The organism is Pseudomonas sp. xss_2 (assembly GCF_043104195.1).
GTDB classification, from domain to species: Bacteria; Pseudomonadota; Gammaproteobacteria; order Pseudomonadales; family Pseudomonadaceae; genus Aquipseudomonas; species Aquipseudomonas urmiensis.
On record NZ_JBICKL010000075.1, the window covers coordinates 1 to 49,838 of the forward strand.

Below are 49,838 nucleotides of genomic sequence, written 5' to 3' on the forward strand. Positions count from 1 at the left end.
GCGCAATTCCAGGCGCCGCAGATTCGCGACTTCAGGAGGCTGAGCAGAGGTGCCTGGAGGGCCAGGTGCGCAGCACCCTTCGGCGCAGCCGAAGGCGCGAGATGTAGATTTGCGCAGCAAATCGTAGGCCGCGCGGGCCCGGAAGGCGCCGGCGCGAAGGGACCCGTAGCGCAGCGGAGGGCCGTATGTAGGAGCGAGCGGTTTTGCTTACTTTTCCCAAGAGAAAAGTAAGCCGCCGTAAAGGCGGAAGGGGCCAGTGGCATCGCCACATCAAATGGATATGCTCCAATAGCCCCAAGCCCCAAGCCCCAAGCCCCTCAGGTATGAACCCAAGAATTCTGACTCCCCACCAACGCAAATCGACTCAACGGCACCAGCTCCCGCTCTGCCGTTTTCCATGCATCGATATCCACATACAGCCAGCTCCCTGTACGCGGCATGCCGTACAGCTTTCGCAATTGCCGCAAGCGATACAACTCTGGTAGCAGCCGATCAACGATATCCGTGAACAGCCCCGGCCCGGTAAGCTCGCTCAAGCGACGGGCATAGGCATAAAACGCCTGCGGATCCTGCACTTTGCTCGGCCTGGAATGATAGAACTCAAGGTCTGCCTGGTACCGCGCATGCATTTCTTCAGAAATGGCCAACAAGGTAGGGTTACCTGAATGGCTGCCGATCATGCTGGTGTTGTACTGATGGTTCATGCCCAACTCTTCATTGCTCATGGCCGGCTGCACCAGCAATCCCCGGTCGTGAGTGACCAGTTCGACCTGATCGATCGCCTCCGCCGCACACCCCCCCGATGCTCCAATGCAGCCCAAGCGCAGATTGCCAGCAGTGAGCAATTGATCGTCCACATCCATGTAAAGGCCGCCACGCTGATGCAGCATCGGATAACGCAACACGTCCGAGGCCGAGGCGAAATTACAGGCAACTCCGCCATTGCCGTCGAGAGCGGCCTGATACTGGGCGTAATACTTGCTTTGTTCGAACTCCTTGAAATACGCCTGCTCCTCCAACGTCTCCACGACCAGCTCCGGCGCCTGCTCAGTCAATAGCCGCAGGTTTTGCGCGTATGCCTCCGGGTTGGCCTTGGACAGTAACAAGCTGTACCGGTACTGGCTGATCTTCAGACGACGCGCGTTTCTGGCAAGGTTTTGCACCAGTTCAGGATTGATGACCCTGTCGCCGACCCATAGCGAGAAAATCGTCTTTGGAATCGGCAAGGCTCCCTGCGCCGGGGCGGGTAGCTGGACTGGGATGGGCAGGTCCACACCCAGCGCGCGCAGGGAGAGAGTGCGCATCTGATCGGTGACTGGGCGGCTACTGGGGTTGGCAGGTTTGACGTCGAAGTCGCCGGCAGTAGCTTGGTAGTAGGTTGGTTCAACCTCATTGAGTTGGGATTGATCGAGGAACAGGTCCAGTTCCATGTCGTAGATCAAATCAAGTTCGACCAGCTCGTTACCATTGACAATGGTAAGGGCACGCAACAGGTCGGGCTTACCGTTGTATTGAGGTACCCGTGACACCGGATGGCTGAGACTTGAACCGTCCTCCAGCGCAGCAATGGGTTCAGGCTGATGGAAGTAGGCGCCGACCTTCTGTTCAGGCAAGCGGGGAGGGTCGACGGGGCTCAAGGGGTAGCCCAACTGCTCGTTGATACGACTGGGGAGGATGAAGCCGGCGCGCTTGACCTGAAAAACTTCCCCCACCTTGGCTAGCGCCTCTGTCGCCAGCGGGACGGCATTGAACAGGCCATAGACGATGTCATCCACACCTTCGGCCTTGTCCTGGAGGGTCTTGCCATTGATTGCCCGATCCAGCCCCAGGCCAAACTGGGCGAGCCCGCCGACCGCCAATAGGGGAGCCAGCCCTGGTATTACGAATGTTAGCGGCAGCAGCAGGCTGAGCGCCGAGTTGAGGAAGTCGCGCCACTTGGCTTTGCTGACCTCGCTGTCACTGGTGATGATGAAGTCGGCATCGGCATAGCTGCGCGTACGTTGGCGTTCGGTCAGCGTTTGAAAGACGTCTTCTGTGAGCAGTACGTTGTATTTTCTCGGGCGATAGTTGACGTAGTCGCGCGCTGACCAGCGGCCATCGGTAGTAAAGCCTGGTCGGTCAGACGAAAAACGGTGGATTGCCGGGTATTCGCCGATACCGGCAAGGGCGGTGTCCACACCGCTGAAGCCGAGGCCATCTGGCCCGTCGGCCAGGCTGAAATGGTGTTTCAGTGCATTGCGCTTGGCTGGGTCTTGGCATTGATGGCCAAACCAGTCCTTACACTCGAGTGTGCTGGTGAATTCCAGCAGCGGCGAACTGTTGCCGGGTATGTACAGCAAGGTCAAGTCCGTGATGGCGTCATTGATGAACAGCAGATCGGTGGTGGCATAGCCGTACACACTCAGGGTGCTCACCCGCAGTTTGCGCCCGCGTGGCATCAGACCTGCCACTCTCCAGGCCAACTTACGGGCGTCATCACTGAGGCTGCCTTGCTCGACCTGCTTATTGCAGGCGGCAATGAAGTTGAGCTTTGCGCTCAGGCGATGGCTGTGAAAGTGGTTCTGCCAGTAGTGATCCAGCTGGGTTTTATAGCGGGTACTGAAGTCCAGCGTTCCGATGAACTGCTGCAAGCCTTCGGCGCTGATTTGCAGATGCGTTGAGCGGTCGTAGCGCGCAGGCTCTGCGCGTCGGAACAATCCGTTGAACACTAGAAATGGCGCGCTATTGTCCAGCGCCCCAAGGGGTTCCAGGCGCTCGACGATGGTAAGCGGACCGTCTGGAAAACTGCCCGCCCAGGGCGCGGAGAACAGTGCACCCAAGGCATCGTTGTTAGATTCGCCCTGCCAGTTGGACAACACCGCCTGAGTCAGGCTCAGGCGCTGGGTGATCACCGCTTGGTAGCCGCGTGCGCCATCGGGACGATAATGCAGGGTCACCACATCGACCTGATCTAGGGGCACGTCCACACCGTTGCGTGCAGCCCACTCGCCAAGCGCCTGGCTGGCTGCACGGTCAGGGCGGGGGAAGTTGGCCAGATGGTCGCGCACGTACTGCACACCGGCCGTGTTGATCGTAGCTATGGGCATGTCGCTCACCTTGCTGAGAAGAGAGCGATAGGTTTGCCGATCAGGCAGACGCCCGCGTGGTACATAACGCTCACCCCGTCAGGTCGTTCGCCAGCTGTGGGCATGGCCAATTTCTGCGATCCGGCCCAATGGCAAGCGGGTGTGCACAACGTTCACGAACTCACTCAGGTCAAGCGCTTGATGCAGGTCGCGCAACGGCGAAATCACCAGTACGCAAAGCTCACGCAGCTGGCGCAACGAGGGCAGCTCTTGGTCGATTATATCGTTGAGCACGTGTGGCCCGGTCAGTCGGCTGAGGCGGCGGGCATAGGCATTGAATGCCATCGGCTCCAGGTCAGGGTCGGGGCGCACATCGTAGAAGGTTGGGTCTTGGGCGAAACGTTCGAGGATTTCCTGGGAAATGGCGTCTAGTGTTGGATTGGCCGGGTGGCTGCCGAGCAAGCTGTTGTTGTACTTGAAGTACATGCCCAGTTGTTCGTTGGATACCGGCGGGGCGAGCAGCAGTTCCTGAGCGCTGGCGCGCAGCTCGAGCTGGTCCAGCCTGTTCTCGGGGCCCTTGAGCGATTCGGTTTGTAGCAGACGATCGTCTGCATCGATGTAGAGCCCGCCGGTCTCGTTAAGTAGCCGATACCGCAGGATGTCGCTGGCCGAGCTGAAGTTGGTCGCAGCCCCGCCGTTACCGTTGATTGCAGCCTGATACTGGGCGAAGTACGGCGAGCGGCTGAAGTCTTGGTAGAACTTTTCGCTTTCCAGAGGCTTGATTATCAATGTAGGGGCTTTGGCTGTGAGCAATGTGCGGTTTTGCCGGAAGACGCTAGGGTTCATTCGCGACAGGTAGAGCTGATAGCGGTAGTTACTGTTCGCCAAGACGTGCGCGTTGTGCTCCAGGGCAGCGAGAAACTCCTCTCCAATGACTCGGTCACCTACCCAGATGCTTGAGATGAGCCGGGGGATAGGTTGGCGTGCGACCTTGTCGTAGGCCGCAAGATCGATAGGCAAGTGCAGGGCAATACCCAGCCTGCGAAGGCTGCGCATACGTTGTTGGTCTGTGACCAGGCGGCCACTGGTGCGCCTTACCAGCGCTGTGGGAGTAGTTGAATTGGTGACCCATCTTGGGGGGTTGACCAGCGTCAGGTCGTCGCTGCGGATGAAACTGTCACTTTCGAGATCGTAGTACACCGAGGCGCTGACAGGTCCTTGGGGCTCTTCGAGAATTGCTGAAAAACGTGGGGTGAACTGGGCATTGATGTACGTGCTGACGGGAGCTCCAGGCGTGCCGACGAGGCGTGGATCGTCGCGAAAGGCCAGCTCCGCCGGTTGCAGCTCCAGCTCCACAGGGGAGGAGGGGTTAGGGATCGGCGCATCGCCAAGCACTTCGCGCAGGCGCGGTGACAGGTGGAAGCCTGGGCGGCTGTAGCGAAAGATGGCGTCTGATCGGGCCAGGATGTTTGTGGCTGCTGGTAGCGCGTTGAACAAGCCGAAGGTTTGGCTGGCGACACCCTCGGCTTTTTCTTGCAGGGTCTTGCCATTGATTACTTGGTCCAGCCCCAGGCTGAACTGGGCCAATCCACCAACGACCAGCAGTGGGGCGAGCTCTGGGACCACCAGCACCAATGGCGCCAAAAGTCCCATCGCGACATCCAGGTAACTGCCCCATTTGGACTTGTTGACCTGGTGATTGGTGATGATTCGACTGTCGGCATCCTGGTAGCTGCGATATTTGTAGCGCTGGGCAAGGTGCTGGAACAGGTCGCCCTGTATCGGCGGGCTGTATCGAGCAACCTTGTAGTTGATCATCTCATTGGGCTGCCACAGACCGCTGGTGGCAAAGCCACTGGCATTGCTGCTCAAACGGTGCGCATTGGGATACACGCCCAGGCCTTGCAAAGCAGTATCCAGGCCACTGAAATCCAGGCCGTCTGGCCAGTCGGCGCGGGCGAAACAATCGAGTAGGGCATGGCGTCGGGTAGGATCCTGGCACTGCTTGGCGAACCACTGTTTCATGGCTGACTGGTCGGTGAACTCGTGCAAGGGGGAAGCGTTGCCGGGCAGGTAGAGCAGGGTGAAATCACTGTCCGCGTGTTTCAGGTACAGGATCGAGGTGGCGCTGTAGCCGTAGACGTTGAGCATCGACGCCTGAAGCGGTGTGCCGCGCTGGCGAATCAGCCCCAACGCCTGCCACGCCAGGCGCCGCCCCTGTTCCGACAGGCTGCCTTGCTCGACTTGCTTGTTGCAGGCGGCGATCAAGCTGATCTTCAGTGCTCGTTGATACAGCGCCAGGTGATGCTTCCAGTAGTCATCCAGGGCTTGCTTGAAGCGTTGGTGAAAATGCAGGCCCCAGATGAATGACTGAAAGTCCTCTGCACGTATGCCTATCTGCGTTGCCGGTCCATATTCGGCAATTGCCTTGCGCAGATACAGGCCATTGAATACCAGGTATTCGGAGAAGTTGGATGGCGCCCCGGGAGTGTGCAGATGATCGACCAGCCTGACCGTGCTGCTTGGCGCCATGCCAGCCCAGTTGCCGTAGTGGAAGCCGTGGTATCCCTCGGCAGGTTCACCTTGCCAGTTACTCAGTAGTGCCTGGACCAGGTTCATCTTTTGACTGACTACAGCGTGGTCACCCTGCAGTGCTGGCGAACCCGCGTTGCGCGCGCTTTGGTAATGCAGGGTGACCACTTCGATGTCTGTGGGAGAGGTGGTTACCCCACGTTCACTCAACCAGTCTTTGAGCAGCGCTTGGGCTTGTTGGTCAGGGCGCGGAAAGTTCTCAAGGGCTTCGCGCACCAACTCAGCTGGTGAGGTTTTGAGATAAGACATGGCGGGCTGATCCAGAGCTGTAAAGCTCAAGGTTCGCCCAGAGCAGCGGCTAGCAGGCACTAGATAGTGCTACGCCCGCCAGTCATACATTTGCCCGTCAGGGCTGCGCATCGAGTCATACCTTAGGTAACTAATTATTTCCTCGACCTGTGGGCAAGCCCAGTACAGAAGGGCTGATATCACGCTCGCTGACGAACTCGTCGTTGAAGCCCGCCGGGACTTTGCCGCGTAGCTGCCAGGCGAAGGCAATGATTTCGGCGATGGTCAGGTACAACGCTTCGGGAATCTGCTCGCCCAGCTCCAGGCGTGCCAGCAGGCGGACCAGCTCGGCGTTCTCGTAGATTGGTACTTCGTGTTCGCGGGCGATCGCCAGGATCGCTTCGGCCAGGGCGTCATCGCCCTTGGCGCTGAGGGTGGGCGCCTGCTGGCCGTCATAGCTCAGCGCGATGGCCTGACGTGGCGGTTGCTTGCTCATGCGGTTTCGTCCACCCAGCGTTGCTCCAGTCGGGTCCGAGGGCCTTGCGGCGGGATACCGGGGCGGCACTCCAGATCCCCTACATCCAGGCCACGCTGGAGCAGACGCTCTCGCAGGTGGCCCAGTTGGCTGTCGATCAGCTCGGCGGTGCGCGGTAGCTCCGCCCACAACTGCCCGGACAGCCGGCCTTGGCTCAGTTGCGCCTGCACCTGCAACGGGCCAAGCGGGGCCAGGTCGAATGCCAGCTCGATGCGCCATAGCGATTGCTGTGGATCACGTTGCTCACGCTGCGGGTCGGCTTGCTGCTGCGGCGTCTCCTCGCGTTGCAGTTTGACCTGCAAGGGGATGAAGTCCTGGCCATGACGCACGGGGATCTCGGTTTGCCAGGTGGTCTGCAGGTTGCCGTTATCCAGCGTACCGGTCTGCTGCAAGCTGGACAGGGCATGGCTTTGCAGGCGCGAGATGGCGGCGGCGGCCAGGCGCAGCAGCTGTTGCAGGTCGGCCTCCTGCTCAAGGTTTTGCAGCAGGCGCGAGGGCAGCGGAAAGCTACCCGGTTGTGGCCGCGGGCTAACCTTGTCGAGCATCCCCAAGGCACTGCGCGCCATGCCAGGCAGCACTTGGGCCAGGGTGTTAGCGGCAATGGTCGGATTGAGCATTGGGTTGCCCGGCACGCCGGGCAAAGCTTGCGCCACCAGCCTGACCAACTGCGCCTTGAGGTCGGGCACGATGCCTGCGCTCAAGCCGCCCAGCAGTTTCGCCTCGAGAAATGCGCCGCTGTTGTTCAGCGCTTGCGCCACCGCCTTGGCATCGCCCAGTTGACTGGCCTGCGGCAGGCTGGCCAACAGGCGCTCGGCGCTGGCGCGCAGTTCGCCAGTGCCACCAGGGCTGCTGGTCAATTGTTGCAGCGCGTTCAATACCCCTGGCAGCGATGCCTGTCGGCTCTGTTGCGAGGCCAACTGCTGGGAGACCAGCAATTGATCCTGACGACCGCTCAGCGGCACGAAACGCAAAGATTGATCGCTTTGCACCAAGGCGCTGAGCAGGCTGCCGACCGCCAGTGGCCGGGGGCTTTCGATGCTCAAGGTGGCGCCGGCCTGGCTGCTGTTGAGCAGGCTGACCAGCGAACGGAAACTGGCCGCCTCGCCAGGATTGACCGGCAGCGCTTGGTTAGTCAGCACTTTGCCTTGCAGCAGGGTGCCCACCGGTATTTGTGCGGTGTCCAGGCGGGTGAGGGTGGCGACGTTGCTGGCGTTGGCCTGCTGCACCATGACCGCCAGGCGGTTGCCGTCAGCCTGGCTGACCATCAACTGAGTGCCGGGTGGCAGTGGCTGGCTGGCAGTGGTCTGAACTTGGCTCTGGGTACCGTTGGCCAGGGTCAGGCGCAGCAGCAACTGGAAGTCGACGCCCAGCTGGCGCAAGGACATTACCTCGGCCTTGGCCGTTTCGCCAGGCGGCACGAGACCGGGCTGCGGCTGCAGCAGGCGCAGCAGTTCGCCGGTCATGGCGGCCTTGGCCGCTTGCGGGCCTAGCGCGGTTTGTGCGCCGAGACTATTGATTTCGGTCATGATTGTATACAACCTGTGGAGCCAGCCCTCTTGGCAGCGAGTCGTCGCATGTAATAATGCCGCCCGCGCCGCCCGCCACTGCCCACTATAACGGCAGGGCAGGGGGTGACTTGAGATATTGGCCGAGACCCGACACAGAATAAGGCGAAACCGTGACCCTGGACCTTCAAGCCACTGGCCTGGCCTGCGAGCGCGACTGGCGCCTGCTGTTCGAGCACCTGGATTTTCAGCTGCGCCCTGGCGACATGCTCCAGGTCAGCGGCCCTAACGGCAGCGGCAAGACCAGTCTGCTGCGCCTGTTGGCGGGGTTGATGCAGCCGACTGCCGGACAGATCCTGCTCAATGGCCAGCCGTTGACCGAGCAGCGCCATGCCCTGGCCAGCATCCTCTTGTGGATCGGCCATGCCGCTGGCATCAAGGACCTGCTCACTGCCGAAGAGAACCTCGCCTGGCTGTGCGCCCTGCACCAGCCCGCCACCCCCGAGGCTATCTGGCAGGCGCTGGCAGCGGTGGGCCTGCGCGGCTTCGAGGATGTGCCGTGTCACACCTTGTCGGCCGGCCAGCAGCGCCGCGTGGCGCTGGCTCGACTGTATCTGCACAGCCCACCGCTGTGGATCCTCGACGAACCGTTCACTGCCCTGGATAAACAGGGTGTGGCTCAGCTTGAGGCGCATCTGGCGGCCCACTGCGAAGCCGGTGGCACGGTCGTGTTGACCACCCATCACACCCTCGAGCGCAAGCCGTCCGGTTATCGTGAACTGAATGTGGGGCAGTGGGCGGCATGAGCGTATTTGTCCTGTTGTTGCGGCGCGAGGCCCGCTTGTTGTTCCGCCGCCCGGCGGAGTTGGCCAACCCCTTGGTGTTCTTCGCGATCGTGGTCGCCTTGTTTCCACTGGCGGTCGGCCCTGAGACACAATTGTTGCAAACCTTGTCGCCGGGGCTGGTCTGGGTCGCCGCTTTGCTGGCGGTATTGCTCTCGCTGGACGGGCTGTTTCGCAGTGATTTCGAGGACGGCTCACTCGAGCAATGGGTGCTGTCGCCGCATCCGTTGCCGATGCTGGTGCTGGCCAAGGTGCTGGCGCACTGGATCTTTTCCGGGCTGGCGCTGGTATTGTTGGCTCCGCTACTGGCACTGATGCTCGGTCTGCCATCGAGTTGCCTGCCGGTGTTGCTCGCCTCGCTGCTGCTGGGCACGCCGATACTGAGTTTGCTCGGTGCGGTGGGCGCGGCGCTGACGGTCGGTCTCAAGCGCGGCGGTTTGCTGCTGGCGTTGCTGATCTTGCCGTTGTATATCCCAGTATTGATCCTGGGCAGTGGCGCCTTGCATGCGGCGTTGCAGAATATGCCAGCGACCGGCCATTTGTTGTGGCTGGCCAGCCTGACTGCCCTGGCTGTGACCTTGGCACCCTTTGCGATAGCGGCCGGCCTGAAGATCAGCGTCGGCGAATAACGAGATCTGGGCCTACGGATTGACGCCTAAAGCCCAGCCAAGACCGGATGTACCCTGATGAAAATAAGCTGGACGTGGTTCCATAAGCTCGGTTCCCCCAAATGGTTCTATGCCATCAGCGGCCGCATGCTGCCGTGGCTGACCGTCGCTGCCATCGCGCTGCTGGCGGTGGGCATCACCTGGGGCCTGGCGTTCGCCCCGCAGGACTACCAGCAAGGCAACAGCTTTCGCATCATCTATATCCACGTGCCTGCTGCCATGCTGGCGCAGTCGTGCTACGTGCTGCTGGCGGTGGCCGGCATCGTCGGTCTGGTATGGAAGATGAAGATCGCCGACGTCGCCCTGCAGTGCGCGGCGCCCATTGGCGCCTGGATGACTGCGGTGGCATTGCTGACCGGGGCGATCTGGGGCAAGCCGACCTGGGGTAGCTGGTGGGTCTGGGATGCCCGCCTTACGTCGATGCTTATCCTGCTTTTCCTGTACTTCGGCATCATTGCGCTGGGCCAGGCGATCAGCAATCGTGACAGCTCGGCCAAGGCCTGCGCGGTGCTGGCGATCGTCGGCGTGGTCAATATTCCGATCATCAAGTACTCGGTTGAGTGGTGGAACACCCTGCACCAGGGCGCGACCTTCACCCTTACCGAAAAGCCCGCCATGCCGGTCGAGATGTGGCTGCCGTTGCTGCTGACGGTGTTGGGCTTCTACTGCTTCTTCGGCGCGGTGCTGCTGCTGCGCATGCGCCTTGAAGTGCTCAAGCGCGAGGCGCGCGCCAGTTGGGTCAGGGAGGAAGTGTTGAACAGTCTGGGTCAGAGGGCGGTGCGATGAGCTTTGCCTCGTTCGGCGATTTTCTCGCCATGGGCCACCATGGCCTGTACGTCTGGTCGGCCTACGGCATCTGCCTGGCCGTGCTGGCGCTCAATGTCGCGGCGCCACTGCTGGCCCGACGTCGCTACCTGCAAGAAGAGGCGCGCCGTCTGCGCCGGGAGAACAACCAGTGAATCCGCAGCGCAAGAAACGCCTGTTGCTCATCCTCGGCCTGCTGGTCGGTGTCGGCATCGCCCTTGGCTTCGCCCTGAGTGCCCTGCAGCAGAACATCAACCTGTTCTATACACCGACCCAGATCGCTAACGGCGAAGCACCACAGGACACCCGCATCCGCGCTGGCGGCATGGTCGAGAAAGGCTCGGTGCAGCGCTCGTCCGACTCGCTGGACGTACGCTTCGTGGTCACCGACTTCAACAAGTCGGTGCCAATCACCTACCGCGGCATCCTGCCTGACCTGTTCCGCGAAGGGCAGGGCATCGTCGCCCTGGGCAAACTCAATGCCCAGGGCGAGGTGGTGGCCGACGAAGTACTGGCCAAGCACGATGAGAAATACATGCCGCCAGAGGTCACCAAAGCCCTCAAGGAAAGCGGCCAGGCGGCAAATGGCGTGGAGCGCAAACCATGAACGCAGCCTTGGTAATCCCTGAACTGGGCCAGCTGGCGATGATCCTGGCGATCTGCTTTGCCGTAGTGCAGGCCAGCGTGCCGCTGCTCGGCGCCTGGCGCGGCGACAGCCTGTGGATGAGCCTGGCGCGCCCGGCGGCCTGGGGCCAGTTCGCCTTCCTCAGCTTTGCCTTCGCCTGCCTGACCCACGCCTTCATGACCGACAACTTCTCGGTCGCCTATGTCGCCAGCAACTCCAACAGCGCCTTGCCTTGGTACTACAAGTTCAGCGCGGTGTGGGGCGCGCACGAGGGCTCGCTGCTGCTGTGGGCGTTGATCCTCGGCGGCTGGACCTTTGCCGTATCGGTGTTCTCGCGCCAGTTGCCACAGGTGATGCTGGCCCGGGTGCTGGCGGTGATGGGCATGATCAGCGTCGGCTTCCTGTCGTTCCTGATCATCACCTCCAACCCGTTCCAGCGCCTGTTGCCGCAGGTGCCGACCGATGGTCGCGACCTCAACCCCTTGCTGCAGGACTTCGGCCTGATCGTCCATCCGCCGATGCTCTACATGGGCTATGTCGGGTTCTCGGTGGCCTTCGCCTTCGCCATCGCCGCCTTGCTCGGCGGCCGCCTGGATGCGGCCTGGGCGCGTTGGTCGCGGCCGTGGACCATCGTCGCCTGGGCCTTCCTCGGCGTCGGTATCACCCTGGGCTCGTGGTGGGCTTACTACGAGTTGGGCTGGGGCGGTTGGTGGTTCTGGGACCCGGTCGAAAACGCCTCGTTCATGCCCTGGCTGGTCGGCACGGCGCTGATCCACTCGCTGGCCGTCACGGAAAAACGCGGGGTGTTCAAGAGCTGGACGGTGTTGCTGGCGATTGCCGCCTTCTCGCTGAGCCTGCTGGGCACATTCCTGGTTCGCTCCGGGGTGCTGACCTCAGTGCACGCGTTTGCCGCCGACCCTTCGCGCGGCGTGTTCATCCTGATCTTCCTGCTGTTCGTGGTCGGCGGCTCGCTGACCTTGTTCGCCCTGCGCGCGCCAGTGGTCAAGAGCCACGTAGGTTTCGCCCTGTGGTCGCGTGAGACGCTGCTGCTGGCCAACAACCTGGTGCTGGTGGTGGCCGCGTCGATGATCCTGCTCGGCACCCTCTACCCACTGGTGCTCGATGCCCTGACCGGCGCCAAGCTGTCGGTCGGCCCGCCGTATTTCGATGCCTTGTTCCTGCCGTTGATGGCGCTGCTGATGGTGGTGCTCGGTGTCGGCGTACTGGTGCGCTGGAAAGATACCCCCGGCAAGTGGCTGGCAAGCATGCTGACCCCGGTACTGATTGGCAGCGCGATCCTCGCGCCGGTCGCAGGGTTTATCGCCGACGACTTCGACTGGCCGGCGCTGGCGACCTTCGCCCTGGCGGCCTGGGTGGTTCTGGCCGGGCTGCGCGACATCCTCGACAAGACCCGCCACAAAGGCCTGGGCAAGGGCCTGCGCGGCCTGTCGCGCAGCTACTGGGGCATGCACCTGGCGCACCTGGGCCTGGCGGTGTGCGCCCTGGGCGTGGTGCTGTCGAGCAACAACAGCGCCGAGCGCGACCTGCGCATGGCGCCGGGCGAGAGTGTCGAGCTGGGCGGCTATCACTTCCTGTTCGAAGGCGCCAAGCACTTCGAGGGGCCGAACTTCATCTCCGACAAGGGCACTGTGCGGGTCTCGCGTGATGGTCGGGAGATCTCCGTGCTGCATCCCGAGAAGCGCCTGTACACCGTGCAGCAGTCGATGATGACCGAGGCCGGCATCGATGCCGGCTTCACCCGTGACCTGTATGTCGCCCTCGGCGAGCCGTTGGAGAACGGCGCCTGGGCGGTGCGGGTGCACATCAAGCCTTACGTTCGCTGGATCTGGCTGGGCGGTCTGTTGACCGGCCTGGGCGGCTTGCTGGCGGCCTTCGACCGGCGCTACCGCGTCAAGGTCAAGACCCGGGTGCGTGATGTCCTGGGCGTGTCTGGAGCAACTGCATGAAGCGTTGGATCATGGTCGTGCCATTGGCGGTGTTCCTGCTGATGGCGGTGTTTCTCTACAAGGGGCTGTTCCTCAAGCCCGACGAACTGCCTTCGGCAATGATCGGCAAGCCGTTCCCGGCGTTCTCCCTGGCCTCGGTGCAGGGCGAGCGAACCCTGACCCAGGCGGATCTGTTGGGCCGCCCGGCGCTGGTCAACGTGTGGGGCACCTGGTGCCCATCGTGCAAGGTCGAGCACCCGTACCTGAACCAGTTGGCCGAGCAGGGCGTGGTGATTCATGGCGTCAACTACAAGGACGACAACGCCGCCGCGCTTAAATGGCTGGCCGAATTCCACAACCCCTATCAGCTGGACATCCGCGATGAGCAGGGCAGCCTCGGGCTGGACCTGGGCGTGTATGGCGCGCCGGAGACCTTCCTGATCGATGCCAAGGGCATCATTCGCTACAAGCATGTCGGCGTCGTCGATGCCACGGTGTGGCGCGAGCAGTTGGCGCCGCTGTACCAGGGCCTGGTCGATGAGGCCAAGCCATGAAGCGGGGGTTGGCAGCCGCTGTGCTGGGGCTCTTTCTCGGCTTGGGCCTGGCCGGGGTGGCCAGGGCGGCCATCGATACCTATCAGTTTCGTGACGACGCCGAGCGCGAGCGCTATCAGCAACTGACCAAGGAGCTGCGCTGCCCCAAGTGCCAGAACCAGGACATCGCCGACTCCAACGCGCCGATCGCCGCCGACCTGCGCCGGGAGATCTTCCGCATGCTCGGCGAAGGCAAGAGCAATCAGCAGATCGTCGAGTTCATGGTCGACCGCTACGGCGACTTCGTGCGCTACAAACCGGCCCTGAGCGGGCGCACCTGGCTGCTCTGGTTCGGCCCAGGGATCCTTCTGCTCGGTGGCTTCGTGGTGCTGGCGGTGATCGTCCGTCGGCGTCGGCGCCCAGTGGCCGCTGGCTCCCAGGAGCTGTCTGCCGAACAACGCGAACGTCTCGCCAAACTGCTGGAAAAAGAACGTACCCATGACTGAATTCTGGCTTAGCGCGGGCCTGCTGTTGCTCGCTGCCCTCGGCTTTTTGCTGATCCCGATCCTGCGTGGCCGTCGTCGCCAGCAGGAAGAAGACCGCACCGCCCTCAACGTGGCCCTGTACCAGGAGCGGGTTGCCGAATTGACTGCACAACAGGCTGCCGGCGTGCTCGATGCCGAGCAACTGGCGAGCGGCCGCGATGAAGCGGCGCGCGAGCTGCTGGCCGATACCGAAGAGGCCCAAGCGCCGCCCCAGGGCCATCTGGGCAAGGCACTGCCGCTGCTGGCGGCGGTACTGGTGCCGGTGATGGGGTTGGGGCTGTATCTGCATTTCGGCGCTGCCGAGCAGGTCGAGCTGACCCGCGAATTCGCCGAGGCGCCCAAGTCCATGCAGGAGATGACCAGCCGTCTGGAGCGAGCGGTTCAGGCGCAGCCGGATTCTGCCGAGGGCCTGTATTTCCTCGGTCGCGCCTATATGGCCGATCAGCGCCCGGCGGACGCTGCGCGAACCTTCGAGCGCGCGGTAGCCTTGGCAGGCCGTCAGCCCGAATTGCTGGGGCAGTGGGCGCAAGCCTTGTATTTCGCGGCTGACAAGCAGTGGAGCGCGCAGGTGCAGACGCTGACCGACGAAGCCCTCAAAGCTGATCCAAAAGAAGTGACCAGCCTGGGGCTGCGTGGCATCGCTGCGTTCGAGGGCGAGCGCTATCAGGAGGCTATCGATTATTGGCAGCGCTTGCTGACGCAACTGCCCGAGGGTGATGCCTCGCGAGCGGCGTTACAAGGGGGGATCGATCGCGCCGCCGAGAAACTTTCCGCTACTGCTGGCAAGCCTGCGCAAGCGGCGCCTGCAGCGCGTTTGAAAGTGCGAGTTGAACTGGCCGCGGCGCTCAAGGACAAAGTCCAGCCGGGCGATACCGTGTTCATTTTTGCCCGCGCCAGCAAAGGCCCGCCCATGCCGGTCGCGGCCAAGCGGGTGACCATTGCGCAATTGCCAATCGACGTCGAGTTGTCCGATGCCGACGCGATGATGCCGCAGATGAAACTGTCCGATTTCAGCGAAGTCCAACTGGTTGCACGCGTCTCGCGCGCAGGCCAACCGACCCAAGGTGAATGGGTTGGCCAGAGCGCGCCGCTGAGCAACCGCACTGCCGGCACTCAGCACCTGACCATCGACAGCCCCGACCGCTAAGAGAACCCCGTCATGAACAGCACCGTCCGCTTGACCCTGATCACCCTGGCCCTGGGTCTGTCTGCGTGTACGGTGCGCGAGCCGGTCGAGCAGCCATTGCCACCGATCGAAAGCGTACCGCCGCGTCCAGGTCCGGCAGTCAAGCCGCTACCGGGCAGTCAGCCGGGTACCCAGCCGAGCAAGCCAGCGGCGATTCCCAAGCCGATGCCGCGCACCTCGGCCAGCTTCGCACCGCCACCGGGCGGCGCCAGCCACTGGGATCCGAAGCTGGGCGTGTATGTGCTGGAGAAGAAACCCAACACCTTCTACCGCCAGCGCACCTACTACCGCTATGACGGCGGCTGGAGCTGGTCGCTGAGCCCGGATGGGCCGTGGCAGGAGACCGATAGCAGTGGCGTGCCCGGAGGCCTGGGGCGTGCCTTCGCCCAATAGGGTGTCAGTCCCGGCCTCATCGCGGGGCATGTCGCAGCGATGAGACCGGGATTGGCCTGCTAGAATTCGCTAACCAATACAGTACAGTCAGCGCCTAATTCTCCAATTGACTGTACTGACCACTAACCGCGCATAATCCCCCCTCGCATTGAGCCGGAGGGGTGCATGAGCAAGACAGTCCTGGTACTGGTTGAAACCGTCGACGATTACCTGCCATTGCTCGAACAGGCCGGCTACCGCCTGATTCGCGCGCCATCGCCACAACTGCGCGCCGACGCCATCGTGCGCCATGCCGGCGAGATCGATGCAGTCCTTACCCGCGGGCCACTGGGCCTGACCGCCGCTGAAATCGACGCCCTGCCCAAGTTGCAGATCATCTGCGTGATCGGCGCGGGCTACGAGCAGGTCGACTTGCCTGCCGCAGCGGCGCGCGGCATTACCGTGACCAATGGCGCTGGCGCCAATGCGCCAGCCGTCGCCGACCACACCCTGGCCCTGCTGCTGGCCCTGCTGCGCGATATCCCCCGCGCCGATGCCAGTACCCGCCGCGCTGAGTGGAACCGGGTCATCAGCCCTTCGGTGTCGGGCAAGCGCTTAGGGATTCTCGGCCTGGGTGCGGTCGGGCTGGCGATTGCCAAGCGTGCATCGCTGGGTTTTGACATGCCCATCAGTTACCACAGTCGCACCCCGCGTGAAGACGTTGCATACAGCTGGTACGACAGCCCGCAACACCTGGCCGAGGCGGTCGATATTCTGGTGGTCGCCACCCCGGGCGGTGCCAACACCCACCATCTGGTTGACGCGCAGGTGCTTCAGGCGCTGGGTGCCGAGGGCTATCTGGTCAATATCGCCCGTGCCAGCGTGGTCGACACCCAGGCGCTGGTCGAAGCCTTGCAGCAAGGCACGATCGCGGGCGCTGCCTTGGATGTGTTCGATGACGAGCCGGCAGTGCCCGATGCGCTCAAGGCGCTGGGCAACACCGTGCTGACGCCTCACGTTGCCGGGCAGTCGCCGGAGGCTGCACGCGATACCGTGGCCCTGGTGCTGCGTAACCTGCAGGCATTCTTCGCTGGCGAGCCGGTATTGACCCCAGTTCGTCCTTGAGCTTTTTCGTTTTCCGTCCGTGGAGCTTTTGCATGCAACTTGAGATCTTCCAGGTAGATGCGTTTTCCGCCCAGCCCTTTGGTGGCAACCCGGCAGCGGTGATCCCCCTTGAAAACTGGCTGCACGATGAGCTGCTGCAACGCATTGCCGAAGAGAACAATCTGTCCGAGACCGCTTATTTGGTGAAAAACCAGGCGGGCTATGACTTGCGCTGGTTCACCCCGACGGTGGAGGTCGACCTGTGTGGGCATGCGACCTTGGCGGCAGCTTGGGTGCTGTTCGAGCAATTGGGGGAGCAGGATGAGGTGTTGCGGTTCAATACCCGCAGCGGTGAGTTGCGCGTCAGCCGTGGCGCTGATGGCTTGCTGGCGATGGATTTCCCGGCCAAACAGCCGGTGGCGGTCGAGACGCCGTCGGGCTTGCTCGAAGCGCTCGGCTTGAGCCGCGCTCGCGGGGTCTATCGCACAGACGATTATTTGGTGGTGATTGACGATGCCTCGCTGATCGAAACCCTGGCGCCGGACTTCGTCGCGTTGGCCGGGTTCGATGTGCGCGGGATCGCGGTGACCGCGCCGGGCCGTGGGTATGATTTCGTCACCCGTTGGTTCGGGCCGCGCGTAGGGGTCAATGAAGACCCAGTGACCGGTTCTGCCCACACCTCGCTGGCGCCATACTGGGCCGAGCGCCTGGATCAGAGCAGCCTGAGCTGCGAGCAGGGTGGCGCGCGCAAGGGCCAATTGCACTGCCAGGTGCCTGGTAATGGCCGGGTGATCATCAGTGGCAAGGGCGCGTTGTATCTTCGCGGGACAATATTCATCTGACCATTGAGGCGGGTAGGCGCTTGGCTTGCTCCTTCAAGCGCTTCCCCGTATCGGCAATAACCGCTCGAATAAACCGCCACGCCCCTCTGCTCGCCCTCCAGGCAAGTGCGCTACAATCCGCCCCTTGTACCCAGTTCAATGATTTTGAAGGAAAACCATGACGTTCAAGGCGCCGGACAGCCTCTCCGAGCAGATCGCCCATCACCTGGCCGAGCGGATCATCCGCGGCGAGCTGGCGCCGGGCGAACGCATCCAGGAGCAAAAAGTCACCCAGGCCCTGAACGTCAGCCGCGGCTCGGTGCGCGAGGCGCTGTTGATCCTCGAACGTCGTCATCTGGTGGCGATCCTGCCGCGTCGTGGCGCCCATGTGACCACACTCGACGAGCGCAGTGTGCGCAGCCTGTGCGCGCTGATGGGCGAGTTTTACATCCTGTTGGGCAATGCCGTCGCGCAGAAATGGCGGACTGACAGCGACCTGCTGCCGTTCCTGGCGATTCAGCAGCGCCTGCAGCAGGCCTACAGCAGTACCGACATCAAGACCTTCGTCGCCGAAAGCTTTGCCGTGATGCGCGCCGCCTATCCGTTCGCCGACAATCCGTACCTGCAAGAAACCGTAGAAAACCTGCAGCCGGCCATGAGCCGCGCCTATTACCTGGCCCTGGATCAGCGCCAGGCGAACATGCTCGATTACCTCGAGCTGTTCTCGCGCCTGCTCGAGGCTGTGGTCGCGCGCGATCTGCCGCGCATCCGCGAGGTGCTGGTCGCCTACTGCCAGCGCAGCTGCGAGCTGGTGCTGGCGGCGTTGGCGCGGACCTGATCGATGCGCCTCAAGTGCATTCGCCTGGCCGGGTTCAAGTCGTTCGTCGACCCGACCACGGTCAACTTCCCCAGCAATATGGCCGCTGTGGTCGGGCCCAATGGCTGCGGAAAGTCCAACATCATCGATGCGGTGCGCTGGGTGATGGGCGAAAGCTCGGCGAAAAACCTGCGTGGCGAGTCGATGACCGACGTCATCTTCAATGGCTCGACCAGCCGCAAGCCGGTCAGCCAGGCCAGCATCGAGCTGGTGTTCGATAACAGCGACAACACCCTGGTCGGCGAATACGCCGCCTACGCCGAGATCTCGATCCGGCGCAAAGTGACGCGCGATGCGCAGAACACCTATTACCTCAACGGCACCAAGTGCCGTCGGCGTGACATCACCGATATCTTCCTTGGCACCGGCCTGGGCCCGCGCAGCTACTCGATCATCGAGCAGGGCATGATCTCCAAGCTGATCGAGGCCAAGCCTGAAGAACTGCGCAACTTCATCGAGGAAGCAGCGGGCATCTCCAAGTACAAGGAGCGCCGCCGCGAGACCGAGACACGCATTCGCCGCACCCAAGAGAACCTGGCGCGCCTGACCGACCTGCGCGATGAGCTGGAACGCCAGCTCGAACGCCTGCACCGCCAGGCCCAGGCCGCCGAGAAGTACCGCGAGTACAAGGCCTGCGAGCGTCAGCTCAAAGCGCGCCTGTCGGCCCTGCGCTGGCGCGATCTGGACCAGCGGGTGGGCCAGCGTGAAACCATCATCGGCGATCAGGAAGTGGCCTTCGAGGCCCTGGTGGCCGAGCAGCGCAATGCTGATGCGAGTATCGAGCGCCTGCGTGATGGCCATCATGAGCTGTCCGAACGCTTCAATCAGGTGCAGGGGCGTTTTTATTCGGTGGCCGGTGATATTGCCCGCGTCGAGCAGAGCATCCAGCACGGCCAGCAGCGCCTGCGTCAGTTGCAGGATGATCTGAAAGAAGCCGAGCGCACCCGCCTGGAAACCGAGTCTCACCTGGGCCACGACCGTACCTTGCTGGCCACCCTCGGTGAAGAGCTGGCGATGCTCGAGCCGGAGCAGGAAATGACCCTGGCCGCCGCCGAGGAGGCCGCCGCCACCCTGGAAGAAGCCGAGCTGGGCATGCACGGCTGGCAGGAGCAGTGGGACAGCTTCAATACCCGCTCGGCCGAACCCCGGCGGCAGGCCGAGGTTCAGCAGTCGCGCTTGCAGCAACTCGAATCCAGCCTTGAGCGGCTCTCTGAGCGCCAGCGCAAGTTAGGCGAGGAACGCGACCAGCTTGGCGCCGACCCGCAGGACGCCGCTACGCTTGAGCTGACCGAGCAGGTTGCCAGCAGCGAGCTGCTGCTCGAAGAGCTGCAGATGGCCGAGCAGGAGGTGGTCGAGCGCCTGGAAGGAGTGCGTGAGCAGCTCCAGCAAACGACTAAGGCACATCAGCAGTTGCAGGGCGATCAGCAGCGTCTGGGCGGTCGCCTGGCGTCTCTCGAAGCGTTGCAGCAAGCGGCCCTGGAGCCTGCCGCTGGCGCCGCCGACTGGCTGCGCGGCCAAGGCCTTGAGCAACGCCCGCGACTGGCCGAGGGGCTACGTGTCGAGCCAGGTTGGGAGCTGGCGGTGGAAACCGTGCTGGGCGCCGACCTGCAAGCGGTGCTGGTGGATGACTTCACCCAACTTGATTTCGCCGCGCTCGAGCAGGGCGATCTGCGCCTGCTGCTGGCTGAAGGCGAGGCGGCGCGGCTGCCGGGCAGCCTGCTGGACAAGGTCGAGGGGCGCACTGACCTGAGCCCCTGGCTGGGGCAGGTGCGTCCGGTAGAAAACCTGGAGCAGGCACTGGCTCAGCGTGCCGGCTTAAGCGAAGGGCAGAGCCTGGTCAGTCGCGATGGTTACTGGGTGGGGCGGCATTTCTTGCGGGTCAGCCGCGCCGGTGAGGCCGAAGGCGGCGTGCTGGCGCGCGGGCAGGAAATCGAACGCCTGGCCCACGAGCAGCTGGAGCAGCAGGCCCTGCTCGAACAACTGGAGCAGCAGCTCCAGGGGCAGCGCGAGCAGCAGCGGGATCTGGAAGAGCAGCGCGAGCAATTGCGCCGCCGCAGCCAGGATGAGAACCGCCAGCAGGGTGAGCTCAAGGCCCGCCTGTCCGCTGGCCGCGCCCGCGCCGAACAGTTGGAACTGCGCCGCCGCCGTCTCGAAGAAGAGCTCACCGAGCTAAACGAACAACGCGCCATCGAGCATGAGCAGCTGGGTGAGGCGCGGCTGATTCTGCAAGAGGCCCTGGACCTGATGGCCCAGGACACCGAGCAGCGCGAGCAGTTGATGGCCCGTCGCGATACCTTGCGCGAAGGCCTCGATCGGGTCCGCCAGGAAGCGCGCCAGCACAAGGATCACGCCCATCAACTGGCGGTGCGCCTGGGCTCGTTGCGCGCCCAGCATGACTCCACCCGCCAGGCCCTGGAGCGTCTCGAGCAGCAAGCCGCGCGCCTGAGTGAGCGCCAGGAGCAGTTGAGCCTGAACCTGGAGGAGGGCGAGGCGCCGCAAGAGGAATTGCGCCTGAAGCTCGAAGAGCTGCTCGAACGGCGCATGAGCGTCGATGAAGAAATGCGTCTGGCGCGCCTGCACATGGACGAAGCCGACCGTGAATTGCGCGACGCTGAGAAGCGCCGCACCCAGGCCGAGCAACAGGCCCAGTTGCTGCGCAGCCAGCTTGAGCAGTCACGCCTGGAATCCCAAGGTCTGGTGCTGCGCCGCACCACCCTGCAGGAGCAGTTGCTCGCCGATGGCTTCGACCTGCAAGGGGTGCTCGCCACCCTCGAAGCCGACGCCAGCGAGCAGGGCACCGAGCAGGAGCTCGAGCAGGTCGAGGCGCGCATCCAGCGCTTGGGGGCGATCAACCTGGCGGCCATCGAAGAGTACCAGCAGCAGTCCGAGCGCAAGCGTTACCTGGACGCTCAGGATGCCGATCTGGTCGAAGCGTTGGACACCTTGGAAAACGTCATTCGTAAGATCGACAAGGAAACCCGCAACCGCTTCAAGGATACCTTTGATCAGATAAATGCCGGTTTACAGGCACTTTTTCCAAAAGTTTTCGGTGGCGGCAGTGCTTACTTGGAACTGACGGGCGAAGATTTACTCGATACTGGGGTGACGATCATGGCGCGCCCGCCGGGCAAGAAAAACAGCACGATCCACTTGCTGTCCGGCGGCGAAAAAGCCCTGACCGCCCTGGCGTTGGTATTTGCCATCTTCAAACTCAACCCGGCACCGTTCTGCATGCTCGATGAAGTCGATGCGCCGCTGGACGATGCCAACGTCGGGCGGTACGCCCGGCTGGTCAAGGAAATGAGCGAGACCGTGCAGTTCATCTACATCACCCATAACAAGATTGCCATGGAAATGGCCGATCAACTGATGGGGGTGACCATGCACGAACCGGGCTGTTCACGTCTTGTTGCAGTTGATGTGGAGGAAGCAATGGCCATGGTTGATACCTGATGAGCGAAGATAGGGCGTTTTCTGTAGGGAAAACCCCCTGTCATGTGCGACAGACGGTGTAAAGTTGCCTTTGGTCGTGCTAGCTTAATGTCACGTGTATTTTGCGTGGGTAAAACGCCTGTCAGAACATAGAGTTGGCGCCACGTGTTAAAGGGCTTTGAACCCTTTGTTTTCAAGCATATTTTTTATAGAGGCACGGGATTACATGGAAATCGGTCTGCGCGAGTGGCTGATCGTCATCGGCATCATTGTCATCGCCGGTATTCTTTTCGACGGCTGGCGACGCATGCGTGGCGGCAAGGGCAAGTTGAAATTCCGTCTGGATCGCAGCTACTCCAACCTGCCCGATGAAGAGGGCGGCGCCGAGGTGCTCGGCCCTGCACGCGTGCTAGAAGGCCAGCACAAAGAGCCCGAGCTGGACGAAACCGACCTGCCTTCGATGAGCGCCCCGGTGCGCGAACGCGAGCGTGAGCGCGAAGCCAAACCGGCCAAGGCGGCCAAGCGCGGCAAACGAGCCCATAGCGAGCCACAGCAGGGCGACCTGAACCTGGCGGCCGACTCGCGTGAACCCGACCTGTTCGCCGATGCCGACGATGACTACGCCGCCGAGAACAGCCGCAGCAGTGGCTCGTCTTCGTCCAGCAACAGCTCGGTCAAAGAGTTGCCGCCGGCTGAAGAAGTGCTGGTGATCAGCGTCATCTCTCGTGATGAAGGCGGCTTCAAGGGCCCAGCCCTGCTGCAGAACATCCTTGAGAGCGGTCTGCGCTTCGGCGAGATGGACATTTTCCACCGCCACGAAAGCATGGCTGGCCACGGCGAAGTGCTGTTCTCGATGGCCAACGCGGTCAAGCCGGGTATCTTCGACCTGGATGACATCGACCACTTCAGCACCCGGGCGGTGAGCTTCTTCCTCGGTCTGCCAGGCCCGCGTCATCCCAAGCAAGCCTTCGATGTGATGGTTGCCGCAGCGCGCAAGCTGGCCCATGAGCTCAATGGCGAGCTCAAGGACGATCAGCGCAGCGTGCTGACCGCGCAGACCATCGAGCACTACCGCCAGCGCATCGTCGAGTTCGAGCGCCGCGCGCTGACCCAGAAGCGCTGATCGCTCAAAGCTGTAACACCCGAGCGGGCGGATCCTGCCTCGATCCCGCCCGCGAACGATTCAAGCGCAAGAGCAGCCCCGGGGCTGCTCTTTTGCTTTGCAAGAGAAGATGACCATGAACGCCGAATCCCGAATCCATGAACTGCGTGCCGAGCTCGATCAGCACAACTACCGCTATTACGTGCTCGATGAACCCAGCGTTCCGGACGCCGAATACGACCGCTTGTTCAATGAGCTCAAGGCGCTGGAAGCCGAGCACCCGCACCTGGTAACCCCCGACTCGCCAACCCAGCGTGTCGGCGGTGCGGCGCTGGCGGCATTCAGCCAGGTGCGTCATGAGATCCCCATGCTCAGCCTGGGTAACGCCTTCGAGGAAAGCGACCTGCGCGAATTCGATCGGCGGGTGGTGGAAGGTCTCGATCAGCCAGGCGCGGTCGACTACAGCTGCGAGCCCAAGCTCGATGGCCTGGCGGTCAGCCTGCTGTACCGCGATGGCCAGCTGGTGCAGGGCGCTACCCGTGGCGATGGCAGCACCGGTGAAGACATCAGTGCCAACGTGCGGACTGTGCGCAACATCCCGCTCAAGCTGCAGGGCAGTGGTTGGCCGGCGGTGCTGGAGGTGCGTGGTGAAGTGTTCATGAGCAAGGCCGGCTTCGACCGGCTCAATGCCGCGCAAGCCGAAAGCGGCGGCAAGACCTTCGCCAACCCACGCAATGCTGCCGCTGGCAGCCTGCGTCAGCTGGATTCGAAAATTACCGCCAGCCGCCCGCTGGAGTTCTGTTGCTATGGCCTGGGCCAAGTGTCGGAAACTATCGGCGACAGCCATATCGGCATTCTTGAGCAGCTCAAGGCCTGGGGCCTGCCGATCAGTCGCGAGCTCAAGCACGCCGCAGGCATCGAAGAGTGCCTGGCCTACTACCGGGACATCGGTGCCCGGCGCAATGATCTGCCCTATGAGATCGATGGCGTGGTGTTCAAGGTCAACAACCTGGCCTCCCAGCGTGAGCTGGGCTTTCGCGCCCGCGAGCCGCGCTGGGCGATCGCCCACAAGTTCCCGGCCATGGAAGAGCTTACCGAAGTGCTCGATGTCGAGTTCCAGGTCGGCCGTACCGGTGCGGTCACGCCCGTCGCGCGCTTGAAGCCGGTGAAGGTGGCCGGCGTGACGGTGTCCAACGCGACCTTGCACAACATGGACGAAATCGCCCGCCTGGGCCTGCGCATCGGCGACACGGTGATCATTCGCCGGGCCGGCGACGTGATACCCCAGGTGATGCAGGTGGTGCTCGAACGCCGCCCCGAGGATGCCCGCCCGGTGCAGGTGCCCAGCCAATGCCCGGTGTGTGGCTCGCAGGTCGAGCGCACCCAGCTGGTCAAGCGCAGCAAGGGCAAGGAAACCACTAGCGAAGGCGCGGTGTATCGCTGCGTCGGCCGCCTGGCCTGTGCTGCGCAGCTCAAGCAGGCGATCATTCACTATGTTTCGCGCCGCGCCATGGACATCGATGGCTTGGGCGAGAAGAGCGTCGAGCAACTGGTCGACGAAGGCCTGATCCGCTCGCCAGCCGACCTGTACAGCCTCAAGTTCGAGCAAATTGTCGAGCTTGAAGGGTTTGCCGAGGTGTCCAGCAACAAACTGCTCGAAGCGATTGAGAACAGTAAACGGCCGAGCCTGGCGCGCTTCATCTATGCCCTTGGCATTCCTGATGTCGGCGAGGAGACTGCCAAGGTCCTGGCGCGCTCGCTGGGCAGTCTGGCGCGCGTACAGCAGGCGTTGCCGCAGGTGCTGACCTATCTGCCCGACATCGGCCTGGAAGTCGCCCACGAGATCCACAACTTCTTCGAAGACCAGCACAACCGCGACGTCATCCAGCAGTTGCTCGCCAGTGGCATGCAGTTGCAGGAGGAGGGCGAGCTGGCCGCGGAGTTCGCCGCCAGCACCACCTTGGCCGGGATGATCGCCAAGCTCGATATCGCCTCGGTCGGCCCGACCGGCGCTGAAAAGCTGGTGGCCAAGCTCGGTAGCCTGGACCAGATCATCGAAGCCGATGGCATCGATCTGCGCCAAGCCCTCAATAGCAAGCAGGCCGATGCCGTGCGCGAGTTCTTCAAGAGCGAGGCCAATCAACAGTTGGCGCGTGCTATCGAAGCGCAGTTGCAGGCATTTGGCATGCACTGGGCCAGCGAGAAGAAAGTGGTCGAAGGGCTGCCCCTGGCCGGCCAGACCTGGGTGCTCACCGGCAGCCTGGAGCGCATGAGTCGCGACATCGCCAAGGACAAGCTGGAAAGCCTCGGGGCCAAGGTCGCCGGTTCGGTCTCCGGCAAGACCCACTGCGTTGTCGCAGGCCCGGGTGCCGGCTCCAAGCTGGCCAAGGCCAGCGAACTGGGGGTCAAGGTGCTGGATGAAGACGCGTTTATCGCCTTCTTGACCGAGCAGGGCATCAGCGCCTGACCGCCCGACGGGACAAGTCATTGAGAAATGATGGTTTTTTCTTGAGGCAGAGGTTGTAACTTCGCCTCAGACCGGTACAATGGCGCGGCTCGTCACACGGCGAGCAGCGTAGTGGTGGCCCCATCGGTCCCCCCGCATTGATTACCCGTTTACCTGGTCAGGCCCGGAAGGGAGCAGCCAAGGCGGGGACATCGAGTGCCGGGGTGTGGCTGGTGGGGCCGCCTCCATTACGCAAGTCCTTGAATTCTCAAGGATTTCTCTATCAAAAATCTTGAAGTGTGACAGCGTTTAGGTGCACCAAAGTGGTGTGCACTGGGCTGTGATCCTAATCGAAGATTCATCAATGTCCAAGCTGGCTTGACCGGATTGGAGTGCAAACCGGTGTCCTCCTCGCTGAGGCTTGCTGTTACTGATGGCTTTTTGCTAGCTTCGGTATTCAAGTTTTGCATTCCACCAAGGACGAGTGATGCCAGTCGAACTGATTCTGTTTGATCTTGACGATACCCTTCTCCGCACCAGTGACCTTGAGGGTTTCCGAGGGCGTGAGTTTCTGAATACGCAACCTCGGGAGTACGTTCAAAGGCTCACAGCCCAATTCGGGATGTTGCCGGGTCGAATCGTTTACACTGAGGCTCAGCTTATGGCGTTGCAGCGCCAGCACGAGGGCGTGCGACTCGGAGTGTTTACTAGGTCACCTAGGCATTATGCGGAGATTCTTTTGGATCTCGCATACCCCCGTATCGACTGGGCGACATTGGTTGCTTTTGAGGATGTGACGCACACGAAGCCAAGCGGAGAGGGCGTTTTGCTTGCGATGCGTGTGGCAGAAGTGGCATCCCCTCAAAGTGTCTGGTTGGTCGGTGATGGGAAATCTGACGTGCAGGCAGCTTACGACGCGGGATCTTGGTGTGTTCTGGATCAAACCACTTGGCCTAACGCCCGTCGCAGTGATGACTGGAAGGCATTGGAGCGTATGCCTGATGCAATTATTCAATCTCCGGAGGACTTGCCCGGGGTGCTTGAAAATCCAACTGAGTTCTTACCATCAGCTGAGCGGTTACAAGTGCTCGCCGGGGCAGCGGCCGGGGATAGGCCATTTCGGTTCGAAAAAGCAGGATATTTCAACCCGCTGGTGCAAGGAGCAAGGCCAAATCAGATTCACTCGCTCGGTCGACATTTTTCTCGGGATGCTCAAAGAAGAGTTGATTGGCATGCCGTGACTAATGACATTCACCGGATGAAAGATTTGCTGACGGTGCCAGAATACTGGGTTGACGCAATCCGTAAATTCATTCGAAGTGTTGTCTTGAGTCGTAATCCAATGATCGCCTTCGGGGTGGGGGGATTGGTCGTTACTGTTATTCCAGCGAAACCGGGCCGTGTGCAGCGTCTGGAGGCGATGTTAGCTCAGGTAGCTGCATCGCATGCCGAGGTTGCAATCAATCGCGGCAATATTGAATTCATTCCTAACGCACTGGAATATTTGCCGGGAGCCCTTTCGCATCACGGCAATGGCGGGCTGAATAGAGAGCAGCGTTTTGTGAATGCCCGTGACCATCTTAGGGCAAATCCCGGCTCTGACTTTTCCGGGAAGCACGTTGTAGTCATTGACGATGTGGTTACCTCTGGAGCCTCTCTGATCTATGCTGAGATGTACCTTCGAGCAGCAGGTGCTTCTGGTGTAACATTGCTCGCGTTGACAAAAAATGTAGGTATCAGATGAAGGTTTCTCGCGAAACGAAAAAGCTTTTGACTCTATCCATGCTCCCCGGTGTTGGGCCGGCGACGTTGAAGAAGGTTGCGAGCGTACAAGGTTTCGTTGATTTAGATGTTGAGGCTTTAGGTAGGATAAATAGCTCTTTGCATAAGGCACTTTCTGTTCCTGATGCTTGGTCTTTGGCGTCAGAGCAAGCGGACTTTCAAGTAAACTCTGCTGAGCAGCATGAGGCCAGAATTATCAGTCCTTTAGATGCTGGTTATCCAGATTTGCTTGCGGCTACGAAGGATGATCCGTTTATTCTTTATGTCTGTGGAGAGCTTCATAGTTGTGCTCTGAGATCTGTTGCCATCATTGGTACTAGGGAGCCTACCCCGCATGGCGAAGTTATTACTCGCCGCGTAACGGAGTACTTCGTTGAGAATCAATGGAGTATTGTAAGTGGGTTGGCGCTTGGGTGTGATGGTTTGGCGCATAAGGCAGCACTCGACTTGGGAGGACACACTGTTGCGGTTTTGGCGCATGGTCTTCAGATGATTGCTCCAAGCCAGCATAAGAAACTTGCTCACAACATTCTTGAGAATGGAGGGGCATTGATTTCAGAATATCCATTCGGCCAAAAGGTTTTTCCTCAGCAATTCGTTAAACGGGATCGTACACAGGCTGGTATGGCTCAGGGGGTAGTGATGATCCAGTCTGATGTAAAGGGTGGGAGCCTACATGCTTCGCGTGCTGCTCTTGACTACAATCGGTGGCTTGCGGTTCCGTTGCCAACTTCAGTGGATAGAAATAACAAAGAGCCGAAGGTCATGGCGAATTTGCTAATCGCTGAAGGTGACTGGGTTGATAAGGCAAATTTGCTGAAGTGTAAGCGAGAAAGGCTCGATAACATATTAGTGCTTAAGACGAGAGATGATTATCCACGTATGCTCTCTGGTTTGCTGTCTAATGCTTCATTGCGTAACACGGTAAGCATCAGTGGTAAGTCTTCAACTGTTGATGAGGTGTTGCAGGTAGAGGCTCAGGACACTTTTAATCTTGAAAAAGATCCCGTTGGGTTTGAGGGCTTTGTTCGCAAAAGTGACGATAATTTTAGTTCTGAGCCATTAACCCAGCAGGGCAGCCTTTTGCAGGGGCAATCTCGGAGTCAAGGTAGTGATGATTCAAAATTCCGGGTGCGAAAAATTTCCAAGAAAAAAATTCACATTCACAATGATTTGTCTAATACGGTTATTCATCTAAGAACTCGTATTGAAGATATGGCAGTGGCCGGGAATCGACACGGCATCGCTCTTGATATTACTGCCTGCCTTGTAATGATGGCATTCACCTTTGAATCTCGTCTTAATTTTATTGGTGAGCAGAAAATTTCAGGCTTTAAGGAAAGGCGGTGGTTCGACAAAAAGCTTGAGAATGTGTTGTCGGTGTTGGGGGTGGAGCCTGACTTTTCGGTTCGCCCGTACTCTTCCATTAAGCAGTTGAAGAGTTTTCGTGACACCATTGCACACGGTAAACCGGTTACTATCGAAATTGATGAAGTAGTGGGCTATCAGTCCGAGAGTGATCATGACGACTTCGATCTTCGGGGTGACTGGGAAAAATATTTAACCATCGACTTTATGCGGCAATGTTCCGACGATATCGACCAGATTTGGAAGGACTGGCTCGCAACTGCTGGGATCGAACTTCATCAAACATTGACCTATGGTGAGTACAGTGCTTCATTGATTGAAGACCCTGCGCCTCTTGTGGGGGATTGATTCGCATTGATTGCGAGGACTGCTATCCATGCTTTCATCAGCTCACTCCTTGCCTAAGTGTTGTGAAAGGGAAGGGCGGTGGGAAGTGTTTTGCTTCGGTCCCAAGTCCCCGCCAAAAGACAATGCGATTCTGCACGGAAACCCAATTTTCCCGCCAGAAAAAAGATGCGCTCTCTTAATAAAAGGGTGTGTGCTGGCCGAAAGTAATGTAGTACGTCTAGCGAACCAGCAAATCGGCTAAACCCGTTTGGAAAGCTGGCTTCTGAAAAGCTGAGTAAATCTGAAATAACTCTGGGCTATAATAATATTTTTTGTTAGAACGATACGTTGAGAGAAAGCATCAGGCGGCGTACTGCCGTAGCGTTGAACTCGCTACCACGCGGGGTGCGAAGCCCTTTCTTGTTCAAGCAGTCAGCGACCGATTGCAGAGTGATCACCTTGTTGTACAGGCAGGATTCCAGATGCGGACGGAGGCCGTCTTGATAGTTGCTGATCTTGCTCATACGAACGGTGTTGGCCGCTGTGATATCAGCTATTGCACGGCCTTTGGCTTGAGCCTCTGCACGATTGGCCACCTTCTGCTGGGCTATTGCATCACCAGCGTCTGCACGCCTCTGGAGGGATGTCAGAGCTTCCTTGGTACGGGTGGCAATGAACTCTCGTTCCTGCTGGGCAAGGGCAGCGAATAGATGAAGTTGGAAGGTGTTGGCCTGTGGCATCGTGGCCACTTTGAAATCAACTTGCTCCATCAGCTGAGCAATGTGCAGCACGGAGCGGGAAAGCCGATCCAGCTTGGCCACCAACAATTGAGCCTTGTGCAGTTTGCACGCTGCCAGAGCTTTTGCACCTTCTGGTCGATCTTCAAGGGCAAGCTTGCCGCTCACTACATCCACATACTCACCAATGACGTTCCAGCCGTTCGTGTCTGCTGCACGTTGGATGTAGTCACGCTGTGCATCCAAGCCTAGGCCAGAATCACCTTGGCCCTTGGTAGAAACTCGGATGTAAGCGACGACATTAGTCATGGTGGTGCACTCACTACGTTCATTGTGTGTGAGGGCATTTTGTAATCCATGACTACAAATTGTCAATTTGGCAGACGTTCGTCTAAGCAAATGACAAATCGTGAATTTTAAGTTGACCTCAGGGACTCTATTCCTGAGGCGATGGCTTCGGCATTCGTGTCGAGGGTGTGCATGATACTCAGCACGTTGTCATGCACGGTGGTTGAACCGCGTTGACTGATCCACAGGCTCACCTCTTCCAAAGCTGCACGTATGGCGATTTGATTGAGGTGCAGCAATTCAAGCGTGTCAGCTGTGATTGGAATACGGTCATCCATGTATGTAGTCCTGTGAGGGGGCGAGCCTGAGTGTAGCGTCGATCTATGTGGCTACAGACCTTCAAGCAGCTCTGATAGGGACATGCTCAGCCCGTCAGCAAGCACCTTGGCCGCTTCAAGGCTTGGGTTGGCCGTACCCGTCTCAATGCGAGACATGTAGGTGCGGACAAAGCCGCATTTGTCAGCGAATGCTTCTTGGCTGAAGCCTTGGCTGCTGCGTAGATTTCGGATTCGTTGGCCAAAGGCCTTTCGTAGGTGTTGGTTTGTCTGCATCCCAGCATGATGGTTGGATGCACCCTGATCGTGAACACACTGAGTGATTACACTCCAAATGATGACACACTAACTGATACAATTGTCTCAGGCCCCCATACGCTGGGGAAGCGAACGCCTAGCCCTGAGAGACCAACGAAATGAACGAAAAACTGTTCGTGCTGACCAGTCGTAAAAAGAAGACAAACCACATCCTGCACCTGATCCTGACCGTTCTGACAGGAGGGCTTTGGTTGATCGTGTGGGGTATCACAATGCGAAGCAACGATGGTCAGAACAAGAAGATCGATAGGGAAATCGACCAGATCATGCACTACAAGTCTCAGGGCTTGAGCGATGCTGCCACGCACCAGCAGATGAAGACAGACAAGCTGAATGCTGATGTGCTTCAAGGAAGGGTGATCTTCGCTGTGCTGGTGGTAGTGTTTCTGTACTTCTACCTTCGGTAGAGGCTGCGCACCTTCAGCGGAGCGTCAAAGCAAATTCCTAGATTGGCTCCGCTGGGCGTTCACACAGAAAGCGGCAAGCTTTCAGCTGGTTGCACTGTGTATGACCGTAGGTCAGGATCGTGGACACCTAACGGTGTAGAGGGGGTGAAACAACCAACACCCCCCAAAACCTAAAAATCCGTACTATCCACAGCTGACGCTGTTCCTGTGCACAATATCCGATCCGCAGGATTGAGTTTTGCACGATCAGAGCGTAGCTCTAGTAGCTGCTCGAATTCTTGTTGTCCAACCATGTTATTGGTTGTTTGGACTAGTACGCTTGGCCGTTAGCGTAAGCTGACAATGATGGCTGTTTTCATTTGGGACAACTTTGTTGTTTGTTGTCCCGGGGTACGATTCATTGATGGTACGCCCAATGCTACGCATTGAATTGCTTCTATAATATATGCGACCGAATTACTCCCCCTCCACCGAGGCCGTTCATGCGGCTTTCAGTCCTACCTGCGCAGCCTTTATTTCCTCTCGCCACTTCCGGATAGTCTTTGCAGATACTCCCGTTTCTCGTTCGATGGATTTTACACTTTGGTCTTGGGTCAACCTCGCCAACACCTCTGGTTTCTTGGGGTGTTGCTGCCGCTGTTGAAGCGTATGGCGGTTTGAGAGAGATACGATGGCACATGTGCTCGGCTGACTTGGGTAGGCCGCCTCGTATTCTTCTGCCGTTTTATACTCGGTCAAGGTGCGCAGATCGTAGTGCAGCTTGGCCAGCTCCTCCGGATTTGGTGCGTACGCATCATTACAGTCCTCCCACTCGCAGGCTTTGGCCTCAAAATCGATGCCGTCCATCTCGCTGATGAGGAGCGGAGGCCGACTCTTCATCATCCATGGAATGATCAACTCAACTGCCTTGACGTAGCGCCTCGCTTGTCGGTCCCCCAGTTGCAGCAAATCTTCTACTGCTTCGTTGGTGATGACAGGGAGAGTTCCCAAAACGTAGTTAATCTTGGCTACAGACAGTGGCAACTGTTGCTCTCGCTCTCCGTACCAATCCAAGCGTGCGACCCCTTCAATGATGTCCATAGCGAATTCAGGATAGGGCGCCCAATAGGTTTTGGGGCCGATGAACCCGTAGAAGGGATTTACAATCAGCTTGGGCTTCCGTCCACGATTGCCCTTGGGCTTACGCTCGACCTTGCTCTTGGTCTTTGCTGTCTTATCTGCCAGCCACTGATTGGCGTTGGCTGAAAATCGTGCATTCAATGCCTCCAACTCTGCTGACGGCAGCAGGTTGGTAGAGGGGTGGGATTCGGTGGTGCAGGGGGAATTTGAGGCGAGCGGGTACATCATGGGATTGGTCTCCTTTTCAAGTTAATCGCATAGGCATTCCTCTCAGGTTGTGCCGGTTAGGGTATTGGTAAATCGCAGGCAAATTTAAGCCCCCATGCAAAACACCAATTTGGTGGTCGCGGTGGAGGCTTCTAATCTGTATGTCTGCTCTCTGAAGCAGGCCATCAATTCTACACGAGTCCCGAAAAAAATCAATCTCTAGGTATTGACTTCTTTGGCGGTCGTGTCTGCAAAAAAACCGTTTTGTTCTGCGGGAAACGCACTTTGCTTAGTTTGAACGCTCCCTAAGCCCCGTAAACACTGGGTTGGACATGAAAGACGGTAGGTGAACGTCAATTAGGTGGCAGGGTTTAACCAGAGTTTTTGCTGGGTTATTCGAGGTTATTTGATGTGCTTCATGGCCTCGACCATCGCCTTGATTGGCGTCCTGCTGCCGTAGACGCCGAAGGTTACGGAGCTGTCTTCATGACCCACCATCCGCTTGATCAGTGAGTCCTGCACGCCAGCATCACGCAGGTCATCGATGAAGGTGTGGCGGAAGCTGTGGAAGGTTTTACGCGGGTCGGTGATGCCGAGTTTCGTCTTGTAGCGTCCAAACCATTTAGATGCCGCGTGACCTCGTTTACCGCGTACTGCTTCAAGCTCGGGGAATAGACGATCAGCCCCACTGGTCTTGACTGACTCGGCGTACTGCAACAAACCGTGCTCAATCAGTGCAGGATGCAAGGGGAGAACACGACGGCTGCTGACATTCTTAAGACTCTGGCCTTCATGGCTGTCGTCAATGCGAATGCACGGGATGCCCTGTTGCTCAATGACATCGTCCACACGCAGCTGGCAAAGCTCTTCAAGTCGTGCACCAGTGAACCGTCCGAGGAATGGCAGCCAGTAGCGCCATGGATGCTTCCGTGACTCTTGTCGCAGTCCCTCAAGGTTCAGTAGTGCAGCTAGGTCGTGTCGCTCGAAGGACAACCGAGCTTCCTTTGCTGATCCCGTCATGACTTTCATACCCGTCAGTGGGTTGTCTGCCACGTACCCGTTCGCTTTGCACCAGTTCAGAAACGCGGTGAGCTTGCGTAGCCGATTGTTCACTGTGACAGCAGTAATGGTCTTGTAGGTGCTACCTGACTCAATCACCTGCTTTAGCGTCTTGCCCTTGAACTCAGGTCGTAAGCCGAAGTATTGCGGGCATAGGCTGAGCCGTTCCTTTAGCAGGCGTGCTTGTTGTGCATCGAAGGCTTTAGCGGGCATATCACCTAGCAGCTCGAAAAGGTCAGCTAAAGCTCGCTCGACTTCCTCGGTGCTGCCCTGTCGCCATGTGCCGCCGCGTTTGCCTTCTTCTAAATAGAGTTTGGACAAGGTCGCGAGGGTAGGGCCGGCGCTTTGTGGCTTCGCTGTGGCCGCTGTAGCTCTTCGTGGTGCAGCCATCGTGAATGGCTTAGGGGTAGAGTCTCGCCACTGCGTACACAGTGCACGCAGCGTCTCAGGGGCTGTCAGAGGATGTTCAGTTAGGTGGCAAAGCACTTGCTGAGCTAACGAGCTGGCAAGGTACAAGGCTGCCTGCCGCGCTCGCACTCGCAGGGATATGCGAAGGGTATGACGGCTGGGAAATAGGTGCTTTGGAAGCCGAAGGTTGAGGTAGTAGATGGACTGACGGCGGACAATGTAGGCCATGAGTGAACACCAGAGTGGACCAGTAAAGTGGACCAATTGAGTGGAACAATACTGGTCACACCCCAAGCTTTGAGCGACCGTGCTGGGTGGCTGCACGGGTAAGTGACGAATCACCTCATCTGCCTGAAACCCTTGATCCATAAGCCCCGCATTGATTACCGAGCATGCTTGCATGCCATCTGGTCAGGCCCGGAAGGGAGCAGCCAAGGCGGGGACATCGAGTGCCGGGGTGTGGCTGGTGGGGCCGCCTCCATTTCAGGGGTCGGAAAACGCTCCGCCTCCTTGCCTGATAGTGCTTTCGCCGCCTCCTTGCGAAGAATTTTCATCACTTGCCTGCGTGGTAGGTGGCTGATCGTGTCTGACTTTTCGCAAGTTTGCCTGCGAGGTGGCCGGTTCAAACGACGGCATCCCTAACGTCTAGCTCCGCATCCGACTGCGCTCTACAGCCAGCACGCCAGCAGCCGACAGTTTCAGCAGTCGCTGAAATTTCGGACACGCCAGATGGTCTTCCTCTGGACACGCCGCCGCATGACGCAGCCCCTTGCTCATGGCCTGCAAGCGCGTGATCCGTGCATCGATCTCGTCAGCCTTGGCCACCAACATTTCGCGATTCACCTGCAAATCGACCAGCATGCTCGCCACTTCATCGAGCGAGAACCCGGCTGCCTGGCCCAAGGCGATCAGCGCCAGGCGATCCACCACGTCGGCAGCGAACTGGCGGCGTTGGCCTTTGCCTGCGAGCGACTTGAGCAAACCTTTGTTCTCGTAGTAACGCAGCGTTGAAGCTGGTACCCCGGTGCGTTTGGCGACATCGGCGATGTCCATGGGTGGCCCCTTGACTTGAAGTTGACTTTAACTTCTATGCTGCGCGGCATTGGGCTTTTCCGTCAATCTGCCAAGGGTTTCGCCATGACTGCTACCACCTTGATGACTTGTATTGCGCTGATCGGCCTCGGTGCCACGTTGGTCATGGACCTGTGGACGCTACTGCTCAAACGGCTGGGTGTGACCACGCTCAACTACGCCATGGTCGGGCGCTGGGCCGGGCATTTGCTGCAGGGGCGTGTGTATCACCCGGCCATCGCCAAGGCTGCGCCGGTCAGGCATGAGTTGGCCTGGGGATGGGTGCTGCACTACGCGACTGGGTTGCTGTTCGCAGCGCTGCTGGTCGGCCTGGCCGGGGAGGGCTGGCTACGCGCGCCGTCCCTGCTGCCTGGGTTGGGCTTCGGCTTGGCTTCGGTGCTGGTGCCGTTGTGTGTGGTGCAGCCGGCGTTTGGCGCAGGTCTGTTTGCCAGCAATACTCCCACACCGTTGCGAAACTGCCTGCGTAGCCTGGCCACGCATGGCGTATTTGGTCTGGGCCTGTACCTCAGTGCGTTGGGGCTTTCAGTGAGTTGAGCCGCTGACGATCTGACCCGCAGCATCCTGGCTGGTGTAGCGCTGGACTATCCGTTCGACTTCTCCGGACTGCTTGATCCGCACCAGCGCCCTGAGCAGTGCCTGAGTGGGCAGGGTTGGATCGTTGCGCACCATGCAGCCCAACGATTGCTCCTCGAGCACGCTCTGTGCGCGCAAGCGCTGCGCTGCAGGGAGTTGGCGGTTGAACCAGTGCAATGACAATTGGTTGCTCACGGCATAGCGGTAACGTCCGGCCTCGAGCTTTTGCAGGGCGAGTTGCTGGTTGCGGCTGTCTTCGCGGCGCAGCCGGCCTTGGTTGAACAGCGGATCGAGGGTCGGGTAGCGATAGCCCAGCACCGTGCCGATGGCCTGTGCTGGCAATTGCTCTGGGTTGATGGGGGCCAGGTCGGCGCTGCGGCTGACCAGCAAATCGCGCTGCTGGATCAACGGCACGCTCCAGACGTAGTTGCCCGGCCGTTCGATCAGCCAGTGGGTGGCGACATAACAGCGCACGTCGATATCGCCGTCTTCAAGCGCCTGTTGCAGGCGCAGGCGAGCCATCAGGTGATACTCGGCGCGTACCCCGGCCTCGCGCGCGGCGGCTTGCATCAGGTCGAACAGAATGCCTTCGACCGGCTGTTGGTGCTCGATGCGGATCAGTGGCATGCTCCAGCTTTCGGCGACCGAGAAGCGCAGCACCGGCTGTTGGGCCAGGCTGTGAGTGGAGCACAACAGCAGGATCGCCAGGATTCGCCGCACGGTTTTCCTCCCTGATGACTACCTAGGGTCTGAGCCTAGTCGTGCGTTGCTTAGCTTAGACGAGATTGGCCGGGTGCAATTTTGCCCCCGCTCCGCTAGCATTAGCGATCTTCCGCTCGTTCAGTTTGCGATGGTTTTTTAATGAGTTATCAGGTTCTTGCACGAAAATGGCGTCCGCGCTCGTTCCGCGAAATGGTCGGCCAGACCCATGTGCTCAAGGCTTTGATCAACGCCCTGGACAACCAGCGCCTGCATCACGCCTACCTGTTCACCGGCACGCGCGGGGTCGGCAAGACCACCATCGCGCGGATCATCGCCAAGTGCCTGAACTGCGAAACCGGTATTACCTCGACCCCCTGCGGCACCTGTTCGGTGTGCCGGGAGATCGACGAAGGGCGTTTTGTCGACCTGATCGAGATCGACGCCGCCAGCCGCACCAAGGTCGAAGACACCCGCGAACTGCTCGATAACGTGCAGTACGCGCCGAGCCGTGGGCGTTTCAAGGTCTACCTGATCGACGAAGTGCACATGCTCTCCACGCACTCGTTCAACGCCCTGCTCAAGACCCTGGAAGAGCCGCCGCCGTACGTCAAGTTCATCCTCGCGACCACCGACCCGCAAAAGCTGCCGGCGACCATCCTGTCGCGCTGCTTGCAGTTCTCTTTGAAGAACATGAGCCCGGAGCGGGTGGTCGAGCACCTGAGCCATGTGCTCGGTGCCGAGAACGTCCCCTTCGAAGAAGATGCCCTGTGGCTGCTTGGGCGCGCGGCCGATGGCTCGATGCGCGACGCCATGAGCCTGACCGACCAGGCCATCGCCTTCGGTGAAGGCAAGGTATTGGCCGCTGATGTCCGGGCGATGCTCGGCACGCTCGACCATGGCCAGGTGTACGGCGTCCTGCAGGCGCTGCTCGAAGGTGATGCGCGGGCGCTGCTGCAAGCGGTGCGTGATTTGGCCGAGCAGGGGCCGGATTGGAGTGGCGTGCTGGCCGAGATGCTCAACGTGCTGCACCGCGTAGCCATTGCCCAGGCGCTGCCTGAGGCGGTGGACAACGGCCAGGGCGACCGCGAGCGGGTGTTGAGCCTGGCTTCGGCGCTGCCCGCCGAGGATGTGCAGTTCTACTACCAGATGGGCTTGATTGGCCGCCGCGATTTGCCCTTGGCGCCGGACCCGCGCGGTGGCTTTGAAATGGTCCTGCTGCGCATGCTCGCGTTCCGCCCCGCCGATACCGACGACGCGCCGACCCCGGTGCTAAAGCCAGTGGGGATCAGCCAGGCCACAGCTGATTCTGCAAAACCGGTGGCAGCGCCAGCGTCGGTCGCTGAACCGCCGGCCATGCCAGCGCCGGTCGAGGCGCACGAGCCCGTTGCAGCGCCTGTGACGGCGCAGCCTGCGGTGCTGGAGCCGGTTGCCGCGCAGCCGGTTATCGAGCCTGAGCCCGCGCCAGAGGCGCCGGTTGCCGTCCAAGAACCTGCGCCAATTGAGGAAGAGGTTGTCGATCTGCCGTGGGAGGAGGCGACAGTGCCGGCCGAGCCGGTGCTGCAAGCGCCTGCGCCAGTCGCGCCGCCTGCGCCGCAAGTCGGGCCGCCAAGCGATGACCAGCCGCCGTTCGATCCCTCTGCCTATGACGCTGTTGGCATGGATCGGGACGACGAGCCGCCGCTGGATGAAGATTACTACGCGCCCGAGTCTGATCCGGCAGGCTTCAGCTACCTGGATGAGTTGGCTGAGCATGTCCATGAGGCTGAAACCGCCCCGGTTGCCGAGCCTCTGCCAGCCTCCAAGCCGGCCACCGGTCTTGCGCTGCAATGGCTGGAATTATTCCCGCAGTTGCCTGTGTCCGGCATGACAGGCAACATCGCGGCAAACTGTACCCTGATCGCTGCCGACGGCGATGACTGGCTGCTGCACCTGGACCCAGCCCAGGGTGCACTGTTCAACTCGACCCAGCAGCGGCGACTCAACGAGGCGCTCAACCAGCACCTGGGCCGCACCTTGCAGCTGCGCATCGAGCTGATCCGCCCCGAGCAGGAAACCCCGGCGCAAGCTGCGGCGCGCAAGCGCTCGGAGCGTCAGCATGAGGCTGAAGTGTCGATCGAGCGTGATCCGCTCATCCAGCAGATGATCCGGCAGTTCGGCGCGACCGTGCGTCAGGATACTATTGAGCCTGTAGAGGCCCTGGTCAGCCAGGGCGATTGAACCGATATCCGTGCGGCCGGCAGCGTGCTTGGCCGCATCACATGACCCAATCGAGGTGTACCCCATGATGAAAGGTGGCATGGCCGGCCTGATGAAGCAGGCGCAGCAGATGCAAGAAAAAATGGCCAAGATGCAGGAAGAGCTGGCCAACGCTGAAGTGACCGGGCAATCGGGCGCGGGCCTGGTCAGCGTGGTGATGACCGGTCGTCATGACGTCAAGCGCATCAGCATCGATGACAGCCTGATGCAGGAAGACAAGGAAGTGCTCGAAGACCTGATCGCAGCCGCCGTCAACGACGCGGTACGCAAGGTCGAGCAGAACAGCCAGGAGAAAATGGGTGGCATGACTGCTGGCATGCAGTTGCCGCCAGGCTTCAAGATGCCGTTCTGATCCAGCGTTGCGCAAATGCGCTGTTTGATCTGACCTCATCGCGGGGCAGGCCCGCTCCTACACGTTTGCACAATTTCTGTAGGAGCGGGCTTGCCCCGCGATAGGGTCACAACGTCCAACAACGATGCCACGCTCAACGTGCCCGTAAAAGATAACGCAGCACGTTTTTAACTTGAACGGTTAGTTAATAAACTGACTTCAGCTGTTTTGCGACAACTCCACGGATCGTCGACAGGCCGCTGCAGTTGCCGCTTCGACCAAGTCGCGCAACTTCTGCCCATTCTCAAACACTTCAATCGCCGCCGCCGTCGTGCCATTTGGCGAAGTAACCGCCTGACGAAGTTCGGCGAAATCGGCATGCCGCTGCTGTTGCAAAGTTGCTGCACCAAACGCAGTTTGTGCCGCCAGGGCGCCTGCTAATTCAGCAGTAAGTCCAAGTTTGACCCCTGCTTGCGCCAGTGCCTCGCTGAACAAGTGATAATACGCCGGGCCACTGCCGCTGATGGCTGTAACCGCATCGAGCTGGCTCTCTGTCGTGACCCAGGATGCCAAGCCAACCGCTTCGAACAACTGGCCGATCCTGGTGCGCTGACTCGCCTCCAGCTCGTCGCCTGCATACAGCCCGGTGCAACCGGCTCCGGCCAGCACTGGAGTATTAGGCATGGCTCGCACCACCGGGCAGCGCTGCCCCAGGGCTGCACTCAAGGTCGCCTGGGTGACCCCGGCAGCCACCGAAATCACGCAGGCTTGCGCACATTGCCGATCGCTGAGCCCTGCCAGGGCCTCACTGGCATAAGCCGGTTTGACGGCCAGCACGATCAGCTCGAATGCCTCGTCGGGCACATCGGCCAGACGCGTATAACGACCGTCGCCGCCAGCGCCAGTTAGCCCCGGATCGACGATGCTCAACTGCTCGATCAAGCCTGTGGCCAGCCACGCATCGCCCAATGCAGCGCCCATGCGGCCATACCCAATAAACAGCGTTTTCACCGGCAAGTCCCCTTGGTTGTTGTTGTGATGTCTTTTCAGAGTAAGGGCTTTTTAAATATGGGTGCAACTGGGTGCAACCACAAAAAGCAAAAACAAAAAAGTGTTGAGGTTTGGCAACTTGGTGACTGCGCAGTCGTGCGCACCGCTATGGCGCTATACGCAATTTCCGCTGTAAAACTTGAACCAAAACAGCGCATTTCCACTGTCTTCTGAAAATAATTGCGGGTTAAACGTTTAATCTGGGTTGTACCTTTTTTAGAGCTTTCACTAAGATCCGCTGGCATGGGTGCAACCTGGTTGCTCTTTGCCTTGCTCCACCCTGTGCTCGCCGACATAACATCAAAAAAACGGAGACTCGCATGACGCCGTCCAGTGCAACCCCCACCGCGACCCAGGGGCGCGGCCGCGCTTTGGTCGCCAGCCTTACCGGCAGTTCCATCGAATGGTTCGACTACTTCCTCTACGGCACCGCCGCCGCGCTGGTATTCAACAAGCTGTTCTTCCCCAACTTCGATCCGGTGGTCGGGTTGTTGCTGGCTTACCTGTCGTTTTCTCTGACTTTTTTCGTACGGCCCATCGGCGGAGTGATTTTCGCCCACATCGGCGACCGTATCGGTCGCAAGAAAACCCTGGTCATCACCCTGTCTTTGATGGGTGGCGCCACGGTGCTGATCGGCTGCTTGCCGACCTACGAGCACATCGGCGTCTGGGCGCCGATCCTGCTGATCGCTCTGCGGGTGGTACAGGGCTTGGGCATCGGCGGGGAGTGGGGCGGGGCGCTGCTGTTGGCCTACGAATACGCTCCGGCCAAGCGTAAAGGCCTGTTCGGCAGCGTGCCGCAGGTGGGGGTTACCGTCGGCATGCTGCTGGCGACCATGGCGGTCAGCCTGATGGCCATGTTGCCTGAAGAGCAGTTCCTCAGCTGGGGCTGGCGAGTGCCGTTCGTGCTTAGCGCTGGCCTGGTGTTCCTCGGCTTGTGGATTCGTCACGGCCTGGATGAAACACCGGACTTCAAGAAGGCCAAGGAGTCGGGCAACGTCGCCAAGATGCCCCTGGTGGAAACCCTGCGCGACCACTGGCGTGAAGTGCTGATCGCCGCTGGCCTGAAGGTGGTGGAAACGGCACCTTTCTATATCTTCTCGACCTTCGTGGTCAGCTACGCGGTAAGCACCCTGGGCTATGACAAGGTCAGCACCCTGAATGCGGTGATGATCGCGGCGGCCGTGGCTTCGCTGATGATTCCGCTGATGGGCTGGCTGTCGGACAAGGTTGGGCGCAAGGCCGTCTACATCGGTGGCATCTTGCTGATGGCGGCGTTCATCGTGCCGTACTTCAAACTGCTCGATACGCGCAGCACCTGGGGCCTGATGGTCGCTACGATCATCGCCTTCGGCGTGCTCTGGGCGCCGATTACTGCGGTGTTGGGCACCATGAGCTCGGAGATCTTCTCCACCCGCGTGCGCTACACCGGCATCACCCTCGGCTACCAGTTGGGCGCAGCACTGGCTGGCGGCACCGCACCGTTGATCGCCACCTACCTGCTCAGCCGCTACAACGGTGACTGGCAACCGGTGGCCCTGTATCTGTTGGGCACTGTCACTATCTCGCTGATTGCGGTGCTGGCCGTGCGCTCACCCAAGCGCGACGACCAAGACCCAGCCCTGCGTGGGGCGGTCAAGTCGGCCTGAGTGACGGCCGGTGGAAAAGGCCCGGCCTGGCGTGAACGCGGGCCGGGCAGCCAGTGTCAATTGCAACAGCAGGTAGGACAGTTGCCGCTGCGCTGTAGCTGATTTGACGCTGCCTGCCTTGGCCGGTATAAACCGCCTCTCATTGAACTGTCAGGCCTTTCCCATGAGTTTCAGCCCCCTCATCCGCCAACTGATCGACGCCCTGCGCATTCTGCCGGGCGTTGGTCAGAAAACTGCCCAGCGTATGGCCTTGCAGTTGCTCGAGCGCGACCGCAGCGGCGGCCTGCGCCTGGCCCAGAGCCTGACCCAGGCGATGGAAGGCGTTGGCCATTGCCGCCAATGCCGGACCCTGACCGAGCAGGAGCTGTGCCCGCAGTGCGCCGACCCGCGCCGCGACGATACCCAGTTGTGCGTGGTGGAAGGGCCGATGGATGTCTACGCGGTCGAGCAGACGGGCTATCGCGGGCGTTACTTCGTGTTGAAGGGGCATCTGTCGCCGCTCGATGGCTTGGGGCCGGAGGCGATCGGCATTCCGCAGTTGATGGCGCGGATCGAGGAACAGGGCAGTTTCAGTGAAGTGATCCTGGCGACCAACCCGACAGTGGAGGGCGAGGCGACCGCGCACTACATCGCCCAGTTGCTCAATGAGAAGGGCCTGGTCGCCTCGCGGATCGCCCATGGCGTGCCGCTGGGCGGCGAGCTGGAGCTGGTGGATGGCGGCACCTTGGCCCATGCCTTCGCTGGGCGTCGGCCGATTTCGCTGTGAGGCTGTAGCGGCCTCTTCGCGGGCAAGCCCGCTCCCACAGGTACCGCGTAGACCTTTTGCTTTGCGCTGTGTCTGTGGGGCAAGCCTTTGCAGGGCGTCGGCCAATTTCGCTGTGAGGCTGTAGCGGCCTCTTCGCAGGCAAGCCCGCTCCCACAGGTAACGCATAGACCTTTAGCTTTGCGCTGTGTCTGTGGGCTGGGCGTCGAGTGATTTCCCACAGGCACCGCGCAGACCTTGAGCTTTGTGCAATCCCTGTGGGAGCGGGCTTGCCCGCGAAGAGGCCGTAACTGACACCCGTCAAACCTTCATCCGTGGCATCTCGATCCGGTGCTCATGCACCCGCCGATACAGGGTCGCCCGGGAAATCCCCAATGCCCGGGCCGCCTCCGCCGGCTTCCAGCGATGGCGAATCAACGCATCGAGCAGCACCTGTCGCGCCGGGCTGGAAGCACTGGCCTGGGCAGCAGGTTCGACCTCTCCACGCACCTCTTGCGGTAAATCCTCAAGCCGCAGCTGGCCGCCATCACACACCGCACAGGCATAGCGCAGGACCTGGCGCAATTGCCTGAGATTACCCGGCCAACGATAGGTCAGCAGCGCTTCCAACGCGGCATCGGCCAACATCACTTCAACGCCGCATGCCTGCGCCTCTTCAGCCAGCATGCGATGAATCAGCCCGAGCCGATCAGCCCGCTCACGCAGGGGCGGCAGCTCGAAGCGGGCATTGGCCAGGCGAAAGTACAGGTCCTCGCGAAAGCGCCCCTCGCTGACCATCGCCGCCAAATCCCGGTGGGTGGCGCAAATCACCTGGATATCCACCCGCTCACGCCGCGCCGCACCCAGGGGCGCTACTTCGCCTTCGGCCAGTACGCGCAGCAGGCGAGTCTGCAGGCTCAGCGGCATATCACCAATCTCGTCGAGAAACAGCGTGCCGCCATCGGCCTGCTGCAGCAGCCCTTGCATGCCTTTGCTCGATGCCCCGGTGAAGGCGCCAGCGACATAACCGAACAGCTCGCTTTCGATCAGGCTTTCTGGAATCGCTGCGCAGTTGAGGGTGACGAAGGGGCCTGTGCGGCGTTGGCTTTGTCCATGTAGCTGGCGGGCAAACACCTCCTTGCCGGCGCCGGTCTCTCCTTGCACCAGCACCGCCAGGTTGCAGTCCTTGACCCGAGTGGCCAGGCGCAGGTGCTGCTCGATGCGTGGGTCCTGCGTGTATTGCGGCGCCTGGGCGCGGGGACGCAGGCAGCGCGGCGCACTGACTCGGCCATACAGTTGCCAGCCGGGCAGGCGCTGGGCACTGGCGTCACTGGCGCGACGTAGCTGATCGAGGTCGAACAGCTCGCCGATATGTTCTGGCAACCGCCCGTGGTGCTCGAGCAAGTGCTGGCGTGCCAGGCTGTTGAGCGCCTGCAGGCGGCCATCGCCATCCCAGGCCAGCAGGTAGTCTGGCTGGCTCTCGACATAGCCGGGCGTGCCATGGGCGCGCATCACCCAGTGGCCCTGGCTGCTGTGCATGAAAAAGGCGTTTTCGATCTCCCGCGCGGTCTGCTCCACCAATTGGCGAATCAGATGTTGGCTGCGGCGGTCATCTGGCGATTGCAGGGCCGACACATCGACCACCCCGAGCAACTCGCCCTGTGGGTCGAAAACCGGTGCTGCGGTGCAGGTCAGGCCAATGAAGGCGGCGCGAAAGTGATCGCGCTTGTGCACGGTGACCGGTGCCTTGTTGGTCAGCACTGCCGCTACCCCGCAGGTGCCTTCCTCGCCTTCCGACCAGCAGGTGCCCAGGTACAGCCCGGCCTTGCGGCAGTCGTTGCGAATCGCCGCTTCCACCCGGTAGTCGATGGTCCGCCCTTGGGCGTCGGTGAGCAGTACGCAATAGTCGGCACCGCTCACCCGGCCATGCAAGCGCGCTACCGCGTCGCTGGCGATACGCAGGAACAGTTCGGCGCGCTCGCGGCATTCGTTGAGCAGGTTCTGCGAAAGGATGCGTGGCCCTTGCTGGGAGCCGGGGTCGAGACGGTACAGGTCCATGGACCGACGCCAGGAGTCGAGGATCAGCGCAGGCACCGGCGCCTGGGGCAGGCGATCGGCGTTCTTCACTACCCGGCTGACACAGTCGACATGGGCTCGGGAGTTCGCGGCAAGCATTGGGGCCTCCGGTTCTCGTGTTCTTGTCGTTATGCGGCCATTAAGCGCTTGTGGGCGAGCGGCGACAAGCGCCACGTGCTTGCCGGTGGCGCTGAGACGCTGCGTCTCAGCGTCTCGCCCAGCGCCTGGCCTGACCGGTACGCAGCGTCTCGCAGCGGCTGGCGCAGGGGCGGGTCTTGTCGCGCTGGAAGCGCTCTGGCTCGGCATCTGGCGCGTGTAGTTGCAAAGCTGGCACCGCCCTTGCTCTAGCCCTGGCAAACAAGAAAATGAGGTGCGCCATGCCGCAACCCGCGCCAATCGTCGGGATCATTGCCAACCCAGCTTCGGGCCGCGACCTGCGTCGCCTGACCGCTAACGCAGGGCTCTATTCCAGTACCGACAAGGCTTCGGCCATCCAGCGTCTGCTCGCAGCCTTCGGCGCCACCGGTATCGCCCAGGTGCTGTTGCCAACCGATATGACCGGGATCGCCGCCGCTGTGCTCAAGGCCAGCGGCGGCCCAGTTGCCCGCGACCAGCATTGGCCGGCGCTGCAGGTGCTCGATTTGCCACTGACCCAGACGGTCGCCGATACCCGTCTGGCCACGCGCTGGATGGTCGAGCGCGGCGCCAGCCTGATCGCGGTACTGGGCGGCGATGGCACGCATAAGGCGGTGGCAGCCGAGGCCGGTGACGTGCCGCTGTTGACCCTTTCCACCGGCACCAACAATGCCTTCCCGGAGCTGCGCGAGGCGACCAGCGCCGGCCTTGCGGGTGGCCTGGTGGCCAGTGGTCGCATTCCCTCCAGCATCGGCCTACGTCGCAACAAGCGCCTGCTGGTGCGCGTGCCCGAGCAAGGCCTGTGCGAATGGGCCTTGGTCGAAGTGGCCGTCTCCCCACAACGTTTCGTCGGCGCGCGCGCATTGAGCCGCAGCGAAGACTTGGCAGAAGTGTTCGCCTGCTTCGCCGAACCCCACGCGATTGGCCTGTCGGCGCTCTGCGGGCTGTGGTGCCCGGTGTCGCGCCAGGCCGCTGAAGGCGCCTGGGTGCGCCTGCATCCCGGCGCTGAGCAGGCCCTGTTGGCGCCGCTGGCCCCCGGCCTGCTGCAAGGCTGCGGGATCACCGCCAGCGGCGCACTCACGCCCGGCGTCGACTACTCATTGAGCCTATCCAGCGGCACCCTGGCCCTGGATGGCGAACGCGAGATCGAGTTCGCCGCGCACGACACCCCCACCATCACCCTCGACCATCAAGGCCCGCTGACCATCGACGTCGAGGCCGTGCTGGCGCATGCCGCCCGTCATCACCTGCTGGCGGTACCGCGCGGTCACCGGCAGCTCCCTGCAAACCTGTGTTGAGACAACCCTGGAGAACAACAAGATGTCCACTCACCTCAGTTCCGAGCAATTGCTCCACGCCTATCAAGTGATGCGCACGATCCGTGCCTTCGAAGAGCGTCTGCATGTGGAGTTTGCCACCGGCGAAATCCCCGGTTTCGTTCATCTGTACGCCGGCGAAGAAGCGTCGGCAGCCGGCGTCATGGCGCACCTGCGCGACTCCGACTGTATTGCCTCCAACCACCGTGGCCACGGCCATTGCATCGCCAAGGGCGTCGATGTGTACGGGATGATGGCCGAAATCTACGGCAAGAAGACCGGCGTGTGCGGCGGCAAGGGCGGCTCGATGCACATCGCCGACCTGGAGAAGGGCATGCTCGGCGCCAACGGTATCGTCGGGGCCGGTGCGCCGCTGGTCGCGGGCGCTGCCCTGGCGGCCAAGCTCAAGGGCCGCGATGACGTTTCGGTGGCGTTCTTCGGCGATGGCGGCTCCAACGAGGGCGCGGTGTTCGAGGCGATGAACATGGCCTCGATCATGAACCTGCCGTGCATCTTCGTGGCCGAGAACAACGGCTACGCCGAGGCTACCGCGTCGAACTGGTCGGTGGCCTGTGACCATATCGCCGACCGCGCGGCAGGCTTTGGCATGCCCGGGGTCACCATCGATGGCTTCGACTTCTTCGCTGTGCATGAAGCCGCTGGCGCTGCCATCGAGCGCGCCCGTGCCGGCCAAGGCCCTTCGCTGATCGAGGTCAAGCTGACCCGCTATTACGGCCACTTCGAGGGCGATGCACAAACCTACCGCGCCCCGGATGAAGTGAAGAACCTGCGCGAAACCCGCGACTGCCTGCTGCAGTTCCGTAACAAGACCACCCGTAGCGGCGTGCTCAGCGCCGAGCAACTCGATGCCATCGATGCCCAGGTCGAAGACCTGATCGAGGACGCCGTGCGCCGCGCCAAAGCCGACCCCAAGCCGCAACCGGCCGACCTGCTCACCGACGTCTACGTCGCCTATCCCTGACTCCGGCACAACAACAACGACAGGAGAATCATCATGGCAAGAAAGATCAGCTACCAGCAGGCCATCAACGAGGCCCTGGCCCAGGAAATGCGCCGCGATACGAGCGTGTTCATCATTGGTGAAGACGTGGCTGGCGGGGCCGGTGCGCCTGGCGAGGACGATGCCTGGGGCGGTGTGTTGGGGGTGACCAAGGGTCTTTACCACCAGTTCCCCGGTCGGGTGCTGGATGCGCCGCTGTCGGAGATCGGCTACGTCGGGGCTGCAGTGGGCGCGGCCACCCAGGGCCTGCGTCCGGTGTGCGAACTGATGTTCGTCGATTTCGCGGGCTGCTGCCTGGACCAGATCCTCAACCAGGCGGCCAAGTTCCGCTACATGTTCGGCGGCAAGGCGGTGACCCCGCTGGTGATGCGCACCATGGTCGGCGCCGGCCTGCGCGCCGCCGCCCAGCACTCGCAGATGCTCACCTCGCTGTGGACCCACATCCCCGGCCTGAAAGTGGTCTGCCCCTCTTCGCCGTATGACGCCAAGGGCTTGCTGATCCAGGCGATTCGCGACAACGACCCGGTCATCTTCTGCGAGCACAAACTGCTCTACAGCATGCAAGGCGAGGTCCCCGAGGAGCTCTACACCGTACCCTTCGGAGAAGCCAACTACCTGCGCGACGGCGACGACGTGACCCTGGTGACCTATGGGCGCATGGTCCACCTGGCCATGGAGGCGGCCAACAACCTCGCGCGCCAGGGCATCGACTGCGAAGTGCTGGACTTGCGCACCACCAGCCCGTTGGATGAAGACAGCATCCTGGAAAGTGTGGAAAAAACCGGTCGGCTGGTGGTGATCGACGAGGCCAACCCGCGCTGCTCGATGGCCACCGACATCAGCGCGCTGGTGGCACAGAAAGCCTTCTCATCGCTCAAGGGGCCGATCGAGATGGTCACCGCGCCGCACACCCCGGTGCCGTTCTCCGATGCGTTGGAAGACCTGTACATCCCCACTGCGGCGAAGATCGAGGCTGCCGTGCGCAAGGTCATCGAAGCTGCAAGGAGCGCCGCATGAGCCAGATCCATACCCTGACCATGCCCAAATGGGGCCTGTCGATGACCGAGGGCCGGGTCGACACCTGGCTCAAGCAGGAAGGCGAGCAGATCAACAAAGGCGATGAAGTGCTGGATGTCGAGACCGACAAGATCAGCAGCAGCGTCGAGGCGCCATTCAGTGGCGTGCTGCGCCGGCAAGTAGCCAAGCCTGACGAGACCTTGCCGGTCGGTGCGCTGCTGGCGGTGGTGGTCGAGGGCGAGGCGCAAGAGGCTGAGATCGATGCGCTGGTACAACGCTTTCAGGCCGAGTTCGTGGCCGACGGCGGCGCCGATCAAGCCCAGGGGCCGACGCCGCAGAAGGCCGAGGTCGGCGGCCGGCTGTTGCGCTGGTTCGAGCTGGGCGAGGGCGGCACGCCGCTGGTGCTGGTGCATGGCTTTGCTGGCGATCTGAACAACTGGCTGTTCAATCACCCGGCACTGGCGGCCGAGCGTCGGGTCATCGCGCTCGATCTGCCCGGCCATGGTGAGTCGGCCAAGGCCCTGCAACGGGGCGATCTGGATGAATTGAGTGAAGCGCTGCTGGCGCTGCTCGATCACCTCGACATTCCCCGCGCCCACCTGGCAGGGCACTCGATGGGCGGCGCGGTCAGCCTCAACCTGGCGCGCCTGGCACCCCAGCGGGTGGCCAGCCTGAGCCTGATCGCCAGCGCCGGCTTAGGCGCGCAGATCAATGGCCAGTACCTGCAGGGCTTCGTCGAGGCGGGCAATCGCAATGCGCTCAAGCCACACATGAGCAAGCTGTTTGCCGATCAGGGCTTGGTAACCCGGCAGATGCTCGAGGACATGCTCAAGTTCAAGCGCCTGGAAGGCGTCGACAGCGCCCTGCGGCAACTGGCGGCGAGCATCGCCGAGGGCGATCGCCAGCGTCACGACTTGCGCGGGGTGCTTGGGCAACATCCGGCCCTGGTGGTTTGGGGCGGCCAGGACGCGATCATCCCCGCCAGCCACAGCCAAGGCGTGGAAGCCGAAGTGCTGCTGATCGACGGGGTTGGGCACATGGTCCAGATGGAGGCTGCCGAGCAGGTCAACCAAGCCTTGCAGGCGTTCCTGCGCAAACACTGAGTCACTTACGTGAGCCTGGAGACAACAATAATGAACGACCTGAGCCACACCCATATGCGCGCCGCCGTCTGGCATGGCCGCCACGATATTCGCGTCGAACAGGTACCGCTGCCGGACGATCCGCCGCCTGGCTGGGTGCAGATCAAGGTGGATTGGTGCGGGATCTGCGGCTCGGACCTGCACGAATACGTCGCAGGCCCGGTGTTCATACCGGTCGAGGCGCCGCATCCGCTGACCGGGATCCAGGGGCAATGCATCCTGGGTCATGAGTTTTGCGGCGAGATCGCCAAGCTCGGCGAGGGGGTTAGCGGCTACGCCGTCGGCGATGCGGTGGCCGCCGATGCCTGCCAGCATTGCGGCAGCTGCTATTACTGCACCCATGGCTTGTACAACATCTGCGAACAGCTGGCTTTTACCGGGCTGATGAACAACGGCGCCTTTGCCGAGCGAGTGAATGTACCGGCCAACCTGCTGTACCGCTTGCCAGAAGGTTTCCCGCGTGAGGCGGGGGCGTTGATCGAGCCGCTGGCGGTGGGCATGCATGCAGTGAAGAAGGCCGGCAGCCTGCTGGGGCAGAACGTGGTGGTGGTCGGTGCGGGCACCATCGGCTTGTGTACCATCATGTGCGCCAAGGCGGCGGGCGCGGCGCAGGTGATCGCCCTGGAAATGTCCTCGGCACGCAAGGCAAAGGCCTTGCAAGTGGGCGCTAGTGCCGTGCTCGACCCCAGTCAATGCGATGCCCTGGCCGAGATCCGCGGGCTAACTGCGGGGCTGGGCGCGGATGTGAGTTTTGAGTGTATCGGCAACAAGCACACCGCCAAGCTTGCCATCGATGCCATTCGCAAAGCGGGCAAGTGCGTGCTGGTGGGGATCTTCGAGGAGCCCAGTGCGTTCAACTTCTTCGATCTGGTCTCGACCGAGAAACAGGTGCTTGGGGCGTTGGCCTACAACGGCGAATTCGCCGATGTGATTGCCTTCATTGCCGATGGTCGGCTGGATATTCGCCCGCTGGTGACGGGGCGCATTGGCCTGGAACAGATTGTCGAGTTGGGGTTCGAGGAGTTGGTCAACAACAAGGAGGAGAATGTGAAGATCATCGTTTCGCCGGGCGGGCGCTGATCTCTGGCGTTTGATAGGGCCTCATCGCGGGGCAAGCCCGCTCCCACGCCAATCTGTGTCTAGCGCCAACTTG

42 protein-coding genes and 1 other RNA gene are annotated in these 49,838 nt (G+C 61.0%); 30 read left to right on the forward strand and 13 right to left on the reverse strand.

Annotated features, from left to right (window positions below):
• Window positions 1–317: 317 nt before the first annotated feature.
• From ACF8K2_RS18210 to ACF8K2_RS18225, 4 genes are all read right to left on the reverse strand, one after another.
• A complete protein-coding gene (locus tag ACF8K2_RS18210) occupies window positions 318–3,086 on the reverse strand; it encodes a dermonecrotic toxin domain-containing protein (RefSeq protein ID WP_392466582.1) in 2,769 nt (922 codons plus the stop codon).
• Window positions 3,087–3,164: 78 nt separating this feature from the next.
• Window positions 3,165–5,906, reverse strand: a complete 2,742-nt coding sequence (locus ACF8K2_RS18215) for a dermonecrotic toxin domain-containing protein (RefSeq protein WP_392466584.1) — start codon at window positions 5,904–5,906, stop codon at window positions 3,165–3,167.
• Window positions 5,907–6,036: 130 nt separating this feature from the next.
• Window positions 6,037–6,381, reverse strand: a complete 345-nt coding sequence (locus ACF8K2_RS18220) for an EscU/YscU/HrcU family type III secretion system export apparatus switch protein (protein WP_392466587.1) — start codon at window positions 6,379–6,381, stop codon at window positions 6,037–6,039.
• Complete coding sequence (locus tag ACF8K2_RS18225) at window positions 6,378–7,946, reverse strand: flagellar hook-length control protein FliK (RefSeq protein ID WP_392466590.1); 1,569 nt, start codon at window positions 7,944–7,946, stop codon at window positions 6,378–6,380. Before ACF8K2_RS18225 ends, ACF8K2_RS18220 begins: the two co-directional genes overlap by 4 nt.
• 152 nt (window positions 7,947–8,098) lie before the next feature.
• Here ACF8K2_RS18225 and ccmA point away from each other — a divergent pair, with 152 nt between their 5' ends.
• The 19 genes from ccmA (at window position 8,099) to ACF8K2_RS18320 (ending at window position 28,726) form a co-directional block, all read left to right on the forward strand.
• A complete protein-coding gene (gene ccmA, locus ACF8K2_RS18230; protein WP_186556005.1) occupies window positions 8,099–8,731 on the forward strand; it encodes a cytochrome c biogenesis heme-transporting ATPase CcmA in 633 nt (210 codons plus the stop codon).
• Window positions 8,728–9,396, forward strand: coding sequence for a heme exporter protein CcmB (ccmB, locus tag ACF8K2_RS18235; protein ID WP_312151499.1), 669 nt, complete (start codon window positions 8,728–8,730; stop codon window positions 9,394–9,396). The genes ccmA and ccmB overlap by 4 nt, the downstream gene beginning before the upstream one ends.
• Window positions 9,397–9,453: 57 nt before the next feature.
• A complete protein-coding gene (locus ACF8K2_RS18240) occupies window positions 9,454–10,221 on the forward strand; it encodes a heme ABC transporter permease (protein ID WP_392466594.1) in 768 nt (255 codons plus the stop codon).
• Window positions 10,218–10,394 carry a heme exporter protein CcmD gene (gene ccmD, locus ACF8K2_RS18245; protein ID WP_084858204.1) on the forward strand — a complete coding sequence of 59 codons (177 nt, stop codon included), beginning with the start codon at window positions 10,218–10,220 and terminating at the stop codon, window positions 10,392–10,394. Before ACF8K2_RS18240 ends, ccmD begins: the two co-directional genes overlap by 4 nt.
• On the forward strand, window positions 10,391–10,846 hold the full coding sequence (gene ccmE / locus ACF8K2_RS18250) for a cytochrome c maturation protein CcmE (RefSeq protein WP_186556008.1): 456 nt from the start codon (window positions 10,391–10,393) through the stop codon (window positions 10,844–10,846). Before ccmD ends, ccmE begins: the two co-directional genes overlap by 4 nt.
• On the forward strand, window positions 10,843–12,831 hold the full coding sequence (locus ACF8K2_RS18255; protein ID WP_186556009.1) for a heme lyase CcmF/NrfE family subunit: 1,989 nt from the start codon (window positions 10,843–10,845) through the stop codon (window positions 12,829–12,831). The genes ccmE and ACF8K2_RS18255 overlap by 4 nt, the downstream gene beginning before the upstream one ends.
• A complete protein-coding gene (locus ACF8K2_RS18260) occupies window positions 12,828–13,364 on the forward strand; it encodes a DsbE family thiol:disulfide interchange protein (RefSeq protein ID WP_186556010.1) in 537 nt (178 codons plus the stop codon). The genes ACF8K2_RS18255 and ACF8K2_RS18260 overlap by 4 nt, the downstream gene beginning before the upstream one ends.
• Window positions 13,361–13,849 carry a cytochrome c-type biogenesis protein gene (locus tag ACF8K2_RS18265; RefSeq protein ID WP_186556011.1) on the forward strand — a complete coding sequence of 163 codons (489 nt, stop codon included), beginning with the start codon at window positions 13,361–13,363 and terminating at the stop codon, window positions 13,847–13,849. Before ACF8K2_RS18260 ends, ACF8K2_RS18265 begins: the two co-directional genes overlap by 4 nt.
• Window positions 13,842–15,035, forward strand: coding sequence for a c-type cytochrome biogenesis protein CcmI (gene ccmI / locus ACF8K2_RS18270; RefSeq protein WP_392466599.1), 1,194 nt, complete (start codon window positions 13,842–13,844; stop codon window positions 15,033–15,035). Before ACF8K2_RS18265 ends, ccmI begins: the two co-directional genes overlap by 8 nt.
• Before the next feature lie 12 nt (window positions 15,036–15,047).
• Window positions 15,048–15,467, forward strand: coding sequence for a hypothetical protein (locus tag ACF8K2_RS18275; RefSeq protein ID WP_186556013.1), 420 nt, complete (start codon window positions 15,048–15,050; stop codon window positions 15,465–15,467).
• 165 nt (window positions 15,468–15,632) lie between these two features.
• On the forward strand, window positions 15,633–16,571 hold the full coding sequence (locus ACF8K2_RS18280; RefSeq protein WP_392466602.1) for a 2-hydroxyacid dehydrogenase: 939 nt from the start codon (window positions 15,633–15,635) through the stop codon (window positions 16,569–16,571).
• Between the two features lie 32 nt (window positions 16,572–16,603).
• Window positions 16,604–17,392, forward strand: coding sequence for a PhzF family phenazine biosynthesis protein (locus tag ACF8K2_RS18285; RefSeq protein ID WP_392466605.1), 789 nt, complete (start codon window positions 16,604–16,606; stop codon window positions 17,390–17,392).
• A 157-nt stretch (window positions 17,393–17,549) separates the two neighbouring features.
• A complete protein-coding gene (locus tag ACF8K2_RS18290) occupies window positions 17,550–18,209 on the forward strand; it encodes a GntR family transcriptional regulator (protein ID WP_392466608.1) in 660 nt (219 codons plus the stop codon).
• Window positions 18,210–18,212: 3 nt separating this feature from the next.
• Window positions 18,213–21,701, forward strand: coding sequence for a chromosome segregation protein SMC (gene smc / locus ACF8K2_RS18295; RefSeq protein WP_392466609.1), 3,489 nt, complete (start codon window positions 18,213–18,215; stop codon window positions 21,699–21,701).
• Window positions 21,702–21,906: 205 nt separating this feature from the next.
• Window positions 21,907–22,803 (forward strand): cell division protein ZipA, encoded by an 897-nt coding sequence (gene zipA / locus ACF8K2_RS18300; RefSeq protein ID WP_186556018.1) that lies wholly within the window; start codon window positions 21,907–21,909, stop codon window positions 22,801–22,803.
• Between the two features lie 115 nt (window positions 22,804–22,918).
• A complete protein-coding gene (gene ligA, locus ACF8K2_RS18305; protein WP_392466612.1) occupies window positions 22,919–25,249 on the forward strand; it encodes an NAD-dependent DNA ligase LigA in 2,331 nt (776 codons plus the stop codon).
• A 121-nt stretch (window positions 25,250–25,370) separates the two neighbouring features.
• An RNA gene (ffs, locus tag ACF8K2_RS18310) (signal recognition particle sRNA small type) lies at window positions 25,371–25,467 on the forward strand.
• A gap of 248 nt (window positions 25,468–25,715) precedes the next feature.
• Window positions 25,716–26,972: an HAD hydrolase-like protein gene (locus ACF8K2_RS18315; protein WP_392466614.1), complete on the forward strand. Its 1,257-nt coding sequence runs from the start codon at window positions 25,716–25,718 to the stop codon at window positions 26,970–26,972.
• Window positions 26,969–28,726: a DNA-processing protein DprA gene (locus tag ACF8K2_RS18320; protein ID WP_392466616.1), complete on the forward strand. Its 1,758-nt coding sequence runs from the start codon at window positions 26,969–26,971 to the stop codon at window positions 28,724–28,726. The genes ACF8K2_RS18315 and ACF8K2_RS18320 overlap by 4 nt, the downstream gene beginning before the upstream one ends.
• 314 nt (window positions 28,727–29,040) lie before the next feature.
• On the opposite strand, the gene ACF8K2_RS18325 is transcribed toward ACF8K2_RS18320, so the two are convergent.
• From ACF8K2_RS18325 to ACF8K2_RS18335, 3 genes are all read right to left on the reverse strand, one after another.
• Window positions 29,041–29,751, reverse strand: a complete 711-nt coding sequence (locus ACF8K2_RS18325) for a recombinase family protein (RefSeq protein WP_392466619.1) — start codon at window positions 29,749–29,751, stop codon at window positions 29,041–29,043.
• 107 nt (window positions 29,752–29,858) lie between these two features.
• Complete coding sequence (locus ACF8K2_RS18330) at window positions 29,859–30,068, reverse strand: hypothetical protein (protein ID WP_392466622.1); 210 nt, start codon at window positions 30,066–30,068, stop codon at window positions 29,859–29,861.
• Window positions 30,069–30,119: 51 nt separating this feature from the next.
• Window positions 30,120–30,341 carry a helix-turn-helix domain-containing protein gene (locus ACF8K2_RS18335; RefSeq protein ID WP_028632437.1) on the reverse strand — a complete coding sequence of 74 codons (222 nt, stop codon included), beginning with the start codon at window positions 30,339–30,341 and terminating at the stop codon, window positions 30,120–30,122.
• A 140-nt stretch (window positions 30,342–30,481) separates the two neighbouring features.
• Here ACF8K2_RS18335 and ACF8K2_RS18340 point away from each other — a divergent pair, with 140 nt between their 5' ends.
• Window positions 30,482–30,790 carry a hypothetical protein gene (locus ACF8K2_RS18340; RefSeq protein ID WP_254284532.1) on the forward strand — a complete coding sequence of 103 codons (309 nt, stop codon included), beginning with the start codon at window positions 30,482–30,484 and terminating at the stop codon, window positions 30,788–30,790.
• Between the two features lie 480 nt (window positions 30,791–31,270).
• Here ACF8K2_RS18340 and ACF8K2_RS18345 read toward each other — a convergent pair whose 3' ends face one another.
• The 3 genes from ACF8K2_RS18345 to ACF8K2_RS18355 form a co-directional block, all read right to left on the reverse strand.
• Window positions 31,271–32,137, reverse strand: a complete 867-nt coding sequence (locus ACF8K2_RS18345; RefSeq protein ID WP_392466626.1) for a helix-turn-helix domain-containing protein — start codon at window positions 32,135–32,137, stop codon at window positions 31,271–31,273.
• A gap of 381 nt (window positions 32,138–32,518) precedes the next feature.
• Window positions 32,519–33,811 carry a site-specific integrase gene (locus tag ACF8K2_RS18350; RefSeq protein ID WP_392466628.1) on the reverse strand — a complete coding sequence of 431 codons (1,293 nt, stop codon included), beginning with the start codon at window positions 33,809–33,811 and terminating at the stop codon, window positions 32,519–32,521.
• 417 nt (window positions 33,812–34,228) lie between these two features.
• Entirely contained in the window at window positions 34,229–34,636 is a 408-nt protein-coding gene (locus ACF8K2_RS18355) for a helix-turn-helix domain-containing protein (RefSeq protein ID WP_392466630.1), read from the reverse strand.
• Window positions 34,637–34,720: 84 nt separating this feature from the next.
• On the opposite strand from ACF8K2_RS18355, the gene ACF8K2_RS18360 reads away from it, so the two are divergent.
• Complete coding sequence (locus ACF8K2_RS18360; RefSeq protein WP_392466632.1) at window positions 34,721–35,209, forward strand: DUF2938 domain-containing protein; 489 nt, start codon at window positions 34,721–34,723, stop codon at window positions 35,207–35,209.
• On the opposite strand, the gene ACF8K2_RS18365 is transcribed toward ACF8K2_RS18360, so the two are convergent.
• Window positions 35,198–35,968, reverse strand: coding sequence for a substrate-binding periplasmic protein (locus ACF8K2_RS18365; RefSeq protein WP_392466635.1), 771 nt, complete (start codon window positions 35,966–35,968; stop codon window positions 35,198–35,200). The genes ACF8K2_RS18360 and ACF8K2_RS18365 overlap by 12 nt on opposite strands.
• A 141-nt stretch (window positions 35,969–36,109) precedes the next feature.
• Between ACF8K2_RS18365 and dnaX the strand changes: the two genes are divergently transcribed.
• The gene (dnaX, locus tag ACF8K2_RS18370; RefSeq protein ID WP_392466637.1) at window positions 36,110–38,167 is read left to right on the forward strand and encodes a DNA polymerase III subunit gamma/tau; all 2,058 of its coding nucleotides are present in this window, start codon (window positions 36,110–36,112) and stop codon (window positions 38,165–38,167) included.
• Window positions 38,168–38,231: 64 nt separating this feature from the next.
• On the forward strand, window positions 38,232–38,558 hold the full coding sequence (locus ACF8K2_RS18375) for a YbaB/EbfC family nucleoid-associated protein (RefSeq protein ID WP_186556024.1): 327 nt from the start codon (window positions 38,232–38,234) through the stop codon (window positions 38,556–38,558).
• 198 nt (window positions 38,559–38,756) lie between these two features.
• Here ACF8K2_RS18375 and proC read toward each other — a convergent pair whose 3' ends face one another.
• A complete protein-coding gene (gene proC, locus ACF8K2_RS18380) occupies window positions 38,757–39,548 on the reverse strand; it encodes a pyrroline-5-carboxylate reductase (RefSeq protein WP_392466640.1) in 792 nt (263 codons plus the stop codon).
• A 359-nt stretch (window positions 39,549–39,907) separates the two neighbouring features.
• Between proC and ACF8K2_RS18385 the strand changes: the two genes are divergently transcribed.
• Both ACF8K2_RS18385 and recR read left to right on the forward strand, forming a co-directional pair.
• A complete protein-coding gene (locus ACF8K2_RS18385; RefSeq protein ID WP_392466641.1) occupies window positions 39,908–41,236 on the forward strand; it encodes an MFS transporter in 1,329 nt (442 codons plus the stop codon).
• Window positions 41,237–41,399: 163 nt separating this feature from the next.
• Window positions 41,400–42,002 carry a recombination mediator RecR gene (recR, locus tag ACF8K2_RS18390; protein ID WP_264235009.1) on the forward strand — a complete coding sequence of 201 codons (603 nt, stop codon included), beginning with the start codon at window positions 41,400–41,402 and terminating at the stop codon, window positions 42,000–42,002.
• Between the two features lie 297 nt (window positions 42,003–42,299).
• Here the strand turns inward: recR and ACF8K2_RS18395 are convergent, their stop codons facing one another.
• A complete protein-coding gene (locus tag ACF8K2_RS18395; RefSeq protein ID WP_392466645.1) occupies window positions 42,300–44,153 on the reverse strand; it encodes a sigma-54-dependent Fis family transcriptional regulator in 1,854 nt (617 codons plus the stop codon).
• Window positions 44,154–44,431: 278 nt separating this feature from the next.
• On the opposite strand from ACF8K2_RS18395, the gene ACF8K2_RS18400 reads away from it, so the two are divergent.
• Genes ACF8K2_RS18400 through ACF8K2_RS18420 form a run of 5 tightly spaced genes read left to right on the forward strand, consistent with a single transcriptional unit; the run spans window position 44,432 to window position 49,765 of the window.
• Entirely contained in the window at window positions 44,432–45,487 is a 1,056-nt protein-coding gene (locus ACF8K2_RS18400) for an ATP-NAD kinase family protein (RefSeq protein WP_392466648.1), read from the forward strand.
• A gap of 22 nt (window positions 45,488–45,509) precedes the next feature.
• Entirely contained in the window at window positions 45,510–46,487 is a 978-nt protein-coding gene (locus ACF8K2_RS18405; RefSeq protein WP_186556030.1) for a thiamine pyrophosphate-dependent dehydrogenase E1 component subunit alpha, read from the forward strand.
• A gap of 33 nt (window positions 46,488–46,520) precedes the next feature.
• On the forward strand, window positions 46,521–47,543 hold the full coding sequence (locus ACF8K2_RS18410) for an alpha-ketoacid dehydrogenase subunit beta (protein ID WP_186556031.1): 1,023 nt from the start codon (window positions 46,521–46,523) through the stop codon (window positions 47,541–47,543).
• On the forward strand, window positions 47,540–48,646 hold the full coding sequence (locus ACF8K2_RS18415; RefSeq protein ID WP_392466651.1) for an acetoin dehydrogenase dihydrolipoyllysine-residue acetyltransferase subunit: 1,107 nt from the start codon (window positions 47,540–47,542) through the stop codon (window positions 48,644–48,646). The genes ACF8K2_RS18410 and ACF8K2_RS18415 overlap by 4 nt, the downstream gene beginning before the upstream one ends.
• A 54-nt stretch (window positions 48,647–48,700) precedes the next feature.
• Window positions 48,701–49,765 carry a 2,3-butanediol dehydrogenase gene (locus ACF8K2_RS18420; RefSeq protein WP_368972496.1) on the forward strand — a complete coding sequence of 355 codons (1,065 nt, stop codon included), beginning with the start codon at window positions 48,701–48,703 and terminating at the stop codon, window positions 49,763–49,765.
• The last annotated feature ends 73 nt before the right edge of the window (window positions 49,766–49,838 follow it).

Excerpts from the sequence above, each read along its gene's own strand:
- ACF8K2_RS18210 (WP_392466582.1), bottom strand. The coding sequence starts at position 3,086 with ATGCCCATAGCTACGATCAACACGGCCGGTGTGCAGTACGTGCGCGAC.
- ACF8K2_RS18215 (WP_392466584.1), bottom strand. The coding sequence starts at position 5,906 with ATGTCTTATCTCAAAACCTCACCAGCTGAGTTGGTGCGCGAAGCCCTT.
- ACF8K2_RS18220 (WP_392466587.1), bottom strand. The coding sequence starts at position 6,381 with ATGAGCAAGCAACCGCCACGTCAGGCCATCGCGCTGAGCTATGACGGC.
- ACF8K2_RS18225 (WP_392466590.1), bottom strand. The coding sequence starts at position 7,946 with ATGACCGAAATCAATAGTCTCGGCGCACAAACCGCGCTAGGCCCGCAA.
- ccmB (WP_312151499.1), top strand. The coding sequence starts at position 8,728 with ATGAGCGTATTTGTCCTGTTGTTGCGGCGCGAGGCCCGCTTGTTGTTC.
- ACF8K2_RS18240 (WP_392466594.1), top strand. The coding sequence starts at position 9,454 with ATGAAAATAAGCTGGACGTGGTTCCATAAGCTCGGTTCCCCCAAATGG.
- ccmD (WP_084858204.1), top strand. The coding sequence starts at position 10,218 with ATGAGCTTTGCCTCGTTCGGCGATTTTCTCGCCATGGGCCACCATGGC.
- ACF8K2_RS18255 (WP_186556009.1), top strand. The coding sequence starts at position 10,843 with ATGAACGCAGCCTTGGTAATCCCTGAACTGGGCCAGCTGGCGATGATC.
- ACF8K2_RS18260 (WP_186556010.1), top strand. The coding sequence starts at position 12,828 with ATGAAGCGTTGGATCATGGTCGTGCCATTGGCGGTGTTCCTGCTGATG.
- ACF8K2_RS18265 (WP_186556011.1), top strand. The coding sequence starts at position 13,361 with ATGAAGCGGGGGTTGGCAGCCGCTGTGCTGGGGCTCTTTCTCGGCTTG.
- ccmI (WP_392466599.1), top strand. The coding sequence starts at position 13,842 with ATGACTGAATTCTGGCTTAGCGCGGGCCTGCTGTTGCTCGCTGCCCTC.
- ACF8K2_RS18275 (WP_186556013.1), top strand. The coding sequence starts at position 15,048 with ATGAACAGCACCGTCCGCTTGACCCTGATCACCCTGGCCCTGGGTCTG.
- ACF8K2_RS18280 (WP_392466602.1), top strand. The coding sequence starts at position 15,633 with ATGAGCAAGACAGTCCTGGTACTGGTTGAAACCGTCGACGATTACCTG.
- ACF8K2_RS18285 (WP_392466605.1), top strand. The coding sequence starts at position 16,604 with ATGCAACTTGAGATCTTCCAGGTAGATGCGTTTTCCGCCCAGCCCTTT.
- ACF8K2_RS18290 (WP_392466608.1), top strand. The coding sequence starts at position 17,550 with ATGACGTTCAAGGCGCCGGACAGCCTCTCCGAGCAGATCGCCCATCAC.
- smc (WP_392466609.1), top strand. The coding sequence starts at position 18,213 with ATGCGCCTCAAGTGCATTCGCCTGGCCGGGTTCAAGTCGTTCGTCGAC.
- zipA (WP_186556018.1), top strand. The coding sequence starts at position 21,907 with ATGGAAATCGGTCTGCGCGAGTGGCTGATCGTCATCGGCATCATTGTC.
- ligA (WP_392466612.1), top strand. The coding sequence starts at position 22,919 with ATGAACGCCGAATCCCGAATCCATGAACTGCGTGCCGAGCTCGATCAG.
- ACF8K2_RS18315 (WP_392466614.1), top strand. The coding sequence starts at position 25,716 with ATGCCAGTCGAACTGATTCTGTTTGATCTTGACGATACCCTTCTCCGC.
- ACF8K2_RS18320 (WP_392466616.1), top strand. The coding sequence starts at position 26,969 with ATGAAGGTTTCTCGCGAAACGAAAAAGCTTTTGACTCTATCCATGCTC.
- ACF8K2_RS18325 (WP_392466619.1), bottom strand. The coding sequence starts at position 29,751 with ATGACTAATGTCGTCGCTTACATCCGAGTTTCTACCAAGGGCCAAGGT.
- ACF8K2_RS18330 (WP_392466622.1), bottom strand. The coding sequence starts at position 30,068 with ATGGATGACCGTATTCCAATCACAGCTGACACGCTTGAATTGCTGCAC.
- ACF8K2_RS18335 (WP_028632437.1), bottom strand. The coding sequence starts at position 30,341 with ATGCAGACAAACCAACACCTACGAAAGGCCTTTGGCCAACGAATCCGA.
- ACF8K2_RS18340 (WP_254284532.1), top strand. The coding sequence starts at position 30,482 with ATGAACGAAAAACTGTTCGTGCTGACCAGTCGTAAAAAGAAGACAAAC.
- ACF8K2_RS18345 (WP_392466626.1), bottom strand. The coding sequence starts at position 32,137 with ATGATGTACCCGCTCGCCTCAAATTCCCCCTGCACCACCGAATCCCAC.
- ACF8K2_RS18350 (WP_392466628.1), bottom strand. The coding sequence starts at position 33,811 with ATGGCCTACATTGTCCGCCGTCAGTCCATCTACTACCTCAACCTTCGG.
- ACF8K2_RS18355 (WP_392466630.1), bottom strand. The coding sequence starts at position 34,636 with ATGGACATCGCCGATGTCGCCAAACGCACCGGGGTACCAGCTTCAACG.
- ACF8K2_RS18360 (WP_392466632.1), top strand. The coding sequence starts at position 34,721 with ATGACTGCTACCACCTTGATGACTTGTATTGCGCTGATCGGCCTCGGT.
- dnaX (WP_392466637.1), top strand. The coding sequence starts at position 36,110 with ATGAGTTATCAGGTTCTTGCACGAAAATGGCGTCCGCGCTCGTTCCGC.
- ACF8K2_RS18375 (WP_186556024.1), top strand. The coding sequence starts at position 38,232 with ATGATGAAAGGTGGCATGGCCGGCCTGATGAAGCAGGCGCAGCAGATG.
- ACF8K2_RS18385 (WP_392466641.1), top strand. The coding sequence starts at position 39,908 with ATGACGCCGTCCAGTGCAACCCCCACCGCGACCCAGGGGCGCGGCCGC.
- recR (WP_264235009.1), top strand. The coding sequence starts at position 41,400 with ATGAGTTTCAGCCCCCTCATCCGCCAACTGATCGACGCCCTGCGCATT.
- ACF8K2_RS18395 (WP_392466645.1), bottom strand. The coding sequence starts at position 44,153 with ATGCTTGCCGCGAACTCCCGAGCCCATGTCGACTGTGTCAGCCGGGTA.
- ACF8K2_RS18400 (WP_392466648.1), top strand. The coding sequence starts at position 44,432 with ATGCCGCAACCCGCGCCAATCGTCGGGATCATTGCCAACCCAGCTTCG.
- ACF8K2_RS18405 (WP_186556030.1), top strand. The coding sequence starts at position 45,510 with ATGTCCACTCACCTCAGTTCCGAGCAATTGCTCCACGCCTATCAAGTG.
- ACF8K2_RS18410 (WP_186556031.1), top strand. The coding sequence starts at position 46,521 with ATGGCAAGAAAGATCAGCTACCAGCAGGCCATCAACGAGGCCCTGGCC.
- ACF8K2_RS18415 (WP_392466651.1), top strand. The coding sequence starts at position 47,540 with ATGAGCCAGATCCATACCCTGACCATGCCCAAATGGGGCCTGTCGATG.
- ACF8K2_RS18420 (WP_368972496.1), top strand. The coding sequence starts at position 48,701 with ATGCGCGCCGCCGTCTGGCATGGCCGCCACGATATTCGCGTCGAACAG.